Raw genomic sequence first — 57671 nt, forward strand, 5'->3', positions numbered from 1 at the left:
CGCGGGTTACTGCGCCACGGTCGCCAGTGCCGAAGAAATTCTGCTGACGATCGATGAGAACGGCGGTCTCCCCCGGAAGGAGACCAAGACACCGTGACGCTCGACACCCAGGAAATGATGCTCGCAACCCAGAAGATTCAGCTCGATCACGGCACGGGTGCGACGCTGTCCGGCGAGCTCGTGGAATTCATCGCGCAGACATTGGGCGATGTCTATGTGGGCGAGATGGAGGACAGTGCGATCCTGCCCGTCGAGGGTAGCCGGATCGCGATGACCACCGACAGCTTCGTGGTCGACCCGCCGTTCTTCGGCAACGGCGACATCGGGAAGATCGCGGTCTGCGGGACCGTCAATGATCTCGCGGTCTCGGGGGCCTCGCCTCGCTATCTCACCCTCGGCCTGATCCTCGAGACGGGACTGCCGTTCGACCAGCTGTTCCGGGTGCTGACCTCCATTCGGGACACCGCGCGCGAGGCCGGTGTGCAGATCGTGTGCGGCGATACGAAGGTCGTGCGCGCCGGGGAAGCGGATCAGCTGTATCTCAACACGAGTGGGGTCGGCTTCTTCTCCCGCGAGCCCCTGCGGATGGATTCCGTGCGCCCCGGTGATGCCGTCGTGCTGTCCGGCCCGATCGGCAACCACACCGTTCATCTGCTGTCGATCCGGGAAGGCCTCGGCTTCGAAAGCCGGGTGCTCAGCGACTGCGCTCCGCTCAACACGATGATCGATCGCGTGTTCTCGACGGTGCCCACCGGGTCGATCCACTCGATGCGGGATGTCACGCGCGGCGGACTCTCGGCGGTGCTGCACGAGTACGCGGGCAAGATGGACAAAGCCATCATGATCGAGGCTCCGGCCTTGCCGATCCAGCACGAGACCGCGATGGCGGCGGACATGTTGGGGATCAACCCCTTACATTGCGCCAACGAGGGCTGCCTCGCGATCTTCGTCGATCCCGCGGCGACCGAGCATGTGCTCGCCGCACTGCGCGCACACGAATACGGCCGGCATGCCGTCGCAGTCGGCGAAGTGACCGCCCGGGAAGGCGCGGCGGTGATCCTCCGGGATGCCGGCGGTCGCGAATCGGCGCTGCAACCTCTCCGCGGCGCAGAGCTGCCGCGGCTGTGCTGAACCGTCGCCATGACCGAATACGCAACCTGGAAAATCAGGGTCACCGGTGTCGTTCAGGGCGTGGGCTATCGTCCCTTCGTCTACAAGCTCGCCCGAGAGCGGGAATTGGCAGGCTGGGTTCGCAATGATCCGGAGGGCGTGCTCATCGAGGTGAGCGGCCCCGAGTCCGTGCTGCGAGAGTTCAGCGCGGAACTGGCGAGCAAGGCTCCCGAGCTGGCCCGCGTCGACGACGTGACAGCCGTCGGCACGTCGGCCGGACTGTCGGAGGCCACCGGTTTCGAGATCGTGCACAGTGAGCACACCGGGGCGAAAGTGGCTCTGGTACCGGCTGATACGCACGTGTGCGCCGATTGCCTGGCCGAATTGCGCGATCCGGCCGACCGCCGTTATCGCTACCCGTTCATCAACTGCACGAACTGCGGTCCACGGTATTCGATCATTCGCGCACTGCCCTACGATCGCTCGCAAACCACGATGCGCTCCTTCGTCATGTGCGAGCGATGCGACCGGGAGTATCGGGATCCGATGAGCCGGCGCTTCCACGCGCAGCCCAATGCCTGCGCGGACTGCGGACCTCGCCTGTTCCTCGCCGACCGGCAGGGGGCTGTCGTCGAAGGTGAGGACGCATTGCGGCGGTGCGCACGGGAATTGACAGCCGGAGGCGTCGCGGCCATCAAGAGTGTCGGGGGTTTCCACCTCGCCGTGGATGCGCGGAACGCCGAATCGGTGGCCTTGCTGCGCGAACGCAAGCGCCGGGATTCCAAGCCCTTCGCGGTCATGGTCCGGGATCTGGCCACCGCTCATCGGATCGTGGAACTGTCCGCGGCGGAGGAAGCGGTGCTGCGGTCGCCCGCGCGGCCGATCCTGCTCGCGCGCAAGCGTTCCGGTACGGTCCCGGAGAACATCGCTCCGCGGAATCCGAATCTGGGGCTGATGCTGCCCTCGGCGCCGCATCATCACCTGCTCCTGGACGAATCCGGCCTGGACATGGTGGTCATGACGAGCGGCAACATCTCCGGCTATCCGATCGTGCATCGCAACGAGGACGCCCTCGGGCAGCTCTTCGAGATCGCCGACGTGATCCTCTATCACGATCGCGAAATCGAGGTCAGGGTGGACGATTCCGTGGTCCGGCTGTCCTCGCATCCCGGGCTGGACGGCCCCCTGCTGACGTTCCTGCGCCGAGCGCGTGGTTACGCCCCGTATCCGGTGGAGGTCGGCCGGCCGCTGACGCCACTGGTCGCCTACGGTGCGGAACTCAAGACGACGGTGGCCCTGTCGGCCGGTTCCCGGGTCTTCCTCAGCCAGCACATCGGTGACCTCAAGAACGACGAAACCTTTGCCTCCCATCGCAAGACGGCGGCACACCTGGCGGCGCTCTATGACCTGCGGCCCGAGGCGGGTGTCTACGACATGCACCCGCAGTTCCGCTCCAGCACCGCGCACGAGGGTATCGGCGAATCCGGCGAACCCGTGTTCGTCCAGCACCATCACGCTCATATGGCCTCGTGCATGGCGGAGAATCGACTCACGGGGCAGGCCATCGGTGTGGTGTTCGACGGAGCCGGTTACGGCACCGACGGCACCATCTGGGGCGGGGAATTCCTGGTCGGGGGCCTCGAAAGGTTCGAGCGTGCAACGCATTTGCGGCGCTTGGCATTGATCGGCGGTGACCGAGCGGTCCACGAACCGATTCGAAGCGCGGTATCGGTCGCCTTGGACGCCTTCGGCGATATCGACATGGCCGTCAAGGCGATCCCGGCGATCGGGCGGCTCGAGCCGGACCGCCGGCACGTGTATTCGACGATGCGTGCGCGAGGCATCAACTCACCCGAAGTGTCGAGCATGGGCCGGTTGTTCGACGCGGTGGCCGCCCTGCTGGATGTGTGCTCGCACGCCGAGTACGAAGCCCAGGGCCCGATCGAGTTGGAGGGCTTGCTGGAGCGCGACCTCGATATGGTCGACGGCTACGAGTTCGACTACACCACAACCGAAATCGACTTCAGACCGGTGATCCGCGCGATCGCGGAGGACCTCGACACCGGCGTCCCGCTCCCCCGGATCAGCCGCCGCTTCCATTCCGGCGTGGTGACCATGGTGCGCCGCCGGTGCCGCGAAATCTCCCGCGAAACCGGCATCCGGCAGGTGGTGTTGTCCGGCGGCGTGTTCCTCAACGAATTCCTGCTGGTCAACAGCCTCGCGATACTCGAACGCGACGGGTTCGAGGTATACAGCCACCGCCGGGTTCCCCCGAACGACGGCGGCATAGCCCTCGGCCAGCTGGTGATCGCGGACTACCGGCGCACCATCGGAAGCGACCGGGTGGGGTGAGCCGATGCGTAGGTTGCCCCGGCGAGCCAGGATCGGTCGAATCAGCGGTCCGCGTCGCGATGGCGGTGTTTGGTGGTGCGCTGGTAGCGGCGGGCGCTCGGGATGGGCTGGGACGCATTGGATCTGCGGAGTTCGTGGCGTTGCCGCCACGCGGTCAGGTCCGGGCGTTCCGCCGGGGCGGGCGCGCCGCTGTCGGCGGGTGTGGTTTTCACGGAGTCCCCCAGGGTGGATCGGTTCGGTGAACTCGAACACGGTAAGGGGTACAACGCTGGAGCTCCAGCGAATATTGCGCGGGATCAGCGGGTGGTGTCGGAGTCGGGGACGGGGCCCTGGGATTCGAAGGGCACCACGGGATCTCGCGGGGTGTACTGGGGGCCGCCGTTGGAACCCGGGTAGGGGCCGTAGCTGATGGCCGAACCGTACTGGGGTGGTGCGAGGACGACCGGGTCGGGGCGCCGGCCGCCGAAGGGTAGGTACTCGCCGGTGCCCAAATCGTCGGAGGTGCTCAGGGCGGTGAGGAGCAGGACCACCACCGCGGCGGCGAGCGGCTGGGCGATCAGGGCGGCCCAACACTCCACGGAGGGAGCGAATTCCACGATCGAGTGGACGGCGGGATGCTGGGGGCGGGTGTGCACCCGCTCGGCGACGGCCTCACCCACCACCTTCATCAGGAAGGCGCCGGCCAGCGAGCCGAGCAGGATGCCCGACAGCAGCACGGGTCCCCGCGCCCGCCGCCAGCGCCACGCCGCGGCCGGGCCGAGGACACCGAGCACGATGCCGATCAGCACGAAAATGGCGAGGGCGTCGAAGCGATGCATGCTCTCGCCGGTGAGGGCGGTGCCCCGGTCGGGTTCGACCACCAGCAGTTGCTCCGGAGGAGCGAGAAACGCCCAGGCCACCCCGGCCAGGGCACTCACCGCGGCCAGGGCGGCGCACACCACCGCCGCCGCGCGCACTTCCCGCATCAGTACGTCGACGCGTAGTCCGCCCGGCTCGGCGGTGAGTGTGGTTGCCACTAGCGGTGTTCCAGGCTCGTGGAGTCGAGAACACCGTGGCGGGAGCACTTCGCCCACCAGCCGTCGGGGCTGACCTGCACGATCATGCGGCGCCCGCACTGTTCGCAGAAGCGCGGGGGCTCGAGGCCCAGAGCGGCGGCCGCTGGAACCGGATCATCCAGACCCGGCACGATCCGCTTACCCGTGAAAGGGTTGTAGCGCTCCTCGATGTCCACGATCACCTCGATGGATCCTTCGTGTCTCAGTAGCAGTGCACGGTAAAGCGGGCCGGAGAGACCGTACCGCCACGGTACCGGTTTTCCATAGCCCGCTTGTCTCAGAGGGTTTCGTTGAGCGCCTTGATCGGCATCTTGAGCTCGCCGAGCAGATCGATGTCGGCCTCGGCGGGACGGCCCAGGGTGGTCAGGTAGTTGCCGACGATGACGGCGTTGATGCCACCGAGGATGCCCTGCTTGGCGCCCAGGTCGCCGAGGGTGATCTCCCGGCCGCCCGCGAAACGCAGGATGGTGCGCGGGAGCGCCAGGCGGAACGCGGCGACGGCGCGCAGGGCGTCGGCGGCGGGCAGCACCTCGAGATCGCCGAAGGGGGTGCCCGGGCGCGGGTTGAGGAAGTTCAGCGGCACCTCGTCGGGCTCCAGTTCGGCCAGCTGCGCGGCGAATTCGGCGCGCTGCTCCAGGGATTCACCCATGCCGAGGATGCCGCCGGAGCAGACCTCCATGCCCGCCTCGCGCACCATGCGCAGGGTGTCCCAGCGCTCGTCGTAGGTGTGGGTGGTGACCACGTTCGGGAAGTGCGAGCGCGCGGTCTCGAGGTTGTGGTTGTAGCGGTGCACGCCCATGGCGGCCAGCTGATCCACCTGCTCCTGGTTGAGCATGCCGAGCGAGCAGGCGACCTGGATGTCGACCTCGTTGCGAATGGCCTCGACGCCCGCGGCGACCTGCGCCATCAGCCTCTCGTCCGGACCGCGCACCGCGGCCACGATGCAGAACTCGGTGGCGCCGGTCTTGGCGGTCTGCTTGGCGGCCTCCACCAGCGACGGGATGTCCAGCCACGCCGCGCGCACCGGGGACTGGAAAAGGCCGGACTGCGAACAGAAGTGGCAGTCCTCCGGGCAGCCGCCGGTCTTGAGCGAGATGATGCCCTCGACCTCGACCTCGGGCCCGCACCACTTCATGCGCACGTCGTGCGCCAGGCCGAGCAGCTCCTCGAGCCGGTCGTCGCCGAGGCGCAGCACCTCGAGGGTCTGGTCCTGGGTCAGGCCGACGCCGCGCTCGAGCACCTGCTCGCGGGCGATGGCGAGAATGTCATCGCCTGCTGTGGTCACAGCATCGGTGGTGACGGCTGCCTGAGTCATGTCCGCGCGAATCCCTTCGTCCGACCGGTGTGGCCGAGCAACTTGAACGGTGTTCAGGGTAGGCTAGCAGTCCGGTACGTGAGCCGGAACACGAGAGGGTCGGGTTTTTCAGTGCAACTCCATCGCACGGACGTGGTCGACGGGGCCATCGCCATTCTCGACCAGTACGGTCTGGCGGATCTGACCATGCGCCGGCTGGCCGGCTCGCTGCACGTCCAGCCCGGTGCGCTGTACTGGCACTTCCCCAACAAGCAGGCGCTGCTCGGTGCGATCGCCGACCGGATTCTGGCGCCCATGGACGAACCGGTCCGGGCCGACGAATGGTCCAAGCAGATGACCGAATTGGCGCACCGGCTGCGCGAATGCCTGCTGGCCTATCGCGACGGCGCCGAATTGGTCTCGGCCACTTACGCTTCCCGCCTCACCACCAGCAAGGGCCGGGAACGCCTGGCCAGCGCCGCGATTCGCGCTGGTATGACGCGCGAGGAAGCCGAGCTCGCCGCCTACACGCTGCTGTACTACGTGCTCGGCCAGACGGTGGACGAGCAGTCGCGCATCCAGATGGATTCCGCGGGCGCGCTGACCGAGGAGAACTCGCCGCTCTACGACATGCCCGACGCCACCGCCCGTTTCGACTTCGGGCTGCAGCTGTTCGTCAGCGGCGTGCGCCACCTGCTGGGTTCCCGGATCCGCTGATCCGCCGATCGGTCAGCGCCCGACCGAGACCACCGCCGCCTCGTCGGCCTGCACCTGCCGCACGAAGGGCACCGCCTGCTGCTCGATGACCATGTTGTACTCCTGCGGCCGCTCGATCGGGTTGGCGTGCCCGGTGGTTCGCGTGGTCACCACCAGCAGCGTCCCGTTCACGCCGCCGACCTGGTCGATGAGCACCTTGTGCGAGTACTCCACATCCACGATCGGATCGTCGTACGGGTTGTGCGGCCGGATGAACACGATGGCCGGACGTGGTTTGCCCGCAGCGGGTTTGGACAGCGCCCGCAGATCGTCGACCGCGCCGCCGGCCACAATGGCCTTGAACTGGGCCTCGATCAGGCCGTTGCTGGCGGCATTGGTGTTCAGGATCTTGTCGCGCAGAACGTTCTTCACCGCTTCGCGGAACTCGTCGCCACGGATCACATAGCGTCCGCCGACGAAACTCTCATGGCGCGCATACGTTTCCACGACCAGCCGCAGCAAGCGGCTCTCCCGCGCGCCGGGCACCCAGCCCATCCAGCGCAGCATTTCCTCGCCCTGATCGCGGCTCTCGGGGCGGACCGCGTTCAGATCCACCGGCGTGCAGTCCAGGATCACCGCCCGGACCCGCTTCCTGCTGTCCTGGTGCAGGTGCTTGGCGATCTCCAGCGCGATGACCCCGCCCATGCTGTGCCCGGTCAGCACCACGTTCGGCACCTTGGCCGCGTCGGTGACCTTCACGATCAGATCCGAGATGACCTTGGTGTCGATACCGGCATTGTCGTAGCGCACCGCCCACACCGATCCCAGCCGCCGCAGCGACGGCAGCGCCCGGGCGGTGTCACTGGCATCGAGGACACCCAGCCCGACCAGATCGAAGACGGCGGTGTCGCCGGCCTGCGCATCCGACGGGCCCGCGATGGGCAGCACGGCGGGTTCGGTGCGCGCCAGCCGCGCCTGCTCCGGCAGCACGTCCAGACCCATGTATTCGGCGAAGGCGCCCAGCGCCACCAGCGGCACCAGGCTCAGCCGCAGTACCAGCAGCCGGGTCCGCCGCCAGCGGACCCAGCCGACGCCCGAGTGGGTCGCGCGCAGGCGCGCGCGACGCCGCCGGTCGTCGTGGTCGGCGACGCCGGACGGATTCGGAAAACCCGGCAGCGCCATACCAATCAACTGTACGAATTTCCGGCTGGTCATCCAGGCTTGTTCTGCCGGTCATCTCCTGGTAGCGCACAGGTCATCTCGATGGGCGGCGGTCCTCGCCGCGCAATGCCGAGGGATCGACGGCGATTTCGCGGGCGGTGTCAGCGGATTTCGCGGGCGGTGTCAGTCCTCGGCGGCCTGCTCGGCGTGCTCGGCGAGTTTGGCCAGGGCCGCGCGGAAGCCGATCTCGTTCTCGTCGGGCGAGAGTCCCGGCGGCAGGTTCTCGTGGCACGCGGTCACGCGGGTCCCGCCCGGGACGTCGTCGAGGGTGTAGGTCACCGTCATCTCGCCACGCAGTTCCGGGTCGTCCGTTTCGAATTCGAGGGTCTGCACCACCTCGCGATCGGGCACGACCCGGGCGAAAACACCGTGGAAGGTGTCGGTGTGCGGGGTCGTCTTCCCCGCCCGGGTGTGCATGTCGTAGGTCAGCGAAATCCGGATCCGCCCGCCGACGCGGGGATCGAACTCATGGATGCGACCGGTCATGCCGTCGGGAACCATCCACGTGCGCACCGAATGCGCATCCAGGAGCGCCCGGAAGACATTCGGACGCGGGGCACCGACGAACTTCTCGACTCGAGTGGAAGGCACCGCGCCACCCTACGCCCGATGTGATGAAGCTCACGACAACTCCGCCGAGCTGCCCGGCACGTCCTCGGGCGCGACCGGCAGCGCGAGCGTGGCCAGGGTGCCGCCGCCCGGCGCGGGAGACAGGGTCACCGAACCGGAATGAACGGTCGCCACCCATCGCACGAGCGACAGGCCGATGCCGTGGTGCCCGCGCGCCCCGACCGCGCCACGCCGGAAGGGATCGGTGAGCGCGGGATCCAGTCCGGGCCCGTGATCGCGCACCAGCACCTGCCCCGCGGCCACCCGCACCTCCACGGGCGTGCCCCCGTGCACCAGGGCATTGTCGATGAGATTGCGGACCGCCAGGGCCAGCAGATCCGGATCCGCCCGCACCGCAGTGGGATCCGCGGCGAGGGTCACGTCGCCGCCGCACTCCGCGACCACGCCCTCCACCAGCTGGTCCAGGTGCAGGCGCTGCAGATCCAGTTCGCCCACACCGGTTTCGGCGCGGGTACGCGCCAGCAGTCCGGCCACCATGCGTCCCATGCGGTCGGTGAGCGCGCGGGCATCGGTGACCGCGCGCCGGGTATCGGCCGGATCACGCAGCGCGGCATCCAGGTAGAGCCGCAAAGTGGCCAGGGGCGTGCGCAATTCGTGCGAGGCCTCGGACAGGAAGCGCTCCTGCTGGTCGAGCATGCGCACCGCCGGGCGCATGCTCACCCCGGACAGCAGGTGCCCGGCCAGGGCGGCCAGCGCCACCAGGGTCAGCCCGCCGGCCCACAGGGCCACGACCAGGCTGCGATGGTCGCTCTCCCCCGGCGCCGGGTCGCCGCCCGCGAAAACGACGGCGCCGACCGTCGAGTCGTTGTCCCAGGCAGGGGCCGCCGCCAGGCGTACCGGATCGCCGTCTCGGTCGGTGAGGCTGTGCCACTGGGTGTCCTCGGCGTCGGCGGCCCGCTGTGCGAGTCCGGTCAGGTCCGCGGGCAGCCCGGATCGCCTGTGCACGAACAGTTCCTGCCAGTGGCCGTTCGGGTCGCGGACCAGAATCGCGACGGCGTTGGGGCCGCCGGCCAGATCGTCGTCCCCGCGCACGGTCTCCAGATCGACGCCGCCGTCCTCGTTCCAGTACACCTCGCGCGCCAGCCCGGTCACCACCCGGTCGACGCCCGCGTCCAGGGCCTTCTCCCGCGAATGCCCATCGATGGAGGCCGCCAGGGACGCGAGCACGATCAGGCAGACGGCGGTCAGCGCGGTGAACAGCGCGGTCAGCAGCCACCGGGTGCGCCGTAGCCGGCCCGGCGTCGTCGGTCGCGCCCCGGGCCCGCTTCGCCTCCAGCGGGTGAGCCTGCCGCGCGCCGAATCATGGTCGGCCGCACCAGGATCGGCGTTCGCCGGTCGCGCACCCGCGGCGTCGGGAGCTGTGGCGCGCCGCCGGATCTTCACGGCGTGATGGTGAAACCGGCGCCGCGGACGGTTTCGATGAGGGGCGGGGTGCCGAGCTTGCGGCGCAGCTGGGCGACCACGACGTCGACCACGTTCGACGCGGGTTCGGCCATTTCGTCCCAGCAGCATTCGATGAGTTCGGCGCGGGTCACGACGGTTCCGGCGCGGACCGCGAGGAGCTCCAGGACGCCGAACTCCTTGGGAGTCAGGGTGAGCAGTGTGCCCGCGCGGTGGACGCGGCGGCGCGGCCGGTCCACCACGAGGGTGCCGACGATCGTGCGGGTGGGTGCGGGCAGCTCCCGGCGGCGGCACAGCGCGCCCACGCGGGCGGCCAGTTCGTCCATGGCGAACGGCTTCACGACGTAGTCGTCGGCGCCGTGGGCGAAGCCGTCCAGCCGGTCGGCGAGGGCGTCGCGGGCGGTGAGCATGACGACCGGGGTGCGCTGCCCGGAGTCCCGATGGGCGCGCACCAGGTCGAGGCCGTCGCCGTCGGGCAGGCCGCGGTCGACGACCAGGCAGTCGTAGGTGTTGACGGTGATCTTCAGGTCGGCGTCGGCATAGTCACGGGCCAGGTCCACCGCGAAACCGGCCGCGCGCAGCCCGGCCGCGACCTCGTCGCCCAGATTCCTGTCGTCTTCACACACGAGTACCCGCACCTGCGCAATTACAGCATCCGTACCGGTCACGCGGCCACGACGCCGGGCAGCGGGCGCGGAGAACCGGGCAGGACGTCCCCGGCCGGGACGCCGAACCAGCTCTCGGCGAGGGTGGCGTAGAACTCGGACATATCGACCGTGGCGCGCAGATTGCCGTCCGCGTCGAGGGCGCGCAGTGACGGTGCTTCCCCGAAGACGCCGGGATTGGTCGGCCCGAGGATCAGTGCGGTCCCGGCCGCGCCGTGGTCGAGGCCGTCCGAGTCGTTCACCGGGACACGGCGGCCGAATTCGCTGTACGCGGCGATGAGCACGCGATCGGCGATACCCCGCGCGGCCAGGTCCCGTCGGAAGGCGGCCAGCGCCGTGTCGAGTTCCCGCATCAGGGTCTCGTAGCGGCGCGGGTGCTTCGAATGGGTGTCGAAGTCCGCGCCCATGGGGACGTGCACGATGCGCAGACCGTGGTTGTCGTCGGCGAGCAGCCGTGCGGCCAAACGCAATTGGACCCCCAGGTCACTGCCCGGATAGCCATCCGTGGCAGCCGGTAGGGTGGCCGCCACATCCGAGAACCGCAGTGCGGCAGCGCTACCCGCCCTGGCCGTGGCGAAGAGCGGCGCGTCGGCACGGTCGGGGTGGGCCATGGCCCGCTGGGCCGCCAGCCAGGCGGCGCGGACGTTCTCGTCTTCGAAAACCGGGAACAGGCCATCGTTTCCGGCATCCACGGACAGTGTGGTGACCCGTTGGCAGGCGAGCGCCGGTGTGGCGCCGACACCCAGCGACACGCCCACCGCGGGTGCGGCCGGGTCGCCGAGGTGGTCGCAGAGCCGCCCGAGGAATCCGGTGTCCGGGCGGGCGGTGCCCTCGGGATCGCCGGTCTGCCAGCGGTGCAGCATCTCGAAATGCGACAGATCGGGTTTGGCGGTGCCCACGCCCGGAATCACCGAGACGCCCGCGGCGGCCAGTTCTTTCAGCTCTGGATGCAGGCCGAGCGTGCCGTCGATGGCGTGCACGTGCTCGGCGGCGATGGCGGCGCCGCGCCGCAGGTCGCGGTAGCGGGAGTCGGCGTAGGGCACGGCCATCGACAATCCGTCACTGCCCCCGGCCATTTCGATCACCACCAAGCGCCGTTCGTCGAGCGCCGCCGCCCGCATCGGCGCCGGTGGATGCCAGAGCTCCGGTGAGTCCGAGGAGCCGAGCAGTTGACAACCCGCCACCCCGCCGGCCGCGGCCACCACCCCGGCACCGATACCGGCTCGCAGCACGGTGCGCCGATTCAACGAGACCATGAGGAATCCTTCCGGTTCATGCCAGCGTGAATTCCGGCGAGGTGATGACCAGGGCCAGCAGCGCCGTCGCGGCCCGGCCCGGGTCCCGGCGCAGTTCGAATGCCAGATCGCGGGCGGCGGTCCGGGTTCCGGGGCTCGGGTCGTAGATCGACGCACGGGCGAATACCGCGGCGACCGGATCGGCGGCCCCCGCGATCTCGGGCAGGGCGGGCGCGTTCACCGCCAATGCCGCTCGCGCGACGGCCGTGCCCGGCGCGATCCACTGATTCCCCGGCGGCCAGCCCGCCACATTCGGCGGATAGAACGGCGACTGACCGAGGGTGTTCATCGTCTCGAAAGCCGTTGCCGCATTGCCGATCCCGCAGACGGCGAGCGCGGCGGTGACCCATTCGACCGGATAGCGCGGGCGCGCGTACGTCGCCTCGACGAAGGACGGATCACGCAGGATCGCCGCCACCAGAGGCCGAATCTCCAAGCGCGCCTGCGTGAATACGGCAGCCAACTCGGTCACCCGCTGCTCCGAGGCCACCCGCCCGACCAGGAAGTGGTGCAGTTTCGCGGCGATGAACCGCGCGCATTCGAGGCGATCGCACAGTACATCGACGGCATCGCGGACCGTGGTCACCGACCGGCCCAGCAGTTCCACGGCCCGCTGGTTCCCGGATTTCGGATCGAATGCCACAGACCCGTGGTCGTCGACGCTCCATCCGGACAACGCGACCGCGGCGGCCCTCACATCCCGCTGCGTGTAATTTCCCCGCCCGAGCGTGAACAGCTCCATGAGCTCACGCCCGTGATTCTCATTGGGCGCCAGCGCGATCGACCCCGCACCGTCGAGCCACTGCAGCATGGCCCCGTCGATGGTCACCGCCTGCGCCAGCTCCCGGAAATTGCCCAGCGCGTGCTCTCGCAGCAGCAGATGCTGCCGCCACATCAGATCCCAGGTATCGACCTTGTCGTGACTGGAGGTGAAGTGCCCGTGCCAGAACCACACCAGCTTCTCGTGGATGCCGGCCGCCGGATCCGCCATGGCCCGCAGCCACGAACCGACCGGCCCGTCCGAAGCAGACTCCGCCTCCTCATCGAACACCGGCGTCGCGGGCACCAGCGGAGCAGCGGCCAGCACACTCTCGATGACACCCGTGGCTCCCCGGGCGCCACCGGCCCCCTGCCTCGCAAGGGCTTCCACCTGCCCCGGAAACGGCCCGAAGGTGGTGCGCCGCAGCACATGCGCGATCGCCGCCGACTCATCCATACCGCCACGATCGCAGGGCGCCCGTGAGGAATTCGTGAGCCCGCCGATCGGCTCCGGTCCACGGCGTACCGATGCCGCATACCGGGACCGGGCGGCGGGGAGATCCTCCACGCTCAGGGCAGCAGATACCGACCGGTCCAGCCAGTTTCGAACCAGGTCGGCGCGGCGGCGGTGAACGCGTCCTCACCCCACGCGCCCGCACCGGCGGGGACTGAACCGACCAGTTCCACTCCGGTCACGGCAGGCAGATCGGTGCGATTGCACTCGGACGCCAGATCGGGTGCGGCGGGCCAGGATCCGATGACCAGCCCAGCACACTCGATACCCGCCGCCGCCAGGGCGCGGGTGGTGAGCTCGCTGTGGTTGAGGGTCCCGAGGCCGGCGGCCGCCACCAGCAGCACCGGCGCGTTCATCTTCTGGGCCAGATCCAGCAGCGTGAACTCGCCCATCCGGACGAGCAGGCCGCCCGCGCCCTCGACCAGGACGAGGTCGGCGTCCGTGCAGGATTCGATCCCGGCCACCGTCTCCGCGAGGGTCAACAGTGGCTGCCCGCAGCGGCGCGCGGCGGTGTCGGGGGCCAGGGGCTCGGGGTAGCGCGCCAGTTCGAGCGTGCAGGTCACGCCGCTCAACCGGGTGATCTCGGCCAGGTCGCCCGGTTCCCCGGGGGCCATGCCGGTCTGCGCGGGCTTGCACACCGCGACCTCGGTCCCGGCCGCGCGGGCGGTGGCGGCCAGGGCCGCGGTGACGACGGTCTTGCCGACGTCGGTCGAGGTGCCGGTGATGAACAGCAGCTTCGCACTCATGCCGAAACCGCCTCTCGCCCACGGGCTTCGGCCAGTACCTCGCCGAGCACGGTGGCGATGGTGGCCAGCTCGGCCTCCGTGAGGTCGGCGCGGGCGGTCAGGCGCAGGCGGGAGGTGCCCTCGGGGACCGACGGCGGGCGGAAGCAGCCGACGCTGAGGCCGCGGGCGCGGCAGGCCTGGGCGGCATCGTAGGCGACCTGGGCGTCGCCGAGAATGACCGGGACGACGGCCGAATCCGGTTGGCCGACACCGGCGATGCGGGCCAGCTCGGCGGCGCGGTCGAGCACGCGCTGGGCCATCTCGGGGTTGTGGCGCAGCAGCCGCAGGGCCGCGCGGGCCGCACCGACGGCGGCGGGCGCCAGGCCGGTGTCGAAGATGAAGGTGCGGGCGGCGTCGATGAGGTGGGCGCGGACCCGTTCGCTGGCCAGCACCGCGCCGCCCTGGGCGGCAAAGGCTTTGGAGAGGGTCGCGGTGATCACCAGGTCGGGCTCGCCGGCCAGCCCGCACTCCTGCACCAGGCCGCGGCCGCCGTCGCCGCGCACCCCCAGGCCGTGCGCCTCGTCCACGATGAGCACCGCGCCATTGGCCCGGGTCACCCGGTGCAGTTCGGTCAGCGGCGCGAGATCCCCGTCGGCGCTGAACACCGAATCCGTCAAGACCAGTGCACGTTCCTCGGTGCGCTCGGACAGCAGGCGGTCCACGGCGGCCGGGTCGCAGTGCGGCGCGATCTCCACCCGTGCCCGCGACAGCCGGCAGGCGTCGACCAGCGAGGCGTGGCTGCCCGCGTCCGAAACCACGAGTGCGCCACGGCCGGCCAGCGCGGTGACCGCGCCCAGGTTTGCGGCGTAGCCGGAGGCGAACACCAATCCGGCCTCCGCGCCGACGAATTCGGCGAGTTCGGTCTCGAGCTGTTCGTGCTCGGCGGTGGTCCCGGTGACCAGGCGCGAGCCGGTCGCGCCGGCGCCCCAGTACCGCACCGAGGCGACCGCGCCCTCGATCACCTCCGGGTGGCGCACCAGCCCGAGGTAGTCGTTGGAGGCCAGGTCGATGGTCGCCGTATCGGAGGTGCGGGGGCGCAGTTCACGGCGCAGCCCGGCGTCCACGCGCTCGGCGGCGCGCGTGTCGAGCCAGCTCAGGGGATCGGCAGTCACAGCTCGGAAGCATACTTGAACACCGTTCAGGGGGCCATGGGTGTCGGTACACGGCGCTATGCTGGGAAGTCGTAAGGAGGCTGCGCGATGCCACGATGGGCAATAGTGGTCGAGCAGACGACCGGCTTCGGCGACAGCAAAACCTGGAGTCCGAAGATCCTCACAGAGGTGGTGGGAACCCGCGAACAAGCCCTCGCGAAAGTCCCGGACCTCGTATCGAAATTCCAACCCGATCATCCGAAGTTGATCAGCCGCCGCACCATCCTGCGCGACGGCGACACCTTCATGCTGATCGCCCGTGGCTGGTCCGACAACTATCACTGCGTATTCAAGGTCTGGGAAGTCCTGTCAGACAGTGACAATTCAGACATAGTGCGCGAAAGACGGGCCAACCGTTGACGGCTCGCACCGCGCGAGCCGGCACGGCACCACACCGGTAGCCGAGACCGCGTCGGCCTACCGGACCAACCGGCCCAGCAGGGCCGATGCGGTGGCGATGCCGAGGGTGGCGGCCCCGGCAGCCGGCCCGCATCTCGGCGACCCGCTCCCGGACGCTGTCGCGCGCAATGGGATCCAGCCCCACCGTCGGCTCGTCCAGCACCAGCAGGGCGGAGCGCGAACCCAGTGGTCAGACGGCTGCGGCGGCGTACATGGCGGCGGTGATGCGGTGGACGTCGTCGCGGGTGCTGATGAAGGGCGGCATGCAGTAGATGAGGTTGCGGAATGGGCGTAGCCAGACGCCGGATTCGACTGCGGCGTCGGTGGTTCTGCGCATGTCCACCGAGTGGTTCAGTTCGATGACGCCGATCGCGCCGAGGGTGCGGACGTCGGCGACGGCGGGGAGGTCACGGGCGGGGGCCAGGCCCTCGGCGAGGCCGGCGTGGATCTCGCGGACCTCGCTCTGCCAGTCGCGCGAGAGCAGCAGTTCGATCGAGGCCACCGCGACCGCACAGGCGAGGGGGTTGCCCATGAAGGTGGGTCCGTGCATGAGGCCGCCGTGCGAGCGGCTGATGGTTTCGGCGATCTCGGTGGTGGACAGCGCGGCGGCCAGGCTCATGTAGCCGCCGGTGATGGCCTTGCCCACGCACATGACATCGGGCCGGACATTCGCGTGCTCGGCGGCGAAAAGTGTTCCGGTGCGGCCGAATCCGGTGGCGATCTCGTCGAACACCAGAAGGACGTCGTGCTCGTCGCACAGCCGGCGCAGATCGGCGAGGTAGCGCGGATCGTGGAAGCGCATGCCGCCCGCACCCTGCACCACGGGTTCCACGATGACCGCGGCCAATTCGTGCGCGTGCGCGGCGAGGGTCCGCTCCAGCTCCGAGACGTACTGCGGCTCATAGGCTTCCGGCGGCGGGCCCGCGAAGACCTGCGGGACCAGGACATCGGTCCACAGCGAGTGCATGCCGCCCTCGGGATCGCACACGCTCATGGGGGTGAAGGTGTCGCCGTGGTAGCCGCCGCGCCAGGTCATCAGCCGGTGCTTCTCCGGCCGCCCCAGCGCCCGCTGATACTGCAGGCACATCTTCACCGCGACCTCCACCGACACCGAGCCGGAGTCGCAGAGGAAGACCTTGTCCAGACCCTCGGGCGTGAGCTCGACCAGCAGCTGCGACAGCCGCACCGCCGGCTCGTGGGTGAGCCCGCCGAACATGACGTGGCTCATCTTCCGCGACTGGGCGAGCAGGGCGGCGTCCAGCACCGGGTGCTGATACCCGTGCACGGCGGCCCACCAGGAGCTCATACCGTCCACCAGTTCCCGGCCGTCGGCCAGGGTCAGCCGGGTGCCGGACGCGGAGGCGACCACCAGCGGCGCGGTGGTGGCCGGGAAGCCACCGTAGGGATGCCACACGTGGGCGGCGTCGATCGCGGTGATCTCGCCGGAGGGCTGCGCCCCGACAGGCTCGGTCGGTGCCGCAACAGGCTCGGTCGATGCCACGGGAAGTCCTTCGAGGAGCGGGCTTGAACGGCGTTCAAGTTACCACGAACCCGCGCGCCCACCAGCACCCCGGCGTATTCTTTGACTCGGTCAAAGGATTGGAGCCAGGATGGCCGTCGAGACGACCGATCGCCCGGTCGAGGCACAGCACATCGCCGCCGTCCGCGCCTTCAACCGGCGCTACACCCGCATCATCGGCGTCCTGCAGGGCGAGTTGCTCGGCACCGAGTACTCGCTCACCGAGGGCAGAATCCTGTTCGAGCTGGCCCATTTCGGGGCCACCGAAGTGGTGGACCTGCGGCTGGCCCTGGATCTGGACCCGGGATACCTGAGCCGCATCCTGGCCCGGTTCGAGGAGCGCGGCCTGGTCGCCCGCCGCCGATCCGACGCCGACGGCCGGCGGCAGGTGGTGGAGTTGACCGGCACGGGCCGGGCGGCCTTCACGGAGCTGGACCAGCGCACCCAGGACCAGATCGGGGATCTGCTGGTCCCGCACTCCCCCGTGGTGCGCACCCGGCTGGTCGGGGCCATGCGGACCATCGAGCAGATCCTCGACACCGACTCCGAGCCCGATCCCGCCGGCGTGATCCTGCGCGAACCCCGGCCCGGCGACCACGGCTGGGTGATCACCCGCAATGCCGTGCTCTACGCCGAGGAGTACGGCTGGAACGCCGAATACGAGACGCTGGCCGCGACCATCGTCGCTAACTGGCTGAATTCCCATGACCCGCAACGGGAACGGGCCTGGATCGCCGAATACGAGGGCAGCCCGGTCGGCTGCGTCTACTGCATGCGCGAGGACGACACCACCGCCCGGTTGCGACTGCTGCTGGTGGAACCGTCCGCCCGCGGGCTCGGAGTGGGCAGCGCACTGGTCGACGAATGCCTGCGTTTCGCCACCGCGGCGGGATACACCGAGATGGTGCTGTGGACCAACAGCGTGCTGGACTCCGCCCGCCACATCTACCAGCGCGCCGGATTCGAACTGGTGGAGTCGAATCCGCACCACAGCTTCGGCGTCGATCTGGTCGGACAGACCTGGCGGCGGGGACTCGGCAGGGAGGACGATCCGGCCCGCTAGGGTCTGGGCCATGCCTCCCGCGATTCCCGGCACCACCGCGCTCGGTGTCTGGCCGGGGACCGCCTATCCGCTGGGCGCGACCTACGACGGCGCCGGGACGAACTTCTCGCTGTTCTCCGAGGTGGCCCGGCGAGTGGAGCTGTGCCTGATCGACGCGGATCACCGCGAGACCCGGGTACCGCTCGACGAGGTGGACGGCCATGTCTGGCATGCCTATCTCCCCGGCGTCGGACCCGGGCAACGGTACGGATTCCGGGTGCACGGGGGTTTCGATCCGGAGCAGGGGCTGCGCTGCGATCCCAGCAAGCTGCTGCTCGACCCTTACGGCAAGGCGTTCGAGGGCGACTTCGGGACCGCCACCGCGCCCTACAACTTCGGGCAGAACTCGCTCGGGCACACCATGACCGGGGTGGTCATCAACCCGTACTTCGACTGGGCCCACGATCGAGCACCGAAACGGCCGTACCACGAGACCGTCATCTACGAGGCGCACGTGAAGGGCATGACCATCACGCATCCGGAGGTGCCGCCGGAACTGCGCGGCACCTTCGCGGGCATGGCGCATCCGGCGATCCTCGAACACCTGCGGGGGCTGGGCGTGACGGCCGTGGAGCTCATGCCCGTACACCAGTTCCTCGACGACCGGATACTGCTGGACCGGGGACTGCGGAATTACTGGGGCTACAACAGCTTCGGCTATTTCGCGCCGCATCGAGGCTACGCCGCGGGCTCCTCGCCCGCGGCCGCGGTCACCGAATTCAAGACGATGGTGCGCGCCTTCCACGCCGCCGGTATCGAGGTGATCCTCGACGTGGTCTACAACCACACCGCCGAGGGCAACGAGTTCGGGCCGACCATCAGCTTCCGCGGCATCGACAATGCCGCGTATTACCGCCTGGTGGACGATGATCCGCAGCATTACATGGATTACACGGGCACCGGCAACAGCTTCAACATGCGCCACCCGCACGCCCTGCAGCTCATCATGGATTCGCTGCGCTACTGGATTCTCGACATGCGCGTGGACGGATTCCGCTTCGACCTGGCCGCCACCCTGGCCCGCGAATTGCACGATGTGGACCGGCTTTCCACCTTCTTCGACCTGGTGCACCAGGATCCGGTGGTGAGCCAGGTGAAGCTCATCGCCGAACCCTGGGATGTCGGCGAGGGCGGATATCAGGTCGGCAATTTCCCGGTGGCCTGGACCGAATGGAACGGCAAATACCGTGACACCGTGCGGGATTACTGGCGCGGGCAGCCGGCGACGCTGGGCGAGTTCGCCTCCCGGCTCACCGGGTCCTCGGATCTGTACGAGGCCACCGGCCGCCGGCCCAGCGCCAGCATCAATTTCGTGACCGCGCACGACGGATTCACACTGGCGGATCTGGTGTCCTACAACGAGAAACACAACGACGCCAATGGCGAGGGCAATCACGACGGCGAGAACTACAACCGCTCCTGGAACTGCGGCGTCGAGGGCCCGACCGAGGATCCGGAGATCCTGGCCCTGCGCGCGCGGCAATCCCGTAATCTGCTCGCCACCCTGATGCTCTCCCAGGGCACCCCGATGCTGTTGCACGGTGACGAATTCGGCCGCACCCAGCGCGGCAACAACAATGTCTACTGTCAGGATTCACCGCTGTCGTGGATGGACTGGACGTTCATGGACACCAATGCCGACCTGCTCGAATTCACCAGGCGCGCGGTCGCGCTGCGCGCCGCGCACCCGGTGTTCCGGCGGCGCCGCTTCTTCGATCCGGCGCCCGATCCCGACGGCCTCGGCGATCTCGCCTGGTTCACGCCCGGCGGCGCGGCCATGACCGACGCCGACTGGGAGACCGGCTTCGCCCGCTCGCTGGCGGTGTTCCTCAATGGCGACGGCATCAACGAGCCGGGCCCGCGCGGGGAACGCATCACCGACGACTCGTTCCTGCTGTGCTTCAACGCTCACGACCAAGCCCTGGACTTCGCCCTCCCCGACGCCCGGCACGGTAATGCCTGGTCGGTCGCCCTGGACTGCGCCACGCCCACCGGTCGCCCCGCCGCCGACACCGTCCTCACCGCTGGCGCAATGGTGCAAGTGCCCGCACGCTGTCTACTCGTGCTGCGCCGTACGGCATGATCGATACCGCCATGACCAGCTCGCCCGAACACCTCACCGGACCCATCGCCCGGCAGACGCCCGTGCGCAGCACCTACCGCCTGCAGCTGAGGCCCGACGCGCTCACCTTCACCGACGCGCGCGCCATCGCCGAATACCTGCAGCAACTGGGCATTTCGCATCTGTACCTGTCGCCCGTCATGACCGCGACGCGCGGCTCCACCCACGGCTACGACGTCACCGATCCGACCACGGTGTCGGCCGGGCTGGGCGGGCCGACCGGGCTCAAGGCCCTCGCCGACGAGGTGCGCAGCCGCGGTATGGGACTCATCGTCGATCTGGTGCCCAACCATGTGGCGGTGGCCGATCCGCGGCAGAACCAGTGGTGGTGGGATGTGCTGCGGCAGGGCAAGAAGTCCAAGTACGCCACCTGGTTCGATATCGACTGGACGCCGGGCAATGGCGCGGGCGGGCGCATCGCGCTGCCGGTGCTGGCCGGGGAGAACGATCCGGCGGCGCTGACCGTGGACCGCTCCGGGCCCGAACCCATGCTGGCGCTGCACGATCTGCGCTTCCCCATCGCGCCCGGCACCGACGGCGAGAACGCACTGCGCATTCACGACAAGCAGCACTACCGCCTGGTCAACTGGAAGTCGGGGCTGTGTGGATACCGCCGCTACTTCACCGTCGGCGGGCTGGCCGCCCTCCGGCAGGAGGACCCGACGGTCTTCGAGGCCACCCATCGGGAACTGGCCGCCTGGTGCGAGCACGACCTCATCGACGGTGTGCGCGTGGATCATCCCGACGGACTGGCCCAGCCCGCCGAGTACCTGCGGCGGCTGCGCCAGCTCATCGGACCGCAGCGGCTGCTGCTGGTGGAGAAGGTGCTCTCCAATCGTGAACCCCTCGACGCCACCCTGCCCATCGACGGCACCACCGGCTACGACTCCCTCGCCGACATCGGCGGCGTGCTCATCGACCCGGACGGCGAGAAGCAGCTCACCGACCTGTCGCGGCAGTTCACCGGGCACGGCAGCGACCGGGCCTGGTTCACCGAGCAGGAACACCGGATTCGGCGCGCGGTCGCCGAGACCATGCTGGTGCCCGAGGTGCGGCGACTGGTGGCCGCGGTCAAGCGCGACGCCCGCGCCGACGCCTTCGACACGATGGCGCTCACCAACGCCGCCATCGAGGTGCTGTCGTTCATGCCGGTCTACCGCACCGACTACGCGCCGCTGGCGGGCATGGTCGGGGCCGTCGTCGCCGAGGTGGCGCGGCGCAATGCCGAACTGACCGCGCCGCTGCAGGTGCTGGTGACCGCGCTCGCCACCGGCGGTGAGGCCGCCACCCGCTTCCATCAGGTGGGCGGGGCGATGAGCGCGAAAGCCGTGGAGGACACCATGTTCTACCGCGCCGCGCGGCTGGTGTCGCTGCAGGAGATGGGCGCGGACCCGGCCCGCTTCGGCTGCTCGTCCATCGAGTTCCACCTCGCCAATGCCGAACGCGCGCAACGCTGGCCGGCCACCATGACCGCGCTCTCCACCCACGACACCAAGCGCGGCGAGGACGTGCGCGCCCGCATCGGCATGCTCTCGCAGGTGCCCGACATCTGGGCGCGCTCGGTCAGCACCTGGGAGGAGATCGCACCCGGACCCGACGGCGCGACCACACTGTTCCTGCTGCAGAACATGTTCGGGGTGTGGCCCGCCGACGGCCGCCCGGCCGCGGCCGTGCCCGGGCTGCGCGAGCGGCTACATCAGTTCGCGGAGAAGGCGGTTCGCGAGGCCGGCACCCAATCCTCCTGGGAGGAGCCGGATGTCGAGTTCGAGACGGCGGTGCACCGCTGGATCGACACCGTCATCGACGGACCGGTCGGCGCCGAACTGGGTGAGTTCGTGGCCGATCTGGCCGGCCACGCCTGGACCGACGCGCTGGCGCAGAAGCTGCTGCAACTGTGCGGCCCCGGCATCCCGGACATCTACCAGGGCTGCGAGCTGTGGGAGGACTCGCTCGTCGATCCCGACAACCGCCGCCCGGTGGACTTCACCCACCGCTCCCTGCTGCTGCAATCCCTCACCGGCACACCGGATCTCGACCCGACCGGTGCGGTCAAGATGTGGATCGTGGCGTACGCGCTGTGGCTGCGCCGCGAACGGCCCGACTGCTTCGTCGGTGGCGCCTACATCCCGCTGTTCGCGGCCGGCGACCGCGCCCAGCACCTGCTCTCCTACGCCCGCGGCCGCACCGGGGAGACCCCGGAGGTGATCGTGGCCGTCACCCGGCACAGCATCCGGCTGGACGAGGCGGGCGGCTGGGCCGACACCGTGCTGGATCTGCCGCAGGGACACTGGACCGACCGGCTCACCGGCCACACCTTCTCCGGGCGCGCACGGCTGGAGAAGCTGTTCGCCCGGCTGCCGGTGGCCCTGCTGGTGCGCTGAGCGGCCGGCAGATCAGGCCGCGGATGCTTCCGGACCGCCGCCCGCGCCGTCACCGGCGGCGCGCGGCACCCGGTCGACGGGCTCGATGAGATCCGGCGGCACCGGACCGCCCCGATGCTCGCACCAGCGGTGAATATTGGCCGGGCGGTAGCCCTTCCGGTCCGGGACGCTGGCGGCCAGGAAGCTGTCCTGGTCCTCGGGCTGCAGCAGCTTGCGCCAGGAATCCCAGTAGAAGCGCGGGCTGCGCCAGCCGGTCGCCAGGCGGGCGTAGTTCAGCACCCGGAAGCCCGGGCTGAGCGAATCGTGCAGGTGCGTGGTGTCGAACGGGCAGCTGCGGAGCAGGGTGTCGAGGCGGTCGTGATCGAAGGCCAGTCCCTCGGCCTCGGCTTCGGCGATCATCCAGCGCAGGGTGATGTCGGACAGCCCGCAGTCGGCGTAGCCGCCGCCGATATCGCTGTGCACGCCCTCGAACCAGACCTGCTTCACCCGGTCGGGACGGTCGTAGAGCTCGCGCTGGTCGGCGGGAATCTCCCACAGGCAGGGCGAGAAGGCGCGCCGCCGCTCGTCGATGGCCAGCGCCTGCCGCGCGCACAGCACGATGCGTGAGAGCCGCACATCGTGGAAGCTGTGCAGCCACGAGGTGATACCCGGGACGCCCATCGCGCCCACGGTGTCGAAGACGCCGAGGAAATTGATGACCGGCCGCTCGGGGTGGCAGTTCGCGGCGCGGAACGCCGCCCACTCCGGCGGATCCGGCTCTTCCGGATTCTTGCGGGTCTTGTAGATCGCCAGCGCCCTCGGGTACTGACCCCCGATGATGGCCTCGTAGGTCAGGATTCCGAGCCGGTTGATCATCCCCGCCAGGCTGCGGGCGGTGTACGCGCCGCGGCTGAAGCCGAAGATGTAGATCTCGTCCCCGGGCTCCCAGTTCAGGGCCAGCTGCCAGTAGGCGGCCGACAGATTGGCCTCCAGACCCAGACCGAACGCGCCGCCCAGCAACTTGTCGGAGACGAAGCCGCGCGAGCCCGGACCGCAGACATAGTTGATGCGCTGACCGACGGACTTCCCCTCCTTGTCCGTCCCGGTCAGCTTGACCGTCTCCGCGATCTTCACGATGTTCGACACCGTCGAACTCGACTCGGCCTTCCAGGTGCCGTCACAACACACGACCAGCCTTTTCATGAACGTCAGCCTCCCGCCCTGACCGTTCGGTTTCACGCGTAGTGAACTACCCGATCATCGCGCCCCGGCCACGCGGTCGTTAACCCCGGCGCGTGCCCCCACAAGTACCGCTCCCCGCGGCGTTAACACCCCGCGCCCGCCAGGCGATCGCTCACGATTCGTTCACGATCCCTGTGGCACGGTGGCGGCATGTCCGACGATGGAGTGAGCGCCCGCAGCGTATGTGTCCTGGTGTGCGAGGACGACGAGCGGCTGGGCGAGCGGGTCGCGGACGGACTGCGGGCGGCCGGATTCATCGTCGATCTGACCCGCAATCTCACCGACGCCGCCGAGCAGTGCGGGGTGCGGATCTACGACTGCCTCATCGTGGACCGCGGACTACCCGACGGCGACGGACTGGAACTGGTACGGCGGCAACGGGAATCGGGTGATCGCACACCCGCATTGCTGATCACCGCGCGCGACAGTCCCGCCGATCGCCGCGAGGGCTATGCGGGCGGCGCGGACGACTATCTGGCCAAGCCGTTCTCTCTGGGCGAGCTCGCCGCGCGGGTGCGGGCGCTGTGCTCGCCCCGGCGCTCGCCGCACTCGCCCGTGCTCACCATCGGGGATCTGGTGGTGGACCGATTACGCCGGCGGGTGCGCCGCAGCGGAATCCTGCTGACCATGACCACCCGCGAATTCTGCGCGCTGGAACTGCTGGCCGCGCGCGCCGGAACCCTCGTCACCCCGGCCGAAATCGCCGCCTTCTGCAGCGATTCCACCTCGACCGCCGGCGTGGACGAGGTGATCACGCGCCTGGACCGCAAGCTCGGCCGGCCGCGGATCATTCACAGCTCGGCGGCGGGATACCTCCTGCACGCCTGAAAGCCCCACCGGGGCAACCGGACCCGTGCGATCCGAACGAGGGGTCGGATCACACGGGTCACCGGTCAGGTCAGATACCGGTAGGCGGGCGAGTTCGGATCCAGCCGCTCACACTGGATCGGCGCCTTGTCCATCCGCCCGAGCAGCGGTTCCAGGCCCTCGGGGGTGCCCAGTTCGATACCGACCAGGGCGGCGCCGGTTTCGCGGTTGTTGCGCTTGACGTACTCGAACACGGTGATGTCGTCATCGGGGCCCAGGACCTCGTCCAGGAAGCGGCGCAGCGCACCGGGCTCCTGCGGGAAGTCCACCAGGAAATAGTGCTTCAGGCCCTGATGCACCAGCGAACGCTCGATGACCTCGCCGTAGCGGGAGACATCGTTGTTGCCGCCCGAGAGCAGCACCACCACCGTCGAACCCGGCTCGATCTCGACCTCGCGCAGCGCCGCCGCCGCGAGCGCGCCCGCCGGCTCGGCGACGATGCCCTCGTTCTGGTACAGCTCCAGCATGGCGGTGCAGATGGCGCCCTCGTCCACGTGCATCATGCGGAAAGAGCCTGCGCCCGAACCGGTTTCGGTGCTGGTCAGCAGGGGCAGCGAGGCGTGCGAGCGGACCTGGCCACCGAAGCGCACCACCGCCTGGTAGCCGACCCCGCCGACCCGGCGCACGGCGGCGCCGTCCACGAACGGGTCGATCTCGGGCAGCGTCACCGGGCCGCCCGCCACCAGCGCGGCCGTCATGGACGCCGCGCCCGTCGGCTCCACCGCGAGAATCGCGGAGTGCGGCGACCGTTCCCGCAGATAGGTGGCGATACCCGCCAGGCAGCCGCCGCCGCCCACCGGAACCACCACCAGATCGGGCTCGCGGCCGAGCTGTTCGAGGAACTCGGCGGCGATGGTGCCCTGTCCGGCCGCGGTGCGCGGATCGTCGAAGGGCGGGACCATGGTCGCCCCGGTGCGCTTCACATCGTCGGCGGCGGCCGCGGCGGCCGCGTCGAAGGTGTCGCCGACTGCGATGAGTTCCACGAATTCGCCGCCGTGGACGCGGATTCGGTCGCGCTTCTGCTTCGGGGTGGTGGTGGGCACGTAGATGCGGCCCGTGACGCCCATGGCCTTGCACGCGAATGCCACGCCCTGCGCGTGGTTTCCGGCGCTGGCGGTGACCACGCCCGCGGCCTTCTCGGCGGCGGTCAGCTGCACCATGAGGTTGTAGGCGCCGCGCAGCTTGTAGGAGCGGACGGCGGTGAGGTCCTCCCGCTTGAGGTAGACCTCGGCCCCGGTCAGCGCCGACAGCCGCGGAATCCGTTGTAGCGGCGTCGGCTCGATAATCTCCGAAATTCGCTTCGCGGCCGCATCGATCTCGTCCGCCGTCAACTCGGGCAGCGAACCGGACACTCTCTCGGCAACAACAAGCGGATCAGACACCCGAACATGCTAGCTGGGAGCATGCGACGGGCCTGCGGCAGCGCCACGAAAAGGTCCCGGTCACATCGGACCGGGACCTTCTCTCACCGACCGCCGTGCTTCCCGGCGATACGGCGGGCGGCGCTCAGGGGCGCGGGGTGAGGACGAACAGCGGGATCTGGCGGTCGGTCTTCTTCTGGTATTCGGCGTAGTCGGGCCACACCTCGACGGCCCGCTTCCACCAGAGGGTCTTCTCGTCGCCGGTGACCTCGCGGGCGTCGTAGTCCTTGACCACGTCGCGGTCGCGCAGTTCCACATGCGGATCGGCCTTGACGTTCCAGTACCAGACCGGATGCTTGGGCGCGCCGCCCAGGGAGGCGACCACCGCGTACTCGCCGTCGTGCTCGATCCGCATGAGCGGGGTCTTGCGGAGCTTGCCGGACTTGTTGCCGCGGGTGGTGAGCAGGATGATCGGCACACCTTGCAGGAGGTTGGCCTCCGCGCCCCCGGAGTTCTCGTACTGCTCGGCCTGCTCGCGCGACCAGTCGGACGGGCTGGGTTCGTACTCTCCGATAAGTGGCATGAACTGGGTAACCATCCACGATCATGTGTTGTTCCCGACAGAGGTTTCGGTTGCCCGAACTTTGTGTCACCGTCTACCCTTACCGTATGGCAGTGGTTCACCCTACGGACACCGAGCGGCTTCGCTCGCATGCTTCCGTGGACATCGCCGGGACGGCGTGGCCGCTCTACAAGCTGGAAGCCTTGTTCGCCGGTGTGGTGGTCTGTCTGATGCTCGCCCTGATCACCGGATCGGCGCAGGCCGCGGTGCTCGGCGCGACGGTGATCGCGGCGCTGCGCTGGATCATCGGCGGGGCGCGCAGCCTCCGCTGATTCGGACCTTCGGGCTCTCCCACCTGGCTGTGACAACACGTGTGCCCCTCGGCGAGGCGAGAGGCACACGGTGCGACGGGGGTATCGGGATCAGACCGCGGCCAGGCAGCCCGGGCCGAGCAGGGCCTTCAGGTCGCCCATGAGGGCCGAGGAGGGTGAGACCCGCAGGTTGTCGGCCACCTTCAGCATGGTGGTGCGATCCCGGGAGCCGACGTGCTTGATGTGCACGTTCGCGGTACCCGGATGCCGGGACAGCACCCGCTTGAGCTCGCCGATCTTGTCGGGGGTGCACAGGCGGGTGGGGATGACCACCGACAGCGGCTTGTCCACGCCGATAGACGAAAGATCCGGCACCACAAGGTCGTTGGCGATCAGGGAGACGCGATCGTCGCGCGCGCTGACGCGGGCCTTGACCAGGACGATGGCGTCCTCGGCGACATCCATGCCGTAGACGGAGTACGACTGCGGGAAGAACAGCACCTCGATGCCACCGGTGAGGTCCTCGAGCTGGGCCGAGGCCCAGGGCAGACCGTTCTTGTTCACGCGGCGGGTGACATTGGCGAAGATGCCGCCGATGGTGACCTGCGCGCCGTCCTTGATGTCGCCCTCGAGAATGGCGGGGATCTGGGTGTCGGACTGGGCCGCGAGGACGTGCTCGACGCCGTTGAGCGGGTGCCCGGACACGTAGAGGCCCAGCATCTCCCGCTCCAGGGCGAGCTTGTGCTTGGTCTCCCATTCCTCGTCGGGGACCTTCACATTGAAAACGCTGGCAATGGACTCGTCGGCGTCATCGAGGCCGCCGAAGAGGTCGAACTGGCCGATGGCCTCGGCCTTCTTGGTCGACATGACCGCGTCGATGGCATCGGAGTGCACCAGCAGCAGGCCCTTGCGGGGATGCCCGAGCGAGTCGAAAGCGCCTGCCTTGATGAGGGATTCGGTGACCTTCTTGGTGCAGGCGATGGCATCGATCTTGTTCAGGTAGTCGGAGAAGTCGGTGAACTTCGACTTCTCCTTGCGCGCGGCGATGATCGAGGCCACCACGTTCGCGCCGACATTGCGGACCGCGCCCATACCGAAGCGAATGTCGTTGCCCACGGAGGCGAATTCGAGTTCGGACTCGTTGACGTCGGGCGGCAGCACCTGGATGCCCAGGCGGCGGCAGTCGGCCAGATAGACGGCGGCCTTGTCCTTGTCGTCACCGACCGAGGTGAGCAGACCGGCCATGTACTCGGCGGGATAGTTGGCCTTCAGGTACGCGGTCCAGAAGGAGACCAGGCCGTAGCCGGCGGCGTGCGACTTGTTGAACGCGTAACCGGCGAACGGGAGAATCGTGTCCCACAGCGCCTTGATGGCGGGCTTGGTGAAACCGTTCTCCAGCATGCCCTTTTCGAAGCCCTCGAACTCGGCCTCGAGGACTTCGGCCTTCTTCTTACCCATGGCGCGGCGCAGAATGTCGGCTCGGCCGAGGGAGTATCCGGCCACCTTCTGCGCGATCTGCATGATCTGCTCCTGATACACGATCAGGCCGTAGGTATCGCGCAGGATCTCCTTCAGGGGCTCTTCGAGCTCCGGGTGGATGGGCTTGACCTCTTGCCGCCCGTTCTTGCGGTCGGCGTAGTCGTTGTGCGCGTTCATGCCCATGGGGCCGGGGCGGTACAGCGCGAGCACGGCGACGATGTCCTCGAAGCCGGTGGGGATCATGCGGCGCAGCAGATCTCGCATGGCGCCACCGTCGAGCTGGAACACGCCGAGGGTGTCGCCGCGCGCGAGCAGTTCGTAGGTGGCCGGGTCTTCCAGAGGAAGGGTGTCGAGGTCGAGTTCGATGCCGCGGTTGGCCTTGATATTGACCAGCGCGTCACCGATGACGGTGAGGTTGCGCAGGCCCAGGAAGTCCATCTTCAGCAGGCCGATGGCCTCACACGACGGGTAGTCCCAGCCGGTGATGATGGCGCCGTCCTGCGCACGCTTCCACACCGGGATCGCGTCGGTCAGCGGTTCGCTGGACATGATCACGGCACAGGCGTGCACGCCGGCGTTGCGGATCAGGCCCTCGAGACCACGTGCGGTCTCGTAGATCTTGTTGACGTCCGGGTTGGTGTTGATCAGCTCGCGGACTTCGGCGGCCTCTTTGTACCGCTCGTGCTCGGGATCCATGATGCCGGAGAGCGGAATGTCCTTGGCCATGATCGGCGGCGGCAGCGCCTTGGAGATCTGGTCCGCGATGGCGAAGCCCGGCTGGCCGAACTGCACGCGGGCCGAATCCTTCAGCGCCGCTTTGGTTTTAATCGTACCGAAGGTGATCACCTGGGCGACCCGGTCGCTGCCCCACTTGTCGGTGGCGTAGCGGACCATTTCACCGCGGCGGCGATCGTCGAAGTCGATATCGATATCGGGCATCGAGACGCGCTCGGGGTTCAGGAAGCGCTCGAACAGCAGACCGTGCGGGATCGGGTCGATGTTCGTGATGCCCATGGCGTAGGCGACCAGCGAGCCGGCCGCCGAACCACGGCCCGGGCCGACATTGATGCCGACCGAGCGGGCGTAGGTGATGAGGTCACCGACGACGAGGAAGTAGGCGGGGAAGCCCATTTCGTTGATGACGCCGAGCTCGTACTTGGCGCGGGTGATGTACTCCTGCGGCGGCCCGCTCGGGAAGCGGCGGTCCAGGCCCTTCATGACCTCGTGTTCGAGCCAGGTGGCCTGGGTGTAGCCCTCGGGCACCGGGAAGATCGGCATGCGGTCGCGGTGGGCCCAGACGTCGTCGTAGGACTGGACGCGCTCGCCGATCAGCACCGTGTTGTCGCACGCGCCGGGGACTTCCGCGTCCCAGATGGCGCGCATCTCCTCGGCGGACTTGAGGTAGTAGCCGGAGCCGTCGAACTTGAAGCGGGTCGGGTCCGAGAGCGTCTTGCCGGTCTGAATACACAGCAGCGCTTCGTGATTGGACGCGTCGTGCTCGTGCACGTAGTGGCAGTCGTTGGTGGCCAGCGGCCGAATGCCCAGCTTCTTGCCGACCTCCAGCAGGCCCTCGCGCACCCGGCGTTCGATGGACAGCCCGTGGTCCATGATCTCGAGGAAGAAGTTCTCCGGCCCGAAGATCTCCTGCCACTTGGCCGCGGCTTCGAGGGCCTCGCGTTCGTGGCCCAGGCGCAGCCGGGTCTGCACCTCGCCAGAAGGGCAGCCGGTGGTGGCGATGATGCCCTCGGCGTGCTCGGCGATGATGTCGGCGTCCATGCGCGCCCACTTGCCGAGCTGACCTTCGATGGAGGCCAGACTCGACAGCTTGAACAGGTTGCGCAGACCCGTCGCGTTCTCGGCGACCATGGTCATGTGGGTGTAGGAACCCGAACCCGAGACGTCATCGCTCTTCTGCGACGGGTCGCCCCACAGCACACGCTTGGTGTTGAACCGGGACTCCGGCGCGATGTACGCCTCGATGCCGATGATCGGCTTGATGCCCTGCTTCTTGGCGGAGTTGTAGAACTCCGACGCGCCGTACATATTGCCGTGGTCGGACATGCCGACGGCGGTCATCCCGAGCCGTGTCGCCTCTTTGAACAGGGGCGTGATCTTCGCCGCGCCGTCGAGCATCGAGTACTCGGTGTGGTTGTGGAGATGGACAAATGATCCCGACGAGGCTGACACCCGGACATACTATGCGGCCCCACCGACGAGTTCCGAAGGCACGCGGAGGCGATCACTCGAATCGGCGTGGCGGACTCCGCGTGTCGTGTGCGACGTCACGCGGAGCGGGCCGCGACTATGCGACCGAAGCGGCAGCGGGCACGACGGGGGTTGTGGTGCGGCGCGCCGCGTTGGCGCCCCGCACCACCAGCGGCAGCACCCATGCCGACGCGAGTTGGTCCAGGCTCATCGACCCGATGCCGAGCCGATTGTGGACGAAGCCGACCGACAGTCCCAGGCGGGGTTCGGCCCAGCCGAACGATCCGCCCAGACCGATGTGCCCGAAGCCCGCGTGGGCTCCCGGAACGGGCAGCGAGTGATAGCCCATGTGCCACATCATCGGGATGTAGAACAGCGCACGGTCGAGCCGGTAGCTCTCCACCTGCCGCATGGCCCTGATGGTTTCGGGCGAGAGGAAGCGGCGGCCCTGGTACATACCCTGGTTGGCGAGCGGGTCGTACACGGTGGCCAGGCCGGTCGCCGTGCAGACGCCGTTGCCCGCACCCAGTTCGGTGCGCAGGATGGGCGGATCATCGCCTTCCAGCAGCTGGTCCAGGCCGGGCAGGAACAGCGCGCGGGCGACCGCGCCGAGCGGACCGGGCAGCGAGTAGGCCCGGCCCAGCACCAGCGAGACATAGTTGGTGCCGACCGCCGACAGCTTGTTGCCGTGCAGCAGGGCGGCGCTGATGCGCGACCCGGCCGGCGGGTTGCCCAGGTGGATGCCCTCGGTGCCCAGCGGTTCGGCGACCTCGGTGCGGAACAGCTCGGCCATCCCGCGGCCGGTGACCGCCCGGGCCAGGCCCGCCAGCAGCCAGCCGAAGGTGAGGGCGTGATAGGTCGGGATGCCCAGCAGATGATCGGGTTTGGCGGCGGCCAGGTGGTCTTCCATCATGCGGTGGTCGAGCACGTCGTCCAGGCCGCGGGCGATCTCGGGCAGCCCGTACAGCCCGGCCCGGTGGGACAGCACCTGCCGTACCGTGATCCGCCCCTTGCCGTTGGCGGCGAATTCCGGCCAGTAGTGGGCGACCGGGGCGTCGTAGTCGATGAGGCCGCGATCGGCGAGCCGGTGGATGACCGTGGCAGCAATGCCTTTGGTGGCGGAGAAGACGATGGCGCCGGTGTCGGCATCCCAGGGCCGGCGCGGCCCGGCCTCCCCGATCCAGATCTCGACCAGCGGTTCCCCGCGCAGGTGCACCGTGAGCGCGCCCCCAGCACCCGGGCGACCGCCGACCATCCGCGCGAAAGTGCGCACCAACGGACCGAATTCAGCGGCCGCATAGCCGCCCACCGTGGCCGGCAGGTCCAGAAGACCCGGCGGGGAAGCATCATTGCTCACGAATTCCACGGTACGAGCGCCGGGTGACACCGGCAATGACGAAACGGAGAGAGTTACTCCCGTTGGCCCAGTGGTTATTCCGGGTGTCCGGGTAGTGACACCGGCGTTATCGGAGCGAGCCTTTCCGAGATCAGGGCGAGTTCCCGGGAGTGCCGGCGAGGGCTGCGTAGGCTGTCGCCATGCGAAGGGCGTGGTCGTTGGTTCCGGCGGTGCTGCTCGTGATCGCCCTGGCGCTGACCGGGTGTTCGCCGTCGAAGCAGGAGGCCGCGCCCGCCGGCCTGACCGGGGACTGGCACGGGAGCATCGAGATCCCCGACCATCCGCTGGCCGTCGGGGTCAGCTTCACCGGCGCGGACAAGGCCACCATCGACATTCCGGCCCAGGGTGTCGATGCCGCGCCGCTGAGCGATGTGAGGAACGATGCCGACGGCGTGGCCTGGACCATCACGAAGATTCCGGGCAATCCGTCGTTCCAGGGCAAGTACGACAAGGGCTCCGACAGCATCCAGGGGCAGTTCAGCCAATCCGGCCAGAGGTTTCCGCTGAACATGACGCGCGGCAAGGTCGAGGGTCCGCCGCGCCCGCAGGAGCCGAAGCCGCCGTTCCCGTACAAGTCCGAGGATGTCAGCTTCCCCAGCGGGAACATCACCATCGCCGGAACGCTGACCGAGCCGAACACCGGCGGGCCGTTCCCGACGGTGGTGCTGATCAATGGCAGCGGTGCCAACGACCGCAATGAGGAACTGCTGGGCCACAAGCCGTTCCTGCTGCTGGCCGACACCCTGACCCGCGCGGGTTACGCGGTGCTGCGCACCGACAAGCGCGGAGTCGGCAAGACCAGCGGGCACCTGGACACCTCGACCTACCAGGATCTGACCGACGACATCGGCGCCGGAATGGCCTTCCTGCACGGGCGGCCGGAGATCGACGCCAAGCGGATCGGCCTGCTCGGGCACAGCGAGGGCGGGTATCTCGCGCCGCTGTACACCATGCGGCCGGACAGCGGAGTGGCGTTCGTGATCATGATGGCGGGGCCGGCGGTGCCGGGCTCGGATGTGCTGGTGGAACAGAATCGGCTGATCCTCACCGCGCAGGGGGCCACCGCGGAGCAGATCGATCAGCAGGTGGCGTTCAACTCCACCCTGTCGACCCTGCTGCGCTCCGGGGATCTGGAGACCGCCAAAACCTATGTGCGACAGCACAATGACAGCCTGCCCGCGGACAAGAAGCTGTCCGACGCGCAGATCGACGAACTGGTGACGCCGTACATGGCGGCGCTGGTCGGCTACGACCCGGCCCCGGCGCTGTCGGCGCTGCGGGTGCCGGTGCTGGCCTTCTACGGCAGCAAGGATCTCCAGGTGCCCGCGGCCCAGAACGAGGGCCCGGCGCGCACGCTGCTGGCCGCCGATCCGGATGCGACCGTGCACGTCTTCGACGGGCTCAATCACCTGATGCAGCCCGCCGGCAAGGGCACGCCCGACGAGTACGCCAAGATCGAGACGACCATCGATCCGCAGGTGCTGACCTTCGTGACGGATTGGCTGACGCAGCGATTCCCCACCGCACACTGATCGATTCGTGCACATTGCCCGAAGTAGTGGCGTGCGTACGATCCGGTTGCCAGAGTGGTGTCGTGGGAATCTACGAAGACCGGGTACTGCCCAGGCTGGTCGACCTGTGCTGTGGTTCGAAGCAGATGAACTCCGAGCGGCAGCGGGTCTGCGCCGGGCTGCACGGGCGCGTCGTCGAGATCGGGTTCGGATCCGGGCGCAATGTGCCGTTCTATCCCGATTCGATGAAGTCGGTGAGCGCGGTCGAACCCGCCGACCTCGGATGGCGAATGGCCGCCGGGCGCTTGGCCGCGGCGACGGTTCCGGTGGAACGAGCCGGCCTGGACGGGCAGGCCCTGCCGTTCGAGGACGACAGCTTCGATTCCGCGCTGTCGACGTGGACGCTGTGCACCATCCCGGATGTCGAGGCCGCGCTCGCCGAGGTGCGCCGGGTGCTGGCTCCCGGCGGCACTTTTCATTTCGTCGAGCACGGTCTCGCACCGGATCCCGGTGTCCAGAAGTGGCAGCACCGGTTCAACCCGATGCAGAAGGCATTGGCCGGAGGCTGCCACCTCGACCGCGATATTCGCGGGTTGATCGAGGCCGCGGGATTCGAGGTCCGCGATATCGATCGGTATTACCAGCAGGGGCCGAAGCCCTGGGTTGCCTTCTCATTGGGTACCGCGGTGGCCGTGTGAGGAATTACCGCGGCGTCCCGCGTGAGAACTATTGCGGCCAGCCGCCGTACGGGACGGTGATCAACTCCATGTAGTGGCCGACGGGGTCGAGGAAATAGATCCCCCGGCCGCCGTCATTGTGGTTGATCTCGTTGACGCCCTGCTGGCGCGGATCGGCCCAATAGGTCATGCCGTACCGCTTGATCTTGTCGTAGGCGGCGTCGAATTCTTCCTCGGAGACCAGGAAGGCGTAATGCTGGGGTTGCGGCTCGCCCTCGAAACCCGGTGGCAGATTGGCGAAGTCGAAGGTGACGCCATTACCGACGGTAATCGGAATGAACGGACCGTAGGGCTTGCCCACCTCCACCCCGAGGATGTCCGCCCAGAATTCGGCGGAGACCCGATTGTCCGTGCACGCGACAATGGTGTGGTTGAACTGGATAGTGATAGGAATTCTCCTGTGTTCGTGACGATCCCGACCCTGGACCGGTACAAGTCGGCCGACAGGAGCATCGCCACGCCCTCGACGGTAACCACCCGCCGCCGATTCCGCAAAGCATCCTTTTCGAACCGTCACAGCCCGCAGCGGCCCCCGGAAGTGGGGGCAGCTCAGGGGCGGCGAGGGGCGGAGTACTCCTGTTCCGGGCGGCCGGTGCTGCCGTAGCGCAGCTGCATGCGCAGGTCACCGACGCCGACCAGGCTTGCGAGGTAGCGCTGGGCGGTGGCGCGGGAGATGCCGATGGCGGCCGAGACCTGGGCGGCCGACATCGGAGCGTCGGCATTGCGGACCGCTTGCAGGACAAGGTCTTTCGTGGGCGAGGCGGTGTTCGGCGCCCCCTGTGCGGCGGCGCCGGCCGGGGCCGCGGCCGGGCGCAGCGCCGCCAGTGCGGCGTCCACGTCGGCCGCGGTGACCTCCGGGGCGGCGAGCAGCCGGCGATATCGCGCGTACCCCGCCAGCCGGGCCGCGAGCACGGCATGGTCGAACGGCTTCACCAGGTAGCCGAGCGCCCCGGCCGACAGGGCGGCGCGCACGGTCTCCGATTCCGTTGCGGCGGTGAGCATCATCGCGTCGGACGGCATCTCGCGGACCAGGTCGATGCCGGAACCGTCGGGCAGGTAGACGTCCACCAGGGCCAGATCGACGGGGGTCTCGGCCATGGCGGCGCGCGCGGCGGCGACCGTGTTCACGGTCGCCGACACCGCGAATCCCGGTAGCGCCGAGACGATTCCGGCATGCATATTGGCCACCCGGAAGTCGTCGTCGACCACCAGCACGCTCAGCTCTCCTCGGCCCACGCCGTCTCCTCGTCCGTCAGCACACCCGGCATCCGGGCAATGAACTCCGCTCCGCCCAATGGACTCCCACCGGCGTCCGAACGGCCCCCGGTTCCACCCACGCCTCCCGGGTCGGCCAATCGCACATCCCCGCCCCGAGCCCGTGCCACCTGTCGCGACAGCGCCAAGCCCAGCCCCCGCCCACCCGGGCCGCCGCCCGATTTCGTCGAAAACCCCTCGGCGAACACCGAATCCCTCGATCCGGGCGCGATGCCCGCCCCATTGTCGGCGACCGCGATATGCAGTGTCCCGCCCTCCTGCACCAACTCCACCTCGACCACCGGCCCCTCCCCCTCGCCGACCGAGCCGTCTCGAAACTCCACAGCACCATCCGGATTCACGTCACCATCGACCCGAGCGCCGGAGGCATCGATCGAGCCGGAATTCGCCGCGCGACGGAGGCTGCCGCCCACGCTGCTACCACCGGAATCGAAGTCGGCAGCCGAGGCCACGGCCCCAGCAGAATCTGCCGACACCCCTCCGCCAAGGCGATCGGTTCGCCAACCGTCCGGATTCCGCTCGGACACAGCCGAACCCGCACCACCGCCGGCCGCAGCGGCGTCGATGGCGTTGTCGAGAAGATTTCCGAGGACGGTGGTGACATCGACGGGGGCGGCGAGGTTCGCGTCGACCCAGGTGTTGGGCCCGAGGCGGAGGTGGACGCCCTGTTCGCGGGCGTGGGCCGCCTTGGCGGAGAGGAAGGCCTGCAGGTAGGGGTCGCGGATGGTGTCGATGCCGGGGAGGGCCGCGCCGAGGGGGCCGGAGCCGAGGAGTTCTTCGATGTAGTGGGTGGCCTCGTCGGGACGGCCGGTGTGGAGGAGGCCGCTGAGCAGGTGGAGGCGGTTGGCGAATTCGTGGCGCTGGGCGCGCAGGACGGTGCTCATGGTGGAGACGGCATCCAGTTGGCGGGTCAGGGATTCCACGTCGGTGCGGTCACGGACGGAGAGGACCGCGCCGAGCGGGCGGGAGTCGCGGGTGACGGCGCGGGCGGTGACGACCACGATGCGGTCGCCGACTGTAGCCTGGACGGGCTGGCCATCCGCGGTCCGGAAGGCTTGCAGGACACGGGGAGTCAGGCCGATCGACTCGACATCGCTGCCGGGCTCGGGGTCGATGCCGAGCAGGCGGCGAGCCTCGTCATTGACGACGGTGACCCGGGATTTCGCGTCGGCCGCGACCACGCCCTCACCGATGCCGTGCAGGACGGCGTCCTGCTCGCGGACCAGATCCGCCAGATCGGAAGGCTCCAATCCCAGCGTCAACCCATGCCAGCGACGGGCCAGCAACACCGATCCGGCGATACCCGCGAGCAATGCGCCACCGATCAGCAGTCCCGCGCGGCCTAGATCGCGCAGCAGCTGATCATGTACCGCCGCGGTGGAAATCCCCACGCTGACCTCCCCCACCACACGGCCGCCGACGAGGCCCTGACCGCCGCTCGGTTGCCCGTTCGTTGTCGGGCTCGCCGCCTGGGCACCCGGCGTACCGGTTGCCGGACCCGAGGCTCCCGGCACCGAAGTTTGTGCGGTATCCGGCCGCAGGACAGGGACTTTGGCGCGCACCGATTCGCCCAACGTCCCGTGTTCCTGGATCACCACTTCGGCCCCGGCCAGCGCGCGCGAGGGGTCCGTGCTGACCACTTCGCCGAGCCGGGAATGGTCGGGATGGGCGAGGCGGATGCCCGCGTCATCGGTGATCACCACGAAGAGCGCATCGGTGCGCAGGCGGGCGCTGTCGGCGATCTGCTCGAGGTCGCCGCCCGCGAGCTCCGATTTCAGGGCGGGACCGGCCTGCAGCGGGCTGTCGGCGTACCGCGCGACGGCGGTGCGGACCTGCGGGTCGGAGGCGACGGTGCGGGCGATGGCGAGGGCGCGCTGGCCGTACTCGCCGGAGAGGCGGTCGCCGCTGACATAGGCGAAGACGCCGAAGGCCAGCCCGACGGTCAAGCCCACCACGGCGATCTGCAACAGCAGGATCTGGGTCCGGAGCCGGACGGAACGGGGGCCGAGCGAAAACACGGGCGACAGTGTAGACAACCCCTCGCAACCACCTGGGCAGAATGCGCAAAACGACCGAATCGCCGCTTGTGTGACTTGCGCGCACAACCGGGTGGAGTGTGACCCGGCCCACGTAGCTTCTGTCCAACGCCGCAGCGGCGGCATTTGTCATAGGCCGCAGCGGCGGCATCTGTCATACGCCGCAGGCATCGGAAACAGGAGCACTGATGAGCACAACGACGACTGAGCCCGGGCCGGGTCCCGCGCCTCTGATCGAATTGCGGGGCGCGACCAAGCGGTTCCCCGGCAACAACGGCGGCATCCACACCGCGGTGCGCGACCTGAACTTCACCGTCGCGGCCGGCGAATTCGTCGCCGTCGTCGGCCCCACCGGCTGCGGCAAGTCCACCACACTGTCCTTGGTATCCGGCCTGGAACCGGCTTCGGCGGGCCGGACCCTGGTGCGCGGCAAGGATGTTCGGGGCATCCCGGACGGCGTCGGCTACATGTTCCAGCAGGACGCCGTGCTGCCGTGGAAGTCGGTCATCGACAATGTGGCGCTGGGCCCGAAGCTCCGGGGCGTGTCCAAGGCCGAAGCCCGTGAGCGCGCTGCCCGCTGGGTGCGCACGGTCGGGCTGGCCGGGTTCGAGAACTACTACCCGCATCAGCTCTCCGGCGGTATGCGCAAGCGGGTGGCGCTGGCGCAGACGCTGGTCAACGATCCCGAGATCATCCTCATGGACGAGCCGTTCAGCGCGCTCGACGTGCAGACCCGCCAGCTCATGCAGGACGAACTGCTGCGCGTGTGGTCAGGCTCCGACTCGGACGGCCGGGAAAAGGGCCGGGCGGCGGTCATCTTCGTGACCCACGATCTGGAAGAGGCCATCGCCCTGGCGGATCGGGTCGTCGTCATGACCGCGAGCCCCGCCACCGTGTGCGGCGACTTCGAGGTCGCTCTGGACCGGCCGCGCAATGTCGAGGAGGTCCGTCTCACCGAGGAATTCCGCGACCTCTACAAGGAAATCTGGGAAACGCTGCGCGATCAGGTCGAGGCGGCCCGCACGAAGGGAGCGGCCCGTGTCGCTTGATGTCATGGCGCAGACCGCTGTCACCGCACCGGAATTCGAGGTGGAGTCCGAGGAGCAGATCCTGGCGCGGGTGCGGTCGCAGGCGCGCAGGAACAAGATCCGGACATGGGGGTTGCGCGCGCTCATCGTGGCCCTGTGGCTGGGCGCGTGGGAGCTCACCGCCACCTACTGGATCGACCCGTTCTTCTACTCCAAGCCCTCGCTGATCTGGGACCGACTGGTCGAATGGTTCACCGAGGGTACGCAATTCGGCTCCATCTGGCTGCAGCTGTACACGACGGTGCAGGAGGCGGTGCTGGGCTTCGCCATCGGCACCATCGCGGGCATCGTGCTGGGTGTGCTGCTGGGCCGCTCCCGCTACTGGGCCGACGTGCTGGCCCCGTTCATCAAGGCGCTCAACGCGGTACCGCGCATCGTGCTGGCGTCGCTGTTCATCATCTGGTTCGGCCTGGGCCTGCAGTCCAAGGTGGCGACGGTCGTGGTGCTGGTGTTCTTCGCGGTGTTCTTCAACGCCTTCACCGGCGCGCGCGAGGTGGACGGCAATGTCATCGACAATGCCCGCATCCTGGGCGCGAGCCGCCGTCAGGTGCTGAGCTCCATCGTGCTGCCCAGCGCGACCACCTGGATCCTGTCGTCGCTGCACACCGCCTTCGGTTTCGCGCTGATCGGCGCGGTGGTCGGTGAGTACGCCGGCGCCAGTAAGGGCCTGGGCCTGCTGATCAGCAATGCGCAGGGCACCTTCGACGCGGCGGGCATCTACGCGGGCATGATCATCATCACCGTCGTCGCGCTGGTGGCGGAGTGGCTGATCGGGCTGGCGGAGAACCGGCTGCTGAAATGGCGTCCCTCGCAGGCCGCCTCGGGCCACGGGATCTGAGCCATGAAGTACCGCAAGCACATTGCCGTGGTCCTGCTGGCGATCAGTGCGCTGCTGCTGGTGACCGGCTGCCGCGATTCGCGCCGCATTCCGACCGAGAACGGGCGCCCGCAGATCACCATCATGGTGGGCGGTCTGGAGAAGGTCATCTACCTGCCGGCCATGCTCACCGAGAAGCTGGGCTTCTTCGAGGCGAACGACATCGACGTGCACCTGCTGGGCGAGCAGTCCGGCGCGACCGCCGAGACCTCGCTGCTCACCGGCGACGTCCAGGCCGTGGTCGGTTTCTACGACCACACCATCGATCTGCAGGCCAAGGACCAGTGCCTGAAGACGGTCGTGCAGTTCGCCGACGTGCCCGGCGAGGTCGAGCTGGTGTCGAAGCAGGACGCCGAGACCATCAAGTCTCCGGCGGACTTCAAGGGCCGCAATCTGGGCGTGACGTCGCTGGGCTCGTCCACCGACTTCCTCACCCAGGCGCTGGCCGGGCAGGCCGGGCTGCAGACCTCCGACTACACCCGGGTGAAAGTCGGTGCGGGACAGACCTTCATCGCGGGCATGAACCACAACGGCATCGACGCGGGCATGACCACCGACCCGACCGTCGCCAAGATGGTCACCTCCGGCGACGCCAGGGTGCTGATCGACATGCGCAACGAGCAGGGCACCCGCGCGGCGCTCGGCGGCCTCTACCCCGCCGCCTCGCTCTACATGCGCTGCGAGACCGTGGCCGGACACCCGGACATCGTGCAGAAGCTGGCGAACTCGTTCGTCCAGACCCTGCAGTGGATCAAGACCCACTCCCCCGGGGAGATCGCAGCCAAGATGCCCGGCCAGTACGCGGGCGGCGATCCGAAGCTCTACGTCAAGTCCATCGCCGACTCGATCAGCATGTTCAACGGCGACGGCCTGATGAAACCTGAAGGCGCGCAGAATGTCCTGCGCATTCTCGGCCAGTACTCGCGCAATGTCGCACCGGTGAAGGAGCGCATCGACCTCGACGCGACCTACACCAACGAGTTCGTGGAGAAGGCCCAGGGCGCTCGCAAACCCTGACCGGCCCACGTGGAACCGCACATCGATTGAGGGGTGTGCGGTTTCGCGCTATTCCGGCACGGCGACCACGGGTCGGCGGGAGCGGCGCAGGGCATCGACGGTGAAGATGGCCAGCGCCAGCCAGATCAGCGCGAACCCCGCCCAGCGGGACGCGGGCATGGGCTCGTGCCCCACCGCCACACCCCAGGCCAGCTGCAGTCCGGGCGTGAGGTACTGCAGAATTCCCATGGTGGACAACGGCACTCGCGGGGCCGCCAGCGCGAACAACACCAGTGGCACGAGGGTGACCGGGCCGGTCAGCATGAGCAATCCCGTATGCGGAAGTGAGGAACCGAAGGTCGCGTTGCCGGTCACCGCGATCACGATCACCGCGATCAGCGCGAACGGCGCGGCCGCCAATCCCTCTGCCGCCAAGCCGGGTAGCGCGTCGAGCCGAATCACCTTCTTGACCAGTCCATAGGTGGCGAAGGAACAGGCCAGGATCAACGCGATCCACGGCGGCCGACCGTAATCGATGGTCAGCACGATCACCGCCGTGGCCCCCAGCCCCAGCGCGACCCACTGCGGAGCCCGCAGCCGTTCCCGGAAGATGATGACCCCGAACGCCACCGTCACCAGCGGATTGATGAAATACCCCAGCGCACACTCCACCACGTGATGCGAGATCACGCCGTAGACGTACGCGCCCCAGTTCATCGAGATCGCCGCCGACGCGACGGCCGCCAACCGCCAGGTCCGCGCATCGATCCGCCGCAGCTCCCCCAGTCGCCCGGCGAGCGTCATCACCAGCAGCGAGACCACCAGCGTCCAGAGAATCCGCTCGACCAGGACCTCCCCCGCGCTCGCGAAGGACAGCAGGCCGAAGAAGGCCGGAAACAGTCCCCAGATGAAATACGCCCCGATGCCGAAGGCGATGCCCGCGTCGCGGGCGCCCTCGTGTCCTGTCGGCCGACCACGCCGACTCGTATCGACCGCTACGTCCGAGTTCCCAGGTCCTTCCGCCACCCGAATACGTTAGCCCGCGCAACGAACATCACGACAGCGAATACATAGGATGATCCTCACACGCCTATCCGTCGCGTGACGGGCAGCTACGGGCCAGTTTCTTTGGTCGCCCTTTACTGTGGAGGGCATGTCGATTACTGCGCAGGCAGCTAGTCCCCCCAGCCCACCCGCGCTGGGGCTCACCTCCGCCGAGGTGGAGCAGCGGCGGCGGGACGGGCTGACCAACGACGTGCCGGAGCGGGCCAGCAGGTCCGTCAAGGACATCGTCAAGGCGAATGTGTTCACCCGGATCAATGCGATCCTCGGTGTGCTGTTCGTCCTGGTGCTGGCCACCGGCTCGCTCATCGACGGCATGTTCGGGCTGCTGATCATCGCCAACAGCGCGGTCGGCATCATCCAGGAGATCCGGGCCAAGAACACCCTGGACAAGCTGGCCATCGTCGGGCAGGCCAAGCCCGTGGTGCGCCGCGAGGGCATCGCCGGCGCCGTCACGCCGCAAGAGATCGTGCTCGACGACATCATCGAGCTCGGGCCCGGCGACCAGATCGTCGTCGACGGCGAGGTGATCGAGACCGAACTGCTCGAGGTCGACGAGTCGCTGCTCACCGGTGAGGCCGACCCCATCGACAAAACCCTTGGCGCGCAGATCATGTCGGGCAGCTTCGTGGTGTCCGGCAGCGGCGCCTACCGGGCCACCAAGGTCGGCAGGGACGCCTACGCCGCCAAACTCGCCGACGAGGCCAGCAAGTTCACGCTGGTCAAGTCGGAGCTGCGCAGCGGCATCGACACCATCCTGAAAGTCATTACCTACCTGCTGATTCCGGCGGGCCTGCTGTCCATCTACAACCAGCTGTTCTCCTCCAAGGAATCCTGGCGGCCCGCTGTCAACGGCATGGTGGCCGCGCTGGTGCCCATGGTGCCCGAGGGCCTGGTGCTGATGACCTCCATCGCCTTCGCGGTCGGCGTGGTCCGGCTCGGTGCGCGCAAGTGCCTGGTACAGGAGCTGCCCGCCATCGAGGGGCTGGCCCGGGTGGACGTGGTGTGCGCGGACAAGACCGGCACCCTCACCGAGAACGGCATGCGGCTCGCGGAAGTCCGTCCGGTGAACGATATTCCGGAGGCGACACTGCGCGCGGTGCTCGCCGCGCTGGCCGCCGACGACCCGCGGCCCAATGCCAGCGTGCTGGCCATCAAGGAGGCACTGCCGCACGCGCCCGGCTGGGAATCCACCGGGATCGCGCCGTTCTCCTCCGCCAAGAAGTGGAGCGGCATGTCCTACGGCGAGCACGGCAACTGGCTGATGGGTGCGCCGGATGTGCTGCTGGACCCGGCCTCCGAGATCGCCGACACCGCGCAGGACATCGGGGCCAAGGGGCTGCGCGTCCTGCTGCTGGCCCGCAGCGACCGGCCGGTGGACGCGCTCGACGCGCCCGGGCAGGTCACCCCGGCGGCGCTGGTGGTGCTCGAGCAGAAGGTGCGCCCCGACGCCAAGGGGACGCTGGAATACTTCGCCTCCCAGCATGTTTCGACCAAGGTCATCTCCGGCGACAATGCGGTGTCGGTCGGCGCGGTGGCGTCCTCGCTGGGGTTGCCCGGGGGCAAAGACCCGGTCGACGCTCGCAAACTTCCGACCGATCAGAACGAGCTGGCGGACGTGCTGGAGCACAAGACCGTGTTCGGCCGCGTCCGACCGGATCAGAAGCGCGCCATGGTCGGTGCGCTGCAGTCGCGCGGCCACACCGTCGCCATGACCGGTGACGGCGTCAACGACGTCCTCGCCCTGAAGGACGCCGATATCGGCGTCGCCATGGGCTCGGGCAGCCCGGCCACCCGCGCGGTGGCGCAGATCGTGCTGCTGGACAACAAGTTCGCGACCCTGCCCTATGTGGTGGGCGAGGGCCGCCGGGTGATCGGCAATATCGAGCGGGTCTCCAACCTGTTCCTCACCAAGACCGTCTACTCGGTGGTGCTGGCGTTCCTGGTCGGCATCGCGGGCATCGGGTCGCAGATCTTCAGCTACAAGGCCATCGGCTACCCGTTCCTGCCCCGCCACGTGACGATCGCCGCCTGGTTCACCATCGGCATCCCCGCCTTCATCCTCTCGCTGGCCCCCAACAACGAGCGCGCCCGCACCGGATTCGTCGGCCGCGTCATGCGATTGGCGATCCCGTCGGGTGTCGTGATCGGCGTGATGACCTTCATCTCGTACCTGATCGCCTACAAGGGGCCCGACGTCAGCGAGACCGCGAAGATCCAGGCCGGCACCACCGCCCTGATCACCCTGCTGATCATCGCGGTGTGGGTGCTGGCCATCGTCGCCCGCCCGTGGAACTGGTGGAAGATCCTGCTGGTGGCGGGTTCGATCGCCGGATACCTGATCCTGTTCGCGGTGCCGTTCACCCGCCACTTCTTCAAACTGGACCCGTCCAACATCGCGCTGACGACGTTGGCCGTCGTGTGCGGCGGAGTCGGCATCGTCCTGGTCGAGGTTGCCTGGTGGCTGAGCGCCAAGTACCTCGGCGAATCGCCCCACACGCCGGTACCGGCGGACGAAGACGCCTGATCCAGAAGCCGTTTCGAGCCGGGGCCGTGCCGCGACCCCGGCTCGAATCATGTTCAGCGCGAGGTCGTTCTCGGCCAGCAGCCCGCATCCGACGGTATGCACCCGGTTTGTGACCCCTGCCCTCCGTCGGAGCGACGATAGCCACGGCACCCCATCCTGCGAGTCGACGTCCGCCACGCCGCCCGGAAAACGTTGGGGCGGTTCCGGATTGCGGCGAGCCGCACGGCCCGGGCCTGCGGTGACGGTTGAATTGGTCGCATGATTTGGCTCGCCGTGGGTGGTGCCGTCCTGGGCAGTAGTTGAATTCGCAGGTACCTTGAGCCCCATGGAGGTCTTGCTGCATCAGCTCGACGCATTCGCCGACGCGCCGTTCTCGGGCAATCCCGCCGCGGTCATGCCGCTGCCGTCCTGGCTGCCGGACGAACTGCTGCAGCGGCTGGCCGAGGAGAACAATCTCGCCGAGACGGCCTTCTACACCTCGGCGCTACCGGCGGAAGCGGGTGCGCCGCCGGACAACTCGCCCGCCTTCCATCTGCGGTGGTTCACGCCGACTGTGGAGGTGAACCTGTGCGGGCACGCCACGATGGCCGCGGCCGCGCAGATCCTGGACGACATGCATCCGGGAGCGGATCGGGTCCACTTCTATACGCGCAGCGGGTGGTTGCGGGTGGATCGGGACCGGGACGATCTGGTGCTCGATCTGCCATCCGTGTCGTCGGTGGAAATCGATGTGCACGACGAACTTCCGCATCAGCTGGCGCAGGCGCTCGGGGTGCGACCGCTGCGCGCGTTCGAGGGAACCGATGTGGTGCTGGTAGTCACCGCCGAACACGAAGTGCGCGAATCCCGTCCGAACTTCTCGGCCTTTCCCGAGTTGAACCGCGCCGCCATCCTCACCGCGACCGGCGACGAGGTCGACTTCGTGTCCCGGGTCTTCGCGCCCGGCCAGGGCATTCCCGAGGACCCGGTCACCGGGTCGGCGCACGCCCAGCTCACCCCGCTGTGGAGTCGCGAACTCGGGCGCACCAGCCTCACCGCCCGCCAGCTGTCCAGGCGCGGCGGGGCCCTGCGCTGCGACCTCACCGGCGACCGGGTCCGGCTCACCGGCCGCTGCCGCCGCTACCTCGACGGCGTGGTCCGCCTGCCGGACTGAGCAATTCAGCGCTCGGTGACCTGCCGGGTGAGAGCGTTCAGGTCCGTGGTGCGGTAGCCCGGGTAGCCGTGCAGCAGCTCCAGCCATTCGGCGGGGACTGCCGAGGCGCCCCAGCGAGCGCCGAGCAGGCCGCCCGCGATGGCCGCCGTGGTGTCGGTGTCCCCGCCCGCCCGCACCGCGAGTTCCAGTGCGGTGGGCAGGGTTTCGGCATGGGTGATGGCCCACCACGCGGTCTGCAGGGCGTGAACCACCCAGCCGTTCTTGGGGAAGTCGACGGGGCTGCCGGTTTCGGCCTTGTCCAGCAACGGTTCCCAGAAACCCGTATCCACCTGGGACAGCGCCTCACGCAGACCGTCATAGGTGCCGAACAGGATGGCGTGGCGGATGGCCAGGGTCCAGAGCTTGCACGCCTGCATGGCCTGCATGTCGTAGTGGGTCAGTGAACTGACGAGTTTGGCTGCCTTGCCGCACTTCTCGGCATCGTCGAGATAGGCGAGCGCGACCGGGGCGGTACGCATGAGCGAACCATTGCCCGCCGTCAGGCCGGTCAGATCGTGGGCGCGCATCTGCATGGCGCGCCCGGTCCGATCACGCCACTCCAGCACCTCACGGGTCTGGTTGCCGATGTCCTTGGGTCCCGAGTCCCACCACGCCACGAATTCGGCCGCGACCGCGTCCAGCCCCTCCGGGCTGCAGATGTCCCCCACCCGCGCGGCAGCCCTCGCCACCGCGACCGCCATGGCGGTGTCATCGGTCCACTCACCCGGCGCCCACCCGAACGCCCCGCCGCCCCGCATCCGGATCTCGGCGTCCGGACCCGGCATGGTGAACTCGTAGCCCGCCCCCAGCGCGTCTCCGGCCGCGGTCCCCAGCAGTACCCCAGCGGCCCGGTCGGCCTGCTCCGGCGTCAATTCCATCTGCGCTCGCCTCTTCCGCTCCGATGCGTCCACATCGATCCATCACGACGTTACCCACCGCACGGGCACACCGAACCGCACAGCCGCCGTCTTTACGAGTTCTGCACTACGCTCGGAGACACTCCCGTGCAGCGTCGCCGCCGCAGTTGTTCCGTGCACTCCCGCTCCGTTACTCGGATGGAAGAACCGGAGGTCTGCCGATCATGAACCAGGTTGCCGATCTCACCCTGACCGCAGCACACCCGTCGGCCACGCCGCTCGTCCCCGTCCCGGACTCCGGGCACATCTTCGACGTCACCCGCCGGCTCGGCACCGTCGACATGGACGAGCACCAGTACCTGCGCATCGACGGCACCGCCCGCCACCTGCAGGACGCCGGCGTCGACCACCTCGCGCACATCGGCGCCCTCGATTCGCATCCGCACTGGATCGTGCGCCGCACCGTCATCGACGTACTGCGCCCCATCACCTGGCCCACCCAGCTGCGCATCCGCCGCTGGTGCTCGGGCATCTCCCCGCGCTGGTGCGCCATGCGGGTCCGCATCGACTCCGACACCGGCGGCCTGATCGAAACCGAAGGCTTCTGGATCCACATGAACAAGGAGACGATGAGCCCCTCCCGGGTGGCCGACGAATTCTTCGAGCTCATGAGCACCACCACCGACGAGCACCGGCTGCGCTGGCGGCAATGGCTCGACGAACCCCAGCCGCCCACGCCCGCCACCCCTTTCCCCCTGCGCCGCACCGACACCGACCACTTCCAGCACATCACCAACACGGCCTACTGGCACGCGGTCCACGAATTCACCGCCGACGCAACAGATCTCGTCCATAGACCACACCGATTCATCCTCGAATACAACAAGCCCATCCGCTACGGCGAGACCTTGGACATCCATACCGCCCGCACCCCCGACGCCCTCACCCTCTGGTTCTCCGTCGACCACGGCACCCGGGCCATCGCACAGCTCCGCCCCGTCGCATCCTGATCGCCCCGAGCCGATGATTCCGACGGTCTCGGCCCGTCTCGACTCGTATCAGCCCACCGAGGAGGAACGATGCTCGCAGATCCGGTATCGGCAGAGGACCTGAACATCTACGGCAAGGCCGAGCTGCCCTGGGACCGCGTCCAGAAGGCGATCGACACGTGGATCGGGCTGCCCGAGACCCCCCAATTCCTCGGCACCGTCAGCCCATCCGGCAAACCGAGCTCAGCAGGGATCGGCGGCATCGAAGCCGACGGCCACATCTACTTCACCAGCGGGCCCGCCAGCAAGAAGTCACGCAACCTGGCCACCAACCCGTTCTGCACACTGTCCATCCGATTCCCGGACGTCGACCTCGTACTGTCCGGTGAAGCGCACCGAATCATCGACCCCGCCGAACTCGATCGCGTCACCGCCGTCTACCGCGCCGGCGGTTGGCCCGCAGAACGATCCGGCGACGCGATCACCGCGCCCTACAGCGCCCAGAGCGCCGGACCCGCCCCCTGGCACCTCTACCGCCTCACCATCCACACCGCAGTAGGCGTGGCCCTGACCGACCCTCACGGAGCCACCCGCTGGCACTTCGCCCACTGACCACCATCAACCCGTCAGGGCGATCTCACGATTCGACCCATCGCATAGTCCCACCCCTTCACCCAGACCGCCGGTCCCGACCGCCAGGCCAACATTGAATTCTGACGGCTCAACGCTCTGCAGTTGCGTCCGGTTCTTCCGGACGTGACCGCCCCGCCGGACCCGCAAGCCCGAAAGGCAAAGAGCCAAAAGACAAAAGCGCCTGGAGAAGGGAGGGGGCCGGGCTCACGTCCGCGCCTTCGCCTACCGGCCCCCTCACCTTTGAAGCCGCATGTGGGGTTACTGCAGGAGGTATTCCCTCAGATCACGGGGCTGGGGTCTACACATGATGGCTGCGTCCGTTGGGGACAATGCGGATCCGTAGTGAAGCCGGGGATCGACCTTCCGGCAGGCGGCAGTGTGGTGAGGATGGGCGAGCCCCGAGTCGAGGCGAGAGTTGGAGATGGTCCGTGCTGCCCCCTTCGATCGGGTCACCGCCTGGCGGTGGCACGTGCAGGTCGCGCTGACAGTGCCGGGAATGCCGGTTCGCGCGTCCCGGGATCCGAGATACCCAGTGAGCTAGCGGTGGCCCGGGGATGGTTGCGGCGGTCACGATCGCGTCGGTGGCCGAGATGCCCATGGCACATGCAGGTCACAGTCACACTGGCGGGAATGTCGGTGCGGGCGTACGGGATTCGGGGATAACAAGTGAGCCGGCGGGGGCCGGAGGTGGTTGCGGGCGGTCACGGTCGCCGCGGTAATTGCGGTCCAAATGGTGGCTGTCGGGGCGATGGCCGTACCGAGCGCGACGGTGGCAGGAATATCGCTGTGGGCGTGGGTGGTTCGGGGATCAGCGGGGAGCTTTGCGGTGGGGTTGTCTGTAGAAGGTGATGCGTGCAGTCCGTGGGCCGGGATCGGCGGGAGACGGCTCCCGAACTCGGCGTCAGCCCAAGTCCGGCAGGGCAGGCGACGCAACCACACCTCCCCGTCCCTGCGCACACCAGCAGCACACGAACGGTCCGGGAATCACGCCGCCCGTGAACCCCACCTCCGGCAACTGAAATCGATCGCAGCGGCGACCCACTGCCCCACGTGATGTCGATCGTTCACCCGAGGAATGCCGGTCGGGTCAAGACGTTTCGGAGCAATCCAACCCGTCCGCCCCCGATACGGGGAATCCTTGCCCATAACAACGGTTCTCCACCCCTCGGCACTATCGTTGACCAGCGCGTGGCAGTGATCGCACGCCAAGGTCAGGTTGATCAGATCGGTGGGTCCGCCTGTGGCCCAGTCGGTGATGTGGTGCACCGCGCACATACTCGCGGGTGCGTCGCATCCGGGTCGGGTGCAGCCCTTGTCGCGGGCGATCAACGCCAACCGCTGCGCGGGAGTGGCCAGGCGCTCGCAGCGACCCAGGTACAGCGGCAACCCGTTCGCGTCGAGGACCGCCAACACCGGGCGAGTGCCCTCGGCCATCTTCAACGCCTCGTTGATGCTCACGTGCCCGCCGGAGGCGGTGGTCGCGACCCCGGCCCCACGCTCGAGGTCCGCGACGGACATGGTCAAAATCGCCTGCACCGGCAGACCCCGGTGGGAGCCGAGCTTGGCGGGGTCGACGCCAGGCTGCAGGAGCGCGAACAGTGCGTCGTGGGCGCGCTGCCCTGCATCGCGACGGTCACGACGGGCGGCGGCCTCGAGCACCTTGGAATCGACGATCTTGACCGTGGCGGCAACACTGTCGGCATCGTCGATGTTGCACATGCCCGGGCGTGCGAGCTTGGCGAACACCGCATCCAACAACGCCCGCAACTCAGGAGTGATCCAGCCCTCGATCCACGACATCCCGTCCACCCCGGGACGACCCAGGATCAAGCCGCGGCGACGACGACGGTCGGCGTCGGAGACAACCTTCCCGTCCGGGTCGACACGAGCGAGGATGTCACGGCCGATCCTCGGCAGATCGTCGGGCCACCCGATACGGGAGTGGCCGACCAGGATATCCTCGGCCTCGGCGCGCGTCTCTGTGGGGATGTCGGTGGGCAGGTGGTTCATGACGTCGATGATGTTGCGGACGTGATCACGCGAGATATCGCCTGCCTCATAGGCTTCAGCGGTCTCGGCCAAGGTGGCCGGGTGCAGGTGTCCGGTGGGTTCGAAGAATTCTCCGCACTGGCGGGTGATCTTCACCCGCACCGACGCGTCGTACCTCGACAATCCCAACGTCTGCCGCAGGAACGGCACCACATCCTTGGCCCCACTGCCTTCGGACAGCGAACGGTGGCAGGCTTCGATGATCAGGCGTGAATCCAGCGCCGACAGTTGTCGTTTGCAGGTTTCCAGGCGCTGCATCAATTCCACGACATCAGCGTCGGAGAACCGGTTCAGGTTGCCGTGCAGGACGGAATTCGACAGGGTTTCGACGGCGGCCGCCAATTCGGCGATACCGCACGTGTCGAGTGTTTCCCCCTTCGAATCCATGCACTAATTCTACCGCTTCTACCATCACGGGTTTAGTCGAATTCCATTGTGATACAACAGTTTTCAGACATCAACTCATTTCGGATTCCAGCCCCGTAGGGTATGAGGAATGGAGGAATCCGATGTCGCCCTTGCCATTCGAGCCTCGGAAGCTGCGTCCGGAGTGATCCGGGATCAATTCCGTGGCCCGGTCACCCGCTACGACAAGGAGGATGATGACTTCGCTACCCAGGCTGATCTTGCTGCCGAGCGGACCATTCTCGATATCCTCCGCGCCGCTCGTCCCGGCGATCGGTTTCTCGCCGAGGAGTCCGGCACCACCGGGGACCGCTCGGACCGCACCTGGTTGATCGATCCGCTCTGCGGCACACGGAATTTCGCTGCGGGAACACCGCTTGTCGCGGTGAACATCGCGCTCCGCGCCGGGGATACCGTTACGGCGGCCGCGGTGGCGGATCCCTTCTCCGGGGAGATTTTCTGGACCGACGGGACCACCGCCGTCGTCCGCCGCGACGGCAACGATCACCCGCTGCTCCCTCGATCCGTGAGCCGCCTGGTCGAGATCGACGCCGACAACCCGTCGCCCTACACGGACTGGTTCTCCTCCGGCCGCCTCATGGCCGACGAATCCTTCACTGCCGCCTTCTATCCCCGCGTTCTGTCCACCTCACTGGCCCTGGTCTGGGTGGCGGCCGGCCGTCGCGCCGCCTACATCGTGGACCGCGATCTCCGCGACGACGTCCATTTCACAGCCGGCATCGCCGTGTGCCGGGCAGCCGGTTGCACTGTCACCGGTCTTACCGGGCAACCCCTTCGCACTCCCCCGCACGGACTGGTGGCCGCCGCCGACTCCCTCACCCACGGCCGGTTGCTCGACATCATCACTGCGACCCGCTAGAGCGAGGCATGGTGCACGAGAGCGTCGGCGACCAGCGCCGCACCGGCCAGTAGCAGCAGGATGCGAACCGACCGGGGGCCGAAGCGTTTCAGCCCGCGGACCAATCCGCGATAGAAGCGCCGGGCCCGGGCCGATCCGAGGGTCGAGGTGACCAGAACCAGCAGCGGCGGCAGAAGCGCGATCAGGCAGTATCCGATGATGATCAGCGGCCACATCGGCGGATGCGGATCCCGCGCCGAGATCATGGCCAGTGCCGCCAGGTACGGAACCGCGGTGGGCGCCTGCCCCAGTCCGATGGCGACGCCCACGAAACCCAGCAGCACGGGCCTGCGCCGCGCCTCCAACGCCCACGCGGGCACCGCCGCCCCACCCTCCTTGGACATGCGCAGGCTGCCGAGCACCAGCAGCACCAGGCCGACACCCAACTCGGCCCAGTAGCGAACCGTCGGGGTGATGTCGAAACTGACCAGGTCGGTGAGGAAGCGAAGGCCGAGCACGAACGTGATACCGAATGCGGTTGTGACGGCGAACACTCCGGCGAGGAAGCTCAGCGCACCGGGCAGCGGCGAGCGACGGCTCAACCGACTGTCATAGACCACCGCGGTCGTGACGCCGACCAGCAGCACATCGAGCGAGTCCAGGAAGGCGAAGCCCGCGAGCGCCAGCAGAAAGATCACCATGACCCCACCGAACATACGGGACCCATTCCCTGGCACCCCGTCACGAGCGGCGGCAAGTCACCGCCCCTGCCACAGCTCGCCGCGCGCCGATCATGCCGCCGTCCGATGCCCCCTTCGGCCCGCCTCGGGAAGATCGAAGCGGAGCTCCTCGGCCTGGGCCGGTCGTCGAGGACCGGGTGTGACGGAGGTCAGTTGTCGGGGACCGGCCCGTCGTCGAGGGGCGGGCTGGCGGATTCGAGTTGTTCGGGCAGGAGCGGGGATACCGCGAAGACGGCGGCGGATGCGTCGGCGGGGAGTGCCTCCACGGCGCGAACTCCCGGGTGCGCGGCAAGGGTGCGGAGTTGCGCCAGGGTGCCGTACAAGACGATGGCGACGACGCACGGGCAGTCGGCGCCCAATCGGCTCACCACGAGGTTCTTCACCCGGATGGAGCGGTCGTCGTAGGTGGGCGTCGACTCCATCTGGGCGGCAGCGGATTTCACCGACGCCACGGCCACGGCATCGCCCGCGGGGACACCGATGGAAATGATCGGCGTCGCCACCCGGTCGACGGCCACGTGATAGTCGATCTCCGAGATCCGCAGGCCGCCACCGAATTCCGGGATGCGATCGGCGGTGACGCCCTCGGTGAACGACAGCAACGCCCAGTGCCCGTCGGAGTCGGTGCCCTGCAACGACTTCTGAGCCCGGTCCAGGTAGTGGATCACCGGCTCACCGCTCTCGGGCCCCAGCCGGTCGGTGGAGATGATCGCCGACCGGGGCGGGATCGCCCACCCCAGCACCACGATCAGGATCGCGAAAAGCACTGCGGCCGCAGCGATCCCGGTGCGGCGCGGCGTCAGCGCATCCACTCGAGACCCCGGATCAGTGCGCGCGCAGGACGTCGAGGGCGTGTTCCAGATCGGCGGGGTACTCGCTGGTGATCTCGATCCAGCGGCCGTCGGCGGGATGGTTGAAGCCCAGCTGGCGGGCGTGCAGCCACTGCCGTTCCAGCCCCAGCCGCTCGGCCAGACGTGGGTCCGCGCCGTAGGTGAGGTCGCCGCAGCAGGGATGGCGCACCGCCGAGAAGTGCACGCGAATCTGGTGGGTGCGACCGGTTTCCAGGTGAATGTCGAGCAAGCTCGCCGACTGGAAGGCCTCGACGGTGTCGTAGTGGGTGATCGACGGGCGGCCGTCCGCGGTGACCGCGAACTTCCAGTCGTTGCCGCGCGCGCGGCCGATGGGCGCGTCGATGGTGCCGCTGCTCGGATCCGGATGCCCCTGCACCAGCGCGTGATACCGCTTCTCCACGGTCCGGTACTTGAACGCCCGCTTGAGCTGGGTGTAAGCGTGCTCGGACTGTGCGACCACCATCACACCCGAGGTGCCGACATCGAGCCGGTGCACGATGCCCTGCCGCTCATGGGCGCCCGAGGTCGAGATGCGGTAGCCCATGGCCGCCAGGCCGCCCACCACCGTGGGGCCGGTCCAGCCGACACCCGTGTGCGCCGCCACCCCGACGGGTTTGTCGACGGCCACGATGTCGTCATCGGCGTAGAGGATCTTCATCCCCTCCACCGGGGTCGCCTCCACCGTGAGTTCCCGCTTGGGCTCCGGGAATTCGACCTCCAGCCAGGCCCCGGCGGTCAGCCGGTCCGACTTGCCGGCCGCGATGCCGTCCAGCTGGACCCCGCCGTCCTCGGCCATCGAGGCCACCGCGGTGCGCGACAGCCCGAGCAGGCGTGACAGCCCGGCATCGACTCTCATACCGTCCAGCCCGTCGGGCACCGGCATGCTGCGGGTCTCCCTCATGCTGCCTTCCCCTCCGCGCTCGACGCCGCCTGCTGCCGATGCATGCGGGTGCCGTCGGGTTCGAACCCGAACACCGTCAGCGCCACCAGCAGAATGGCCCCGCACACGATCGACGAATCGGCCACATTGAACACCGGCCACCAGCCGACCGCCACGAAATCCACCACATGACCCTGCAGCGGGCCGGGCGCACGGAACAGACGATCGATGAGATTGCCGAGCGCGCCGCCGAGCACCATGCCCAGGCCGATGGCCCACGGCAGCGAGCGCAGGGTCCGGCCGATGCGGATGACACCGATCACCACGGCCGCGGCGACCAGGGTAAGCAGCCAGGTCATGCCGGTGGCCATGGAGAACGCGGCGCCCGGATTGCGGACCAGGGTCAGGCGCACGCTGTCGCCGATGAGATAGATCGGCTTACCGGGCGTCATGGTCGCGACCACGATGGTCTTGGTCAGCAGATCCAGACCCAGCAGCACCACCGCGATGAGCAGGAGCACAGGCAGACGCAACGGCTGCGCGGGGGAAGTCCCGGCATCGGCCACGGGGCTGATCTCCCCGGGCGATGTGTCTGGTTCCTCTGCGCCGGATTCGCGCGGCCGATCGGTACTCACCCTGACATCATTCCTTATTGATGTCGGGCGCCTCTGAACACCCCGAAACCACGGCACACCCCGAAACCACGGCCCCACAGGATCCCAGCTGTTTTTCAGGAACGCGTCGTAACCTGTTCGACGTGACGGTGTTGTCTTCCTCCCCCAGCTCGGCGAAAGCCACCGCACTCTGTTCCCGCACCCCACGCCCGCCGCGGCGAGGCGCGGGCACGCGCACCGCGCGCTCGGGGGTCCTGCTCCTGGTTCTCGCGGTGACCCTGACCGCCTTCGGCGTCGGCTGCAGCGATCGTACGGAGACCACGGCCGAGGCCGACGGCACCGAACCGGTGGGCATCAACAAAGAGGTCACCATGCCCATCGAGGCCGTGACCGCCACCGTCGTCGAGCCGGGCGCCGAACCCCGCTCGCCGCTGCGCCGCACCCTCGAGGCGGACACCACCCAGCAGGTCACGCTGAGTACCGAACATCACATCGAGCAGCAGATCAATCAGCAGGCGCTGCGCGACATCTCCCCGCCTGCGATGACCATTCCGCTCACCGCGCAGTCCGGCGCCGACGGGGTGGAATTGACCGTCGGCAATGTCACCTCCCCCGACCCGACCCTGGCCAAGGCGCTGCTGCCCGCGGACGGTTCCCACGTCGGCTTCGACGTCAGTGAACTGGGGGCGATCACCGCGCTCAAGCTGGCTCCGAAGCCCGACACCTCGGACGCCGCGCGGGCCGCGCTGGAGCAGGCGTTCTATCAGGCCGTGTACCAGTCCATCGCGTTCCCGCCCGACGCTGTCGGCGTGGGTGCGGTGTGGACGGTGCGGCAACAGGTTTCCGGCAGCGTGCCGCTGGAGCAGGTGACCACCTGCACCCTCACCTCCCGGAACGGCAACCAGCTCACCATCGACCTCAATGTGGTGCAGACGCCGAAGTCCACTGTGTGGCATCTGCCCAACGAGGCGGGCCAGCTGGAGATCGTCGACTACCTCATGCACGGCACCGGCACCATCGCGGTGGATCTCGGTCTGCCGCTACCGGTTTCCGGTTCGGTCGAGGTGGGCGGCAACCAGACCTACCGCGACCCGCGCAGCTCGGTGACGCTGCGGCAGACCCTGCGCACGGAGGTGCAGTGGGGCGCCTGACGCGGCTCGCGCTGCTGGCGGGGGTCCTGGCCTTGGCCGCCACCGCCTGCGGCAGCCACAAGGATTCCGCGCCCGCGCTGCCGGGTCTGGGGCCGGCCGTGCAACCGTCCGGAACACCCGGGGGCGCACCGGTTCTGGACCAGTTCACGCTGCGTTCGGAGCTGCTGGACGTGTCGGTGATGCCCGCGGGATTCACCGCGCTCGACGATCCGCCGCCCGGGAGTTCCGGCGGGGCGGGTGCCAAGACCGATCCGGCGCCGTGCGCGAATGTGCTGGCGGCCATGGCCGTTCAGGCTCCGGGGTCGGCGGCGCAGGCCGCGGCCCAGTTCGGTGGGCCGAATTTCGCCAGTGTGGATATCGATGCCGCGTCGTATGCGAATGGCGGAGCGGCGCAGGCTTTTTCCACCGTCCAGTCCATCCTGCCGGGCTGCACCAAGTATTCCGGTAGGGATGCCGACAATACGAAAGTTGAATTCCGGCTGGGCGGTTTGAATCAGCCGCAGGCCGGTGACGGCTCGACCGCATTCCAGGTGCGCACCACCAGCGACGGGCTCACGCTGTACACCGATGTGAGCATTACGCTGGTCGGTTCGACGGTGGTGCAGATCGCCTACTCGGATGCGAAGGAACCCGATCCGCAGCAGCTCAGCGCCATGACCGCAGCGCAGGTGCGCAAGCTGCAGGGGGCTGCGGGTCCGTAGTCACGGAACTTTCCCCGCATATGCGGCAATTCGGGTGATCATTCGGAAATTCGAGTAATTCTTGTCGGCACCGGGGCATAGGCTCGACGCGTCCGGCAACAACCTCGAACGGAGGTTTTCGATGTCCGATGTCAAACCCATTCCCGAGGGCTACCCGACCGTCTGCCCCTCGCTCGCCTGCAATGGCGCCGCGCAGGCGATCGACTTCTACAAACGTGTTTTCGGCGCCGACGAGCGTTTCCGCATGCCCGGGCCCGACGGCACGGTCGCACACTGCGAAATGCAGTTCGGCTCTTCGGTGATCATGCTCAGCGACCCGGCGCCGTCCATGGGGTTCCTGGATCCCAAGGCGGTCGGCGGCACGCCGGTCAATCTGTACGTCTATGTCGACGATGTCGACGCCGCCCACGCCGCGGCTCTGTCGGGCGGGGCGCAGGAGCTACAGCCGCCCGCCGACCAGTTCTACGGTGACCGCACCTCGGGCATCGAGGATCCGTGGGGTCACCGCTGGACCCTCGCCCGGCATGTCGAGGATGTCGAACCGGAGGAGATGGCCAAGCGTATGGCCGACATGCAGGGCTGAGGCCCGGCACACGGTCCGGTAGCACGGTCTGAAAACGCCTCCGCACCCGTTTCGACGAGGAAACGGGTGCGGATCTCGGTCGCGGGCCGGGCGGCTGTTGCCACTCGGTCACGGTGGCTACTGCCAGCCGGTCACGTTGATCGGGCCGGGGTTCCAGAAACCGTTGTGCAGGTCCGTGGTCACCACTGGCCTGGCGGTCTGCGCGGAACCGTCGATCCGCTCGAGCCGCTGCAGCTCACCCCAATCCATGCGCGGGTCATGGTCCAGGTAGGTCGCCAGGGTGACCGGGCGCAGCAGCATCGAGCTCCAGCCCAGGGCGCCGCCGCCGTCATGGCTCTGCCACAGCGTGGTCATGGCCGCGCCGCCGCGGTCGGGCATGATGCGGTAGTCGGGCACCTCGGCGATCCCGTCGAGGTGATCGAACGGCCGCTGGCACGGGAACTGCAGGCCCACTTCCCAATCCAGCAGTACCGGCTTGTCCCGGCCGACGTAGTCCTCCAGCGTCACCGTCTGCGGGACGCGTGGCGGGGTGAGTGCCACCCACTGCTTGGGATCACTGTCACGGTCCTCGGCCACCACGCGAATCGCGGTGGCCTGCACCGGAACATCGCTCAGCGGCACTCGCAGATTGCGCCAGGTCGGCGCGGGGCCGATGTCGATGGGCATGACCCGGCCCAGGGGTTCGACCGCACCGTCGGCGCCCGGCACCCCGTACTCGATCTCGACCTGCTGGCCGGGGGTCACGACACCGTCCTTGTCGGCCGAACGGATGCGTCCGGCCGCGGTGAGGGCGATGATGCCGGACCGGTCCTGCTGACCGGGCAGCGCGTACCAGCCCGTCGTCATGGTCGAGACCGCATCGGCGCTGCCGTAGCTGCCCAGCACCGGGGTGTTCGCGTCCAGGCCGAAAGGCAGTGGCGCGGTGGTCGTTCCGTCGACCGTGCCGTTGCTGCGGTTGCTGACCGCGCTGGCGACGCTACCGCCGGTGTCGACATCGTCGTCGGGGCGCAGGTCGGTGGACACGCCCTTGGGCGAGAAGCCGACCGCGTCCGCGGTGAAGGTGCCGAGCGCATCGCCGTTGAGCGGCTTCAGCATGCCCTGGTTCGGGTCCGTCTCGACCAGCACGTCGCGGGCCATGCCGCACGGCTTGCCCAGCACCGCATCCACATTCGAGCGCGCCAGCGAGTAGGCGGGGTACTGCGCGA

At 68.4% G+C, this 57671-nt stretch carries 52 protein-coding genes and 1 pseudogene (2 of these 53 cut by a window edge); 23 read left to right on the forward strand and 30 right to left on the reverse strand.

Translation table 11 applies throughout. The features are described 5' to 3' along the window. The 3 genes in view from ACQP1O_RS30810 to hypF are tightly spaced (at most 9 nt apart) and all read left to right on the forward strand, a layout consistent with a single transcriptional unit that may run on beyond the window. On the forward strand, positions 1-97 hold the final stretch of the coding sequence (locus tag ACQP1O_RS30810) for an isochorismatase family cysteine hydrolase (protein ID WP_433561912.1). The gene continues 488 nt to the left of window position 1, outside the view; 97 of the gene's 585 nt are visible here — the last part of the coding sequence; the start codon falls outside the window, past its left edge; the stop codon is at positions 95-97. After that, complete coding sequence (gene hypE, locus ACQP1O_RS30815; protein WP_433561913.1) at positions 94-1131, forward strand: hydrogenase expression/formation protein HypE; 1038 nt, start codon at positions 94-96, stop codon at positions 1129-1131. The genes ACQP1O_RS30810 and hypE overlap by 4 nt, the downstream gene beginning before the upstream one ends. 9 nt (positions 1132-1140) lie before the next feature. Further along, entirely contained in the window at positions 1141-3462 is a 2322-nt protein-coding gene (gene hypF / locus ACQP1O_RS30820) for a carbamoyltransferase HypF (protein WP_433561914.1), read from the forward strand. A 41-nt stretch (positions 3463-3503) separates the two neighbouring features. Here hypF and ACQP1O_RS30825 read toward each other — a convergent pair whose 3' ends face one another. The 4 genes from ACQP1O_RS30825 to bioB form a co-directional block, all read right to left on the reverse strand. Continuing rightward, complete coding sequence (locus tag ACQP1O_RS30825; protein WP_433561915.1) at positions 3504-3674, reverse strand: hypothetical protein; 171 nt, start codon at positions 3672-3674, stop codon at positions 3504-3506. A gap of 84 nt (positions 3675-3758) precedes the next feature. Further along, positions 3759-4478, reverse strand: a complete 720-nt coding sequence (locus tag ACQP1O_RS30830; RefSeq protein WP_433561916.1) for a DUF2567 domain-containing protein — start codon at positions 4476-4478, stop codon at positions 3759-3761. Continuing rightward, on the reverse strand, positions 4478-4693 hold the full coding sequence (locus tag ACQP1O_RS30835; RefSeq protein ID WP_354843205.1) for a hypothetical protein: 216 nt from the start codon (positions 4691-4693) through the stop codon (positions 4478-4480). The genes ACQP1O_RS30830 and ACQP1O_RS30835 overlap by 1 nt, the downstream gene beginning before the upstream one ends. A gap of 101 nt (positions 4694-4794) precedes the next feature. Then, entirely contained in the window at positions 4795-5832 is a 1038-nt protein-coding gene (gene bioB, locus ACQP1O_RS30840) for a biotin synthase BioB (protein ID WP_354842846.1), read from the reverse strand. A 111-nt stretch (positions 5833-5943) separates the two neighbouring features. Here bioB and ACQP1O_RS30845 point away from each other — a divergent pair, with 111 nt between their 5' ends. Further along, complete coding sequence (locus ACQP1O_RS30845) at positions 5944-6528, forward strand: TetR/AcrR family transcriptional regulator C-terminal domain-containing protein (protein WP_379388918.1); 585 nt, start codon at positions 5944-5946, stop codon at positions 6526-6528. A 12-nt stretch (positions 6529-6540) separates the two neighbouring features. Here the strand turns inward: ACQP1O_RS30845 and ACQP1O_RS30850 are convergent, their stop codons facing one another. From ACQP1O_RS30850 to ACQP1O_RS30885, 8 genes are all read right to left on the reverse strand, one after another. Continuing rightward, entirely contained in the window at positions 6541-7689 is a 1149-nt protein-coding gene (locus tag ACQP1O_RS30850) for an alpha/beta fold hydrolase (RefSeq protein ID WP_433561917.1), read from the reverse strand. A gap of 162 nt (positions 7690-7851) precedes the next feature. Then, the gene (locus ACQP1O_RS30855) at positions 7852-8319 is read right to left on the reverse strand and encodes an SRPBCC domain-containing protein (protein ID WP_433561918.1); all 468 of its coding nucleotides are present in this window, start codon (positions 8317-8319) and stop codon (positions 7852-7854) included. 30 nt (positions 8320-8349) lie between these two features. After that, positions 8350-9741, reverse strand: coding sequence for a sensor histidine kinase (locus tag ACQP1O_RS30860; protein WP_433561919.1), 1392 nt, complete (start codon positions 9739-9741; stop codon positions 8350-8352). Beyond that, positions 9738-10385, reverse strand: coding sequence for a response regulator transcription factor (locus ACQP1O_RS30865; protein ID WP_433561920.1), 648 nt, complete (start codon positions 10383-10385; stop codon positions 9738-9740). Before ACQP1O_RS30865 ends, ACQP1O_RS30860 begins: the two co-directional genes overlap by 4 nt. A gap of 38 nt (positions 10386-10423) precedes the next feature. Next, the gene (locus ACQP1O_RS30870) at positions 10424-11680 is read right to left on the reverse strand and encodes a DUF1501 domain-containing protein (RefSeq protein WP_433561921.1); all 1257 of its coding nucleotides are present in this window, start codon (positions 11678-11680) and stop codon (positions 10424-10426) included. 16 nt (positions 11681-11696) lie between these two features. Continuing rightward, positions 11697-12935 carry a DUF1800 domain-containing protein gene (locus ACQP1O_RS30875; RefSeq protein WP_433561922.1) on the reverse strand — a complete coding sequence of 413 codons (1239 nt, stop codon included), beginning with the start codon at positions 12933-12935 and terminating at the stop codon, positions 11697-11699. Between the two features lie 113 nt (positions 12936-13048). Beyond that, positions 13049-13738 (reverse strand): dethiobiotin synthase, encoded by a 690-nt coding sequence (gene bioD, locus ACQP1O_RS30880; RefSeq protein ID WP_433561923.1) that lies wholly within the window; start codon positions 13736-13738, stop codon positions 13049-13051. Further along, positions 13735-14889: an 8-amino-7-oxononanoate synthase gene (locus tag ACQP1O_RS30885; protein WP_433561924.1), complete on the reverse strand. Its 1155-nt coding sequence runs from the start codon at positions 14887-14889 to the stop codon at positions 13735-13737. Before ACQP1O_RS30885 ends, bioD begins: the two co-directional genes overlap by 4 nt. 105 nt (positions 14890-14994) lie before the next feature. Between ACQP1O_RS30885 and ACQP1O_RS30890 the strand changes: the two genes are divergently transcribed. Then, the gene (locus tag ACQP1O_RS30890) at positions 14995-15288 is read left to right on the forward strand and encodes a hypothetical protein (RefSeq protein WP_433561925.1); all 294 of its coding nucleotides are present in this window, start codon (positions 14995-14997) and stop codon (positions 15286-15288) included. Positions 15289-15412: 124 nt separating this feature from the next. Here the strand turns inward: ACQP1O_RS30890 and ACQP1O_RS30895 are convergent. Both ACQP1O_RS30895 and ACQP1O_RS30900 read right to left on the reverse strand, forming a co-directional pair. Beyond that, positions 15413-15514, reverse strand: a pseudogene (locus ACQP1O_RS30895) (ABC transporter ATP-binding protein); the annotation flags it as partial. Positions 15515-15517: 3 nt separating this feature from the next. Next, positions 15518-16828 (reverse strand): adenosylmethionine--8-amino-7-oxononanoate transaminase, encoded by a 1311-nt coding sequence (locus tag ACQP1O_RS30900; protein WP_433561926.1) that lies wholly within the window; start codon positions 16826-16828, stop codon positions 15518-15520. 109 nt (positions 16829-16937) lie between these two features. Between ACQP1O_RS30900 and ACQP1O_RS30905 the strand changes: the two genes are divergently transcribed. Genes ACQP1O_RS30905 through treY form a run of 3 tightly spaced genes read left to right on the forward strand, consistent with a single transcriptional unit; the run spans position 16938 to position 22451 of the window. After that, on the forward strand, positions 16938-17909 hold the full coding sequence (locus tag ACQP1O_RS30905; protein WP_433561927.1) for a bifunctional helix-turn-helix transcriptional regulator/GNAT family N-acetyltransferase: 972 nt from the start codon (positions 16938-16940) through the stop codon (positions 17907-17909). 10 nt (positions 17910-17919) lie between these two features. Then, positions 17920-20031: a glycogen debranching protein GlgX gene (gene glgX / locus ACQP1O_RS30910; RefSeq protein ID WP_433561928.1), complete on the forward strand. Its 2112-nt coding sequence runs from the start codon at positions 17920-17922 to the stop codon at positions 20029-20031. Between the two features lie 11 nt (positions 20032-20042). Next, a complete protein-coding gene (gene treY / locus ACQP1O_RS30915) occupies positions 20043-22451 on the forward strand; it encodes a malto-oligosyltrehalose synthase (RefSeq protein ID WP_433561929.1) in 2409 nt (802 codons plus the stop codon). Positions 22452-22463: 12 nt separating this feature from the next. On the opposite strand, the gene ACQP1O_RS30920 is transcribed toward treY, so the two are convergent. Continuing rightward, a complete protein-coding gene (locus ACQP1O_RS30920) occupies positions 22464-23633 on the reverse strand; it encodes a DUF2235 domain-containing protein (protein WP_433561930.1) in 1170 nt (389 codons plus the stop codon). 189 nt (positions 23634-23822) lie between these two features. On the opposite strand from ACQP1O_RS30920, the gene ACQP1O_RS30925 reads away from it, so the two are divergent. After that, the gene (locus tag ACQP1O_RS30925; RefSeq protein WP_379401691.1) at positions 23823-24500 is read left to right on the forward strand and encodes a response regulator transcription factor; all 678 of its coding nucleotides are present in this window, start codon (positions 23823-23825) and stop codon (positions 24498-24500) included. 65 nt (positions 24501-24565) lie between these two features. Here ACQP1O_RS30925 and ilvA read toward each other — a convergent pair whose 3' ends face one another. Together ilvA and ACQP1O_RS30935 are read right to left on the reverse strand one after the other, a co-directional pair. After that, positions 24566-25921, reverse strand: coding sequence for a threonine ammonia-lyase IlvA (ilvA, locus tag ACQP1O_RS30930; protein WP_433561931.1), 1356 nt, complete (start codon positions 25919-25921; stop codon positions 24566-24568). A 124-nt stretch (positions 25922-26045) separates the two neighbouring features. Next, a complete protein-coding gene (locus ACQP1O_RS30935; RefSeq protein WP_379388900.1) occupies positions 26046-26483 on the reverse strand; it encodes a nitroreductase family deazaflavin-dependent oxidoreductase in 438 nt (145 codons plus the stop codon). A gap of 86 nt (positions 26484-26569) precedes the next feature. Between ACQP1O_RS30935 and ACQP1O_RS30940 the strand changes: the two genes are divergently transcribed. Next, positions 26570-26794 (forward strand): hypothetical protein, encoded by a 225-nt coding sequence (locus tag ACQP1O_RS30940; RefSeq protein WP_433561932.1) that lies wholly within the window; start codon positions 26570-26572, stop codon positions 26792-26794. A gap of 90 nt (positions 26795-26884) precedes the next feature. Here ACQP1O_RS30940 and dnaE read toward each other — a convergent pair whose 3' ends face one another. Both dnaE and ACQP1O_RS30950 read right to left on the reverse strand, forming a co-directional pair. Beyond that, entirely contained in the window at positions 26885-30439 is a 3555-nt protein-coding gene (dnaE, locus tag ACQP1O_RS30945) for a DNA polymerase III subunit alpha (protein ID WP_433561933.1), read from the reverse strand. 115 nt (positions 30440-30554) lie between these two features. Continuing rightward, on the reverse strand, positions 30555-31814 hold the full coding sequence (locus ACQP1O_RS30950; protein ID WP_433561934.1) for a serine hydrolase domain-containing protein: 1260 nt from the start codon (positions 31812-31814) through the stop codon (positions 30555-30557). Positions 31815-31993: 179 nt separating this feature from the next. Between ACQP1O_RS30950 and ACQP1O_RS30955 the strand changes: the two genes are divergently transcribed. Together ACQP1O_RS30955 and ACQP1O_RS30960 are read left to right on the forward strand one after the other, a co-directional pair. Continuing rightward, positions 31994-33385 (forward strand): alpha/beta hydrolase family protein, encoded by a 1392-nt coding sequence (locus ACQP1O_RS30955; RefSeq protein WP_433561935.1) that lies wholly within the window; start codon positions 31994-31996, stop codon positions 33383-33385. A 62-nt stretch (positions 33386-33447) separates the two neighbouring features. Then, positions 33448-34062 (forward strand): class I SAM-dependent methyltransferase, encoded by a 615-nt coding sequence (locus ACQP1O_RS30960; RefSeq protein ID WP_433561936.1) that lies wholly within the window; start codon positions 33448-33450, stop codon positions 34060-34062. A gap of 28 nt (positions 34063-34090) precedes the next feature. Here ACQP1O_RS30960 and ACQP1O_RS30965 read toward each other — a convergent pair whose 3' ends face one another. The 3 genes from ACQP1O_RS30965 to ACQP1O_RS30975 form a co-directional block, all read right to left on the reverse strand. Continuing rightward, complete coding sequence (locus ACQP1O_RS30965) at positions 34091-34489, reverse strand: VOC family protein (RefSeq protein ID WP_364616541.1); 399 nt, start codon at positions 34487-34489, stop codon at positions 34091-34093. Positions 34490-34650: 161 nt separating this feature from the next. Further along, positions 34651-35337: a response regulator gene (locus ACQP1O_RS30970; RefSeq protein ID WP_433561937.1), complete on the reverse strand. Its 687-nt coding sequence runs from the start codon at positions 35335-35337 to the stop codon at positions 34651-34653. After that, positions 35319-37394 (reverse strand): ATP-binding protein, encoded by a 2076-nt coding sequence (locus ACQP1O_RS30975; protein WP_433561938.1) that lies wholly within the window; start codon positions 37392-37394, stop codon positions 35319-35321. The genes ACQP1O_RS30970 and ACQP1O_RS30975 overlap by 19 nt, the downstream gene beginning before the upstream one ends. 206 nt (positions 37395-37600) lie before the next feature. On the opposite strand from ACQP1O_RS30975, the gene ACQP1O_RS30980 reads away from it, so the two are divergent. From ACQP1O_RS30980 to ACQP1O_RS30990, 3 genes are read left to right on the forward strand one after another with little or no spacing between them, the layout of a single operon-like run. After that, positions 37601-38461 carry an ABC transporter ATP-binding protein gene (locus ACQP1O_RS30980; RefSeq protein ID WP_433561939.1) on the forward strand — a complete coding sequence of 287 codons (861 nt, stop codon included), beginning with the start codon at positions 37601-37603 and terminating at the stop codon, positions 38459-38461. Beyond that, positions 38451-39338: an ABC transporter permease gene (locus ACQP1O_RS30985; RefSeq protein WP_433561940.1), complete on the forward strand. Its 888-nt coding sequence runs from the start codon at positions 38451-38453 to the stop codon at positions 39336-39338. The genes ACQP1O_RS30980 and ACQP1O_RS30985 overlap by 11 nt, the downstream gene beginning before the upstream one ends. A gap of 3 nt (positions 39339-39341) precedes the next feature. Then, a complete protein-coding gene (locus tag ACQP1O_RS30990; protein ID WP_433561941.1) occupies positions 39342-40394 on the forward strand; it encodes an ABC transporter substrate-binding protein in 1053 nt (350 codons plus the stop codon). 48 nt (positions 40395-40442) lie between these two features. Here the strand turns inward: ACQP1O_RS30990 and rarD are convergent, their stop codons facing one another. Beyond that, positions 40443-41309 (reverse strand): EamA family transporter RarD, encoded by an 867-nt coding sequence (gene rarD, locus ACQP1O_RS30995; RefSeq protein WP_433567854.1) that lies wholly within the window; start codon positions 41307-41309, stop codon positions 40443-40445. A 217-nt stretch (positions 41310-41526) separates the two neighbouring features. Here rarD and ACQP1O_RS31000 point away from each other — a divergent pair, with 217 nt between their 5' ends. Further along, positions 41527-43962 carry an HAD-IC family P-type ATPase gene (locus tag ACQP1O_RS31000; RefSeq protein ID WP_433561942.1) on the forward strand — a complete coding sequence of 812 codons (2436 nt, stop codon included), beginning with the start codon at positions 41527-41529 and terminating at the stop codon, positions 43960-43962. 325 nt (positions 43963-44287) lie between these two features. Continuing rightward, a complete protein-coding gene (locus ACQP1O_RS31005) occupies positions 44288-45115 on the forward strand; it encodes a PhzF family phenazine biosynthesis protein (protein ID WP_433561943.1) in 828 nt (275 codons plus the stop codon). Positions 45116-45120: 5 nt separating this feature from the next. Here the strand turns inward: ACQP1O_RS31005 and ACQP1O_RS31010 are convergent, their stop codons facing one another. After that, positions 45121-46032: an ADP-ribosylglycohydrolase family protein gene (locus tag ACQP1O_RS31010; protein WP_433561944.1), complete on the reverse strand. Its 912-nt coding sequence runs from the start codon at positions 46030-46032 to the stop codon at positions 45121-45123. A 203-nt stretch (positions 46033-46235) separates the two neighbouring features. Here ACQP1O_RS31010 and ACQP1O_RS31015 point away from each other — a divergent pair, with 203 nt between their 5' ends. Both ACQP1O_RS31015 and ACQP1O_RS31020 read left to right on the forward strand, forming a co-directional pair. Next, the gene (locus ACQP1O_RS31015) at positions 46236-47021 is read left to right on the forward strand and encodes an acyl-[acyl-carrier-protein] thioesterase (protein ID WP_433561945.1); all 786 of its coding nucleotides are present in this window, start codon (positions 46236-46238) and stop codon (positions 47019-47021) included. A 69-nt stretch (positions 47022-47090) separates the two neighbouring features. Further along, positions 47091-47612: a pyridoxamine 5'-phosphate oxidase family protein gene (locus ACQP1O_RS31020; RefSeq protein WP_433561946.1), complete on the forward strand. Its 522-nt coding sequence runs from the start codon at positions 47091-47093 to the stop codon at positions 47610-47612. A gap of 1005 nt (positions 47613-48617) precedes the next feature. Here ACQP1O_RS31020 and ACQP1O_RS31025 read toward each other — a convergent pair. Continuing rightward, positions 48618-50069, reverse strand: coding sequence for a DUF222 domain-containing protein (locus ACQP1O_RS31025; RefSeq protein WP_433561947.1), 1452 nt, complete (start codon positions 50067-50069; stop codon positions 48618-48620). Positions 50070-50178: 109 nt separating this feature from the next. Here ACQP1O_RS31025 and ACQP1O_RS31030 point away from each other — a divergent pair, with 109 nt between their 5' ends. Next, the gene (locus tag ACQP1O_RS31030) at positions 50179-50967 is read left to right on the forward strand and encodes an inositol monophosphatase family protein (protein WP_433561948.1); all 789 of its coding nucleotides are present in this window, start codon (positions 50179-50181) and stop codon (positions 50965-50967) included. Here ACQP1O_RS31030 and ACQP1O_RS31035 read toward each other — a convergent pair. The 4 genes from ACQP1O_RS31035 to lspA all read right to left on the reverse strand — a co-directional run bounded on the left by ACQP1O_RS31035 (position 50964) and on the right by lspA (position 54052). Then, on the reverse strand, positions 50964-51647 hold the full coding sequence (locus tag ACQP1O_RS31035; protein WP_433561949.1) for a GAP family protein: 684 nt from the start codon (positions 51645-51647) through the stop codon (positions 50964-50966). The genes ACQP1O_RS31030 and ACQP1O_RS31035 overlap by 4 nt on opposite strands. A gap of 188 nt (positions 51648-51835) precedes the next feature. After that, positions 51836-52498 carry a hypothetical protein gene (locus ACQP1O_RS31040; protein ID WP_433561950.1) on the reverse strand — a complete coding sequence of 221 codons (663 nt, stop codon included), beginning with the start codon at positions 52496-52498 and terminating at the stop codon, positions 51836-51838. A 13-nt stretch (positions 52499-52511) separates the two neighbouring features. After that, the gene (locus tag ACQP1O_RS31045) at positions 52512-53438 is read right to left on the reverse strand and encodes an RluA family pseudouridine synthase (protein WP_379388878.1); all 927 of its coding nucleotides are present in this window, start codon (positions 53436-53438) and stop codon (positions 52512-52514) included. Next, positions 53435-54052 (reverse strand): signal peptidase II, encoded by a 618-nt coding sequence (lspA, locus tag ACQP1O_RS31050; protein ID WP_433561951.1) that lies wholly within the window; start codon positions 54050-54052, stop codon positions 53435-53437. Before lspA ends, ACQP1O_RS31045 begins: the two co-directional genes overlap by 4 nt. 122 nt (positions 54053-54174) lie before the next feature. Between lspA and ACQP1O_RS31055 the strand changes: the two genes are divergently transcribed. The 3 genes from ACQP1O_RS31055 to ACQP1O_RS31065 all read left to right on the forward strand — a co-directional run bounded on the left by ACQP1O_RS31055 (position 54175) and on the right by ACQP1O_RS31065 (position 56466). Continuing rightward, complete coding sequence (locus ACQP1O_RS31055) at positions 54175-55182, forward strand: hypothetical protein (RefSeq protein WP_433561952.1); 1008 nt, start codon at positions 54175-54177, stop codon at positions 55180-55182. Continuing rightward, positions 55170-55883: a hypothetical protein gene (locus tag ACQP1O_RS31060; protein WP_433561953.1), complete on the forward strand. Its 714-nt coding sequence runs from the start codon at positions 55170-55172 to the stop codon at positions 55881-55883. Before ACQP1O_RS31055 ends, ACQP1O_RS31060 begins: the two co-directional genes overlap by 13 nt. Before the next feature lie 121 nt (positions 55884-56004). Then, positions 56005-56466 carry a VOC family protein gene (locus tag ACQP1O_RS31065; protein ID WP_433561954.1) on the forward strand — a complete coding sequence of 154 codons (462 nt, stop codon included), beginning with the start codon at positions 56005-56007 and terminating at the stop codon, positions 56464-56466. Positions 56467-56583: 117 nt separating this feature from the next. On the opposite strand, the gene ACQP1O_RS31070 is transcribed toward ACQP1O_RS31065, so the two are convergent. Then, a protein-coding gene (locus ACQP1O_RS31070) for an arabinosyltransferase domain-containing protein (RefSeq protein WP_433561955.1) crosses the window boundary here: on the reverse strand, positions 56584-57671 show its final stretch. It continues 2212 nt past the right edge of the window; 1088 of the gene's 3300 nt are visible here — the last part of the coding sequence; its start codon lies off the right edge, out of view; its stop codon occupies positions 56584-56586.

Source organism: Nocardia sp. CA-151230 (assembly GCF_050942175.1).
In the GTDB taxonomy this organism is placed as follows: domain Bacteria; phylum Actinomycetota; class Actinomycetes; order Mycobacteriales; family Mycobacteriaceae; genus Nocardia.

Coding starts and splice junctions, on each gene's coding strand:
- ACQP1O_RS30920 (WP_433561930.1), bottom strand. CDS start 23,633: ATGAAAAGGCTGGTCGTGTGTTGTGACGGCACCTGGAAGGCCGAGTCG.
- ACQP1O_RS31020 (WP_433561946.1), top strand. CDS start 47,091: ATGCTCGCAGATCCGGTATCGGCAGAGGACCTGAACATCTACGGCAAG.
- ACQP1O_RS30935 (WP_379388900.1), bottom strand. CDS start 26,483: ATGCCACTTATCGGAGAGTACGAACCCAGCCCGTCCGACTGGTCGCGC.
- ACQP1O_RS30925 (WP_379401691.1), top strand. CDS start 23,823: ATGTCCGACGATGGAGTGAGCGCCCGCAGCGTATGTGTCCTGGTGTGC.
- ACQP1O_RS30980 (WP_433561939.1), top strand. CDS start 37,601: ATGAGCACAACGACGACTGAGCCCGGGCCGGGTCCCGCGCCTCTGATC.
- ACQP1O_RS31045 (WP_379388878.1), bottom strand. CDS start 53,438: ATGAGGGAGACCCGCAGCATGCCGGTGCCCGACGGGCTGGACGGTATG.
- ACQP1O_RS31005 (WP_433561943.1), top strand. CDS start 44,288: ATGGAGGTCTTGCTGCATCAGCTCGACGCATTCGCCGACGCGCCGTTC.
- ACQP1O_RS30905 (WP_433561927.1), top strand. CDS start 16,938: ATGGCCGTCGAGACGACCGATCGCCCGGTCGAGGCACAGCACATCGCC.
- ACQP1O_RS30955 (WP_433561935.1), top strand. CDS start 31,994: ATGCGAAGGGCGTGGTCGTTGGTTCCGGCGGTGCTGCTCGTGATCGCC.
- treY (WP_433561929.1), top strand. CDS start 20,043: ATGACCAGCTCGCCCGAACACCTCACCGGACCCATCGCCCGGCAGACG.
- ACQP1O_RS30850 (WP_433561917.1), bottom strand. CDS start 7,689: ATGGCGCTGCCGGGTTTTCCGAATCCGTCCGGCGTCGCCGACCACGAC.
- ACQP1O_RS31025 (WP_433561947.1), bottom strand. CDS start 50,069: ATGGATTCGAAGGGGGAAACACTCGACACGTGCGGTATCGCCGAATTG.
- ACQP1O_RS31015 (WP_433561945.1), top strand. CDS start 46,236: ATGAACCAGGTTGCCGATCTCACCCTGACCGCAGCACACCCGTCGGCC.
- glgX (WP_433561928.1), top strand. CDS start 17,920: ATGCCTCCCGCGATTCCCGGCACCACCGCGCTCGGTGTCTGGCCGGGG.
- ACQP1O_RS30875 (WP_433561922.1), bottom strand. CDS start 12,935: ATGGATGAGTCGGCGGCGATCGCGCATGTGCTGCGGCGCACCACCTTC.
- hypF (WP_433561914.1), top strand. CDS start 1,141: ATGACCGAATACGCAACCTGGAAAATCAGGGTCACCGGTGTCGTTCAG.
- ACQP1O_RS30870 (WP_433561921.1), bottom strand. CDS start 11,680: ATGGTCTCGTTGAATCGGCGCACCGTGCTGCGAGCCGGTATCGGTGCC.
- ACQP1O_RS31000 (WP_433561942.1), top strand. CDS start 41,527: ATGTCGATTACTGCGCAGGCAGCTAGTCCCCCCAGCCCACCCGCGCTG.
- bioD (WP_433561923.1), bottom strand. CDS start 13,738: ATGAGTGCGAAGCTGCTGTTCATCACCGGCACCTCGACCGACGTCGGC.
- ACQP1O_RS30940 (WP_433561932.1), top strand. CDS start 26,570: ATGGCAGTGGTTCACCCTACGGACACCGAGCGGCTTCGCTCGCATGCT.
- ACQP1O_RS31065 (WP_433561954.1), top strand. CDS start 56,005: ATGTCCGATGTCAAACCCATTCCCGAGGGCTACCCGACCGTCTGCCCC.
- ACQP1O_RS31030 (WP_433561948.1), top strand. CDS start 50,179: ATGGAGGAATCCGATGTCGCCCTTGCCATTCGAGCCTCGGAAGCTGCG.
- ACQP1O_RS30990 (WP_433561941.1), top strand. CDS start 39,342: ATGAAGTACCGCAAGCACATTGCCGTGGTCCTGCTGGCGATCAGTGCG.
- bioB (WP_354842846.1), bottom strand. CDS start 5,832: ATGACTCAGGCAGCCGTCACCACCGATGCTGTGACCACAGCAGGCGAT.
- ACQP1O_RS31010 (WP_433561944.1), bottom strand. CDS start 46,032: ATGGAATTGACGCCGGAGCAGGCCGACCGGGCCGCTGGGGTACTGCTG.
- ACQP1O_RS31035 (WP_433561949.1), bottom strand. CDS start 51,647: ATGGTGATCTTTCTGCTGGCGCTCGCGGGCTTCGCCTTCCTGGACTCG.